At 63.9% G+C, this 49,393-nt stretch carries 47 protein-coding genes; 23 read left to right on the top strand and 24 right to left on the bottom strand.

Annotated features, from left to right (window positions below; all coding sequences use genetic code 11):
• Positions 1-216 precede the first annotated feature (216 nt).
• The 5 genes from ACVOLS_RS07450 (at position 217) to ACVOLS_RS07430 (ending at position 3,605) form a co-directional block, all read left to right on the top strand.
• A complete protein-coding gene (locus ACVOLS_RS07450) occupies positions 217-804 on the top strand; it encodes a 5-formyltetrahydrofolate cyclo-ligase (RefSeq protein WP_481545081.1) in 588 nt (195 codons plus the stop codon).
• The gene (locus ACVOLS_RS07445) at positions 801-1,283 is read left to right on the top strand and encodes an EVE domain-containing protein (RefSeq protein ID WP_303747296.1); all 483 of its coding nucleotides are present in this window, start codon (positions 801-803) and stop codon (positions 1,281-1,283) included. The genes ACVOLS_RS07450 and ACVOLS_RS07445 overlap by 4 nt, the downstream gene beginning before the upstream one ends.
• A 121-nt stretch (positions 1,284-1,404) precedes the next feature.
• Positions 1,405-2,052, top strand: coding sequence for a ribose-5-phosphate isomerase RpiA (rpiA, locus tag ACVOLS_RS07440; RefSeq protein WP_057629081.1), 648 nt, complete (start codon positions 1,405-1,407; stop codon positions 2,050-2,052).
• Positions 2,053-2,231: 179 nt separating this feature from the next.
• Positions 2,232-2,690: a DUF192 domain-containing protein gene (locus tag ACVOLS_RS07435; protein ID WP_481545080.1), complete on the top strand. Its 459-nt coding sequence runs from the start codon at positions 2,232-2,234 to the stop codon at positions 2,688-2,690.
• A gap of 66 nt (positions 2,691-2,756) precedes the next feature.
• A complete protein-coding gene (locus ACVOLS_RS07430; protein ID WP_481545079.1) occupies positions 2,757-3,605 on the top strand; it encodes a SirB1 family protein in 849 nt (282 codons plus the stop codon).
• Positions 3,606-3,825: 220 nt separating this feature from the next.
• Here ACVOLS_RS07430 and ACVOLS_RS07425 read toward each other — a convergent pair whose 3' ends face one another.
• Positions 3,826-4,017, bottom strand: a complete 192-nt coding sequence (locus tag ACVOLS_RS07425; protein ID WP_303747299.1) for a rubredoxin — start codon at positions 4,015-4,017, stop codon at positions 3,826-3,828.
• Positions 4,018-4,086: 69 nt separating this feature from the next.
• Here ACVOLS_RS07425 and thiE point away from each other — a divergent pair, with 69 nt between their 5' ends.
• A complete protein-coding gene (gene thiE, locus ACVOLS_RS07420) occupies positions 4,087-4,713 on the top strand; it encodes a thiamine phosphate synthase (protein WP_481545078.1) in 627 nt (208 codons plus the stop codon).
• Positions 4,714-4,910: 197 nt separating this feature from the next.
• A complete protein-coding gene (gene hemL / locus ACVOLS_RS07415; protein ID WP_481545077.1) occupies positions 4,911-6,203 on the top strand; it encodes a glutamate-1-semialdehyde 2,1-aminomutase in 1,293 nt (430 codons plus the stop codon).
• Between the two features lie 120 nt (positions 6,204-6,323).
• On the opposite strand, the gene azu is transcribed toward hemL, so the two are convergent.
• Positions 6,324-6,761, bottom strand: a complete 438-nt coding sequence (azu, locus tag ACVOLS_RS07410) for an azurin (RefSeq protein ID WP_481545087.1) — start codon at positions 6,759-6,761, stop codon at positions 6,324-6,326.
• A 152-nt stretch (positions 6,762-6,913) separates the two neighbouring features.
• Between azu and ACVOLS_RS07405 the strand changes: the two genes are divergently transcribed.
• The 5 genes from ACVOLS_RS07405 (at position 6,914) to ACVOLS_RS07385 (ending at position 12,524) form a co-directional block, all read left to right on the top strand.
• Complete coding sequence (locus tag ACVOLS_RS07405; RefSeq protein WP_481545076.1) at positions 6,914-7,510, top strand: HAD-IA family hydrolase; 597 nt, start codon at positions 6,914-6,916, stop codon at positions 7,508-7,510.
• 75 nt (positions 7,511-7,585) lie between these two features.
• Positions 7,586-8,704, top strand: coding sequence for a type 1 glutamine amidotransferase domain-containing protein (locus ACVOLS_RS07400; RefSeq protein WP_481545075.1), 1,119 nt, complete (start codon positions 7,586-7,588; stop codon positions 8,702-8,704).
• A 3-nt stretch (positions 8,705-8,707) separates the two neighbouring features.
• A complete protein-coding gene (locus ACVOLS_RS07395) occupies positions 8,708-9,406 on the top strand; it encodes a response regulator transcription factor (RefSeq protein WP_481545074.1) in 699 nt (232 codons plus the stop codon).
• Complete coding sequence (locus tag ACVOLS_RS07390; RefSeq protein WP_481545073.1) at positions 9,403-10,695, top strand: sensor histidine kinase; 1,293 nt, start codon at positions 9,403-9,405, stop codon at positions 10,693-10,695. Before ACVOLS_RS07395 ends, ACVOLS_RS07390 begins: the two co-directional genes overlap by 4 nt.
• 89 nt (positions 10,696-10,784) lie before the next feature.
• On the top strand, positions 10,785-12,524 hold the full coding sequence (locus ACVOLS_RS07385; RefSeq protein WP_481545072.1) for a serine hydrolase domain-containing protein: 1,740 nt from the start codon (positions 10,785-10,787) through the stop codon (positions 12,522-12,524).
• A 131-nt stretch (positions 12,525-12,655) separates the two neighbouring features.
• Here ACVOLS_RS07385 and ACVOLS_RS07380 read toward each other — a convergent pair whose 3' ends face one another.
• Entirely contained in the window at positions 12,656-13,885 is a 1,230-nt protein-coding gene (locus tag ACVOLS_RS07380; RefSeq protein WP_481545086.1) for an acetylornithine transaminase, read from the bottom strand.
• A gap of 70 nt (positions 13,886-13,955) precedes the next feature.
• On the opposite strand from ACVOLS_RS07380, the gene ACVOLS_RS07375 reads away from it, so the two are divergent.
• A complete protein-coding gene (locus ACVOLS_RS07375; protein WP_481545071.1) occupies positions 13,956-14,819 on the top strand; it encodes an ion transporter in 864 nt (287 codons plus the stop codon).
• Positions 14,820-15,039: 220 nt separating this feature from the next.
• Here ACVOLS_RS07375 and ACVOLS_RS07370 read toward each other — a convergent pair whose 3' ends face one another.
• Positions 15,040-15,855, bottom strand: coding sequence for an SDR family oxidoreductase (locus tag ACVOLS_RS07370; RefSeq protein WP_481545070.1), 816 nt, complete (start codon positions 15,853-15,855; stop codon positions 15,040-15,042).
• Positions 15,856-15,997: 142 nt separating this feature from the next.
• On the opposite strand from ACVOLS_RS07370, the gene ACVOLS_RS07365 reads away from it, so the two are divergent.
• Together ACVOLS_RS07365 and ACVOLS_RS07360 are read left to right on the top strand one after the other, a co-directional pair.
• The gene (locus ACVOLS_RS07365; protein WP_481545069.1) at positions 15,998-16,672 is read left to right on the top strand and encodes a hypothetical protein; all 675 of its coding nucleotides are present in this window, start codon (positions 15,998-16,000) and stop codon (positions 16,670-16,672) included.
• 45 nt (positions 16,673-16,717) lie between these two features.
• Entirely contained in the window at positions 16,718-16,897 is a 180-nt protein-coding gene (locus tag ACVOLS_RS07360; protein ID WP_296250311.1) for a hypothetical protein, read from the top strand.
• Between the two features lie 137 nt (positions 16,898-17,034).
• Here the strand turns inward: ACVOLS_RS07360 and ACVOLS_RS07355 are convergent, their stop codons facing one another.
• Positions 17,035-17,586, bottom strand: a complete 552-nt coding sequence (locus ACVOLS_RS07355; protein WP_481545068.1) for a DUF2867 domain-containing protein — start codon at positions 17,584-17,586, stop codon at positions 17,035-17,037.
• Positions 17,583-18,245: a protein kinase family protein gene (locus ACVOLS_RS07350; RefSeq protein WP_481545067.1), complete on the bottom strand. Its 663-nt coding sequence runs from the start codon at positions 18,243-18,245 to the stop codon at positions 17,583-17,585. Before ACVOLS_RS07350 ends, ACVOLS_RS07355 begins: the two co-directional genes overlap by 4 nt.
• A 126-nt stretch (positions 18,246-18,371) precedes the next feature.
• Here ACVOLS_RS07350 and ACVOLS_RS07345 point away from each other — a divergent pair, with 126 nt between their 5' ends.
• Positions 18,372-20,375 (top strand): bifunctional DedA family/phosphatase PAP2 family protein, encoded by a 2,004-nt coding sequence (locus ACVOLS_RS07345; RefSeq protein ID WP_481545066.1) that lies wholly within the window; start codon positions 18,372-18,374, stop codon positions 20,373-20,375.
• Between the two features lie 200 nt (positions 20,376-20,575).
• On the opposite strand, the gene ACVOLS_RS07340 is transcribed toward ACVOLS_RS07345, so the two are convergent.
• The 3 genes from ACVOLS_RS07340 to ACVOLS_RS07330 all read right to left on the bottom strand — a co-directional run bounded on the left by ACVOLS_RS07340 (position 20,576) and on the right by ACVOLS_RS07330 (position 23,659).
• Positions 20,576-21,181, bottom strand: coding sequence for an LON peptidase substrate-binding domain-containing protein (locus tag ACVOLS_RS07340; protein WP_481545065.1), 606 nt, complete (start codon positions 21,179-21,181; stop codon positions 20,576-20,578).
• A 132-nt stretch (positions 21,182-21,313) separates the two neighbouring features.
• Positions 21,314-22,768, bottom strand: a complete 1,455-nt coding sequence (gene mpl / locus ACVOLS_RS07335; protein WP_481545064.1) for a UDP-N-acetylmuramate:L-alanyl-gamma-D-glutamyl-meso-diaminopimelate ligase — start codon at positions 22,766-22,768, stop codon at positions 21,314-21,316.
• 327 nt (positions 22,769-23,095) lie between these two features.
• Complete coding sequence (locus ACVOLS_RS07330) at positions 23,096-23,659, bottom strand: adenylate kinase (RefSeq protein ID WP_481530185.1); 564 nt, start codon at positions 23,657-23,659, stop codon at positions 23,096-23,098.
• Between the two features lie 142 nt (positions 23,660-23,801).
• Here ACVOLS_RS07330 and ACVOLS_RS07325 point away from each other — a divergent pair, with 142 nt between their 5' ends.
• From ACVOLS_RS07325 to ACVOLS_RS07310, 4 genes are all read left to right on the top strand, one after another.
• Positions 23,802-25,058 (top strand): 6-phosphofructokinase, encoded by a 1,257-nt coding sequence (locus ACVOLS_RS07325; RefSeq protein WP_481545063.1) that lies wholly within the window; start codon positions 23,802-23,804, stop codon positions 25,056-25,058.
• A 62-nt stretch (positions 25,059-25,120) separates the two neighbouring features.
• A complete protein-coding gene (locus tag ACVOLS_RS07320; protein ID WP_481545062.1) occupies positions 25,121-25,711 on the top strand; it encodes a YiiX family permuted papain-like enzyme in 591 nt (196 codons plus the stop codon).
• 566 nt (positions 25,712-26,277) lie between these two features.
• Positions 26,278-26,991 (top strand): hypothetical protein, encoded by a 714-nt coding sequence (locus ACVOLS_RS07315; RefSeq protein WP_481545061.1) that lies wholly within the window; start codon positions 26,278-26,280, stop codon positions 26,989-26,991.
• A gap of 4 nt (positions 26,992-26,995) precedes the next feature.
• Positions 26,996-27,595 (top strand): DUF2846 domain-containing protein, encoded by a 600-nt coding sequence (locus ACVOLS_RS07310; RefSeq protein ID WP_481545060.1) that lies wholly within the window; start codon positions 26,996-26,998, stop codon positions 27,593-27,595.
• Between the two features lie 37 nt (positions 27,596-27,632).
• Here the strand turns inward: ACVOLS_RS07310 and ACVOLS_RS07305 are convergent, their stop codons facing one another.
• Complete coding sequence (locus ACVOLS_RS07305) at positions 27,633-28,139, bottom strand: hypothetical protein (protein ID WP_481545059.1); 507 nt, start codon at positions 28,137-28,139, stop codon at positions 27,633-27,635.
• Between the two features lie 242 nt (positions 28,140-28,381).
• Between ACVOLS_RS07305 and ACVOLS_RS07300 the strand changes: the two genes are divergently transcribed.
• Entirely contained in the window at positions 28,382-30,409 is a 2,028-nt protein-coding gene (locus ACVOLS_RS07300) for a sodium-translocating pyrophosphatase (RefSeq protein WP_481545058.1), read from the top strand.
• Between the two features lie 180 nt (positions 30,410-30,589).
• Here the strand turns inward: ACVOLS_RS07300 and ACVOLS_RS07295 are convergent, their stop codons facing one another.
• The 11 genes from ACVOLS_RS07295 to ACVOLS_RS07245 all read right to left on the bottom strand — a co-directional run bounded on the left by ACVOLS_RS07295 (position 30,590) and on the right by ACVOLS_RS07245 (position 40,669).
• On the bottom strand, positions 30,590-31,258 hold the full coding sequence (locus tag ACVOLS_RS07295) for a glutaminyl-peptide cyclotransferase (protein WP_481545057.1): 669 nt from the start codon (positions 31,256-31,258) through the stop codon (positions 30,590-30,592).
• Positions 31,259-31,305: 47 nt separating this feature from the next.
• Positions 31,306-32,526, bottom strand: coding sequence for a helix-turn-helix domain-containing protein (locus ACVOLS_RS07290; protein ID WP_481545056.1), 1,221 nt, complete (start codon positions 32,524-32,526; stop codon positions 31,306-31,308).
• Between the two features lie 303 nt (positions 32,527-32,829).
• Positions 32,830-33,570 carry an energy transducer TonB gene (locus tag ACVOLS_RS07285; RefSeq protein WP_481545055.1) on the bottom strand — a complete coding sequence of 247 codons (741 nt, stop codon included), beginning with the start codon at positions 33,568-33,570 and terminating at the stop codon, positions 32,830-32,832.
• A complete protein-coding gene (exbD, locus tag ACVOLS_RS07280; RefSeq protein WP_481545054.1) occupies positions 33,567-33,992 on the bottom strand; it encodes a TonB system transport protein ExbD in 426 nt (141 codons plus the stop codon). Before exbD ends, ACVOLS_RS07285 begins: the two co-directional genes overlap by 4 nt.
• Before the next feature lie 9 nt (positions 33,993-34,001).
• Positions 34,002-34,718, bottom strand: a complete 717-nt coding sequence (exbB, locus tag ACVOLS_RS07275; protein WP_481545053.1) for a tonB-system energizer ExbB — start codon at positions 34,716-34,718, stop codon at positions 34,002-34,004.
• Complete coding sequence (locus tag ACVOLS_RS07270; protein WP_481545052.1) at positions 34,708-34,848, bottom strand: hypothetical protein; 141 nt, start codon at positions 34,846-34,848, stop codon at positions 34,708-34,710. Before ACVOLS_RS07270 ends, exbB begins: the two co-directional genes overlap by 11 nt.
• Positions 34,845-35,231 carry a YbaN family protein gene (locus ACVOLS_RS07265; RefSeq protein ID WP_481545085.1) on the bottom strand — a complete coding sequence of 129 codons (387 nt, stop codon included), beginning with the start codon at positions 35,229-35,231 and terminating at the stop codon, positions 34,845-34,847. The genes ACVOLS_RS07270 and ACVOLS_RS07265 overlap by 4 nt, the downstream gene beginning before the upstream one ends.
• A 43-nt stretch (positions 35,232-35,274) precedes the next feature.
• Positions 35,275-35,865, bottom strand: coding sequence for a biliverdin-producing heme oxygenase (locus ACVOLS_RS07260; protein ID WP_481545051.1), 591 nt, complete (start codon positions 35,863-35,865; stop codon positions 35,275-35,277).
• Positions 35,866-36,044: 179 nt separating this feature from the next.
• The gene (locus ACVOLS_RS07255; protein WP_481545050.1) at positions 36,045-38,963 is read right to left on the bottom strand and encodes a TonB-dependent receptor; all 2,919 of its coding nucleotides are present in this window, start codon (positions 38,961-38,963) and stop codon (positions 36,045-36,047) included.
• A 126-nt stretch (positions 38,964-39,089) separates the two neighbouring features.
• Positions 39,090-40,061: a FecR family protein gene (locus ACVOLS_RS07250; RefSeq protein ID WP_481545049.1), complete on the bottom strand. Its 972-nt coding sequence runs from the start codon at positions 40,059-40,061 to the stop codon at positions 39,090-39,092.
• A gap of 107 nt (positions 40,062-40,168) precedes the next feature.
• The gene (locus tag ACVOLS_RS07245; protein WP_481545048.1) at positions 40,169-40,669 is read right to left on the bottom strand and encodes an RNA polymerase sigma factor; all 501 of its coding nucleotides are present in this window, start codon (positions 40,667-40,669) and stop codon (positions 40,169-40,171) included.
• 222 nt (positions 40,670-40,891) lie between these two features.
• On the opposite strand from ACVOLS_RS07245, the gene ppa reads away from it, so the two are divergent.
• Both ppa and ACVOLS_RS07235 read left to right on the top strand, forming a co-directional pair.
• Positions 40,892-41,437 carry an inorganic diphosphatase gene (ppa, locus tag ACVOLS_RS07240; protein ID WP_481545047.1) on the top strand — a complete coding sequence of 182 codons (546 nt, stop codon included), beginning with the start codon at positions 40,892-40,894 and terminating at the stop codon, positions 41,435-41,437.
• A gap of 161 nt (positions 41,438-41,598) precedes the next feature.
• Complete coding sequence (locus ACVOLS_RS07235) at positions 41,599-42,714, top strand: HDOD domain-containing protein (RefSeq protein WP_481545046.1); 1,116 nt, start codon at positions 41,599-41,601, stop codon at positions 42,712-42,714.
• A gap of 218 nt (positions 42,715-42,932) precedes the next feature.
• On the opposite strand, the gene ACVOLS_RS07230 is transcribed toward ACVOLS_RS07235, so the two are convergent.
• From ACVOLS_RS07230 to ACVOLS_RS07220, 3 genes are all read right to left on the bottom strand, one after another.
• Positions 42,933-45,803: a TonB-dependent receptor plug domain-containing protein gene (locus ACVOLS_RS07230; RefSeq protein ID WP_481545045.1), complete on the bottom strand. Its 2,871-nt coding sequence runs from the start codon at positions 45,801-45,803 to the stop codon at positions 42,933-42,935.
• 61 nt (positions 45,804-45,864) lie between these two features.
• Positions 45,865-46,767 (bottom strand): helix-turn-helix transcriptional regulator, encoded by a 903-nt coding sequence (locus ACVOLS_RS07225; RefSeq protein WP_481545044.1) that lies wholly within the window; start codon positions 46,765-46,767, stop codon positions 45,865-45,867.
• Between the two features lie 133 nt (positions 46,768-46,900).
• Positions 46,901-49,183, bottom strand: coding sequence for a winged helix-turn-helix domain-containing protein (locus tag ACVOLS_RS07220; RefSeq protein ID WP_481545043.1), 2,283 nt, complete (start codon positions 49,181-49,183; stop codon positions 46,901-46,903).
• Positions 49,184-49,393: the final 210 nt, after the last annotated feature.

The raw sequence follows: 49,393 nt of genomic DNA, 5'->3' as shown, positions 1-49,393 counted from the left end.
GGCGTCTGTTTTTTTTTTCGCGCAGAGCGGGCGGGGGGTGGGGGGTGCCGGCGGGGACTTAACTCGCGCCCCCACTCTCCGCGGCCCTGGGAATCCCGGGCCCCCCTCCACCCCCCCCGGGGGCGCCACTACAAAAGCTTGGCTCCCCAAGTGCTTCGCCCTTACCCTCGGCCCTTTCCCGCTAGAAGATGGGCTTCCAGGCCTCGACCTTCGCAGATGACCGATCCCCGCCAACTCCTCCGCCAACAACTGCGCCAGCGCCGCCGCGACATTCCTGCTGCGGAGCGCATCGCCGCTGCCGAAATGCTCGCCACACACCTGCTGTCCCTGCCTTTCGCCGGGATCAGTGGCCATGTTGCCGGTTATTGGGCGATGGACGGCGAAATCGCGCTACACCGCTGGCAGATGCAGTTGCCGCCGCAGCAGACCTATTGCCTGCCGGTCCTGCACGGCAAGCTGCTGCGCTTCGCCCCGTGGCGCCCCGGGCAGGCGCTGGTCAGCAACCGTTATGGTATTCCGGAACCGGATATCGACCCCGCGCAGGCACTTCGGCCGGAGGAAATGGCCTTGGTCATCGCCCCGCTGGTGGGCTTTGATGACGGTGGCCGGCGGCTGGGCATGGGGGGCGGCTGGTATGATCGCAGCTTCGCATTTCGGCAGCGCCAGGCCGCGCCGCCGTGGTTGGTTGGGGTAGGTTTCTCCGCCCAGCAGGTGCCGTCATTGCCGGTCGAGGACTGGGATGTGGCGGTGGATGCCATCTGTACCGAGCAGGCCACTCTCTACCCGGAACCGTTGAACGCATGACCGCCCGCAAGCGCTACTGGCTGATGAAGTCCGAACCGGACGCCTTTTCCATCGACGACCTGCAGCGCGTAGGCACCGAACCATGGAATGGCGTTCGCAACTACCAGGCGCGCAATTTCATGCGCGATGGCATGAAGGTCGGCGATGGCATCCTGTTCTACCACTCCAATACCAAGGTGCCGGGCATCGTCGGCATTGCCACGGTGGCCAGCGAGGCCTACCCGGACGACACCCAGTTCGACCCGGAATCCGATTACCACGACCCCAAGAGCACGCGCGAGCAACCGCGCTGGATGCTGGTGGACGTGGGTTTCGAGCGCAAGCTGGCGCAGGTGATCGCACTGGACGAGATCAAGCTGCATGCCGAAGAACTGGGCGAAGGTTTCCCGCTGACCGCCAAGGGCAACCGCCTGTCGGTGTTCCCGGTTACCGCCGCGCAGTGGAAGCTGCTGTTGTCGCTGGAAAAGAAAGCCAAGTAAGCCTCTTTTGCTGCTGTAGGAGCGGCGTCAGCCGCGAAGCTGACAACGTTTCAGATCCCCGGCTTCGCGGCTCACGCCGCTCCCACAAAAGAAACCTTTTTCCAACCTGATTGAGCCCACCATGTCTGAAGCCAAGCGCCTGGCCGCCGAAAAAGCCATCGAGTACGTGCAGAAGGGAATGATCGTCGGTGTCGGCACCGGTTCTACCGTTGCCTACTTCATCGAAGCCCTGGCCCGCATCAAGGACCAGATTGAAGGTGCGGTCTCCAGTTCCGACCAGAGCACCGCCCTGCTCAAGGGCCACGGCATCGAGGTGCTGGACTTGAACCACACCGGCGGCCTGTCGCTGTACGTGGACGGCGCCGACGAGTGCGACGGCAACAAGAACCTGATCAAGGGCGGCGGCGCCGCACTGACCCGCGAGAAGATCATCGCCGAGGCCAGCAAGCAGTTCGTCTGCATCGTCGACCCGAGCAAGCAGGTCAAGGTACTGGGCAAGTTCCCGCTGCCGGTGGAAGTGATCCCGATGGCGCGCAGCCTGGTCGCCCGCGAGATCCTTGCCCTGACCGGCGGCCAGCCGGTATGGCGCGACGGCGTGGTCACCGACAACGGAAATCTGATTCTGGACGTGCACAACCTGGCCATCACCGACCCGGTGAAGCTGGAACAGCAGCTCAACCAGATTCCCGGCGTCGTTACCGTAGGTTTGTTCGCCCGCCGCCCGGCTGACGTAGTCATCATCGGCGGCGAGCCGCCGCAGGTGCTGTAAGCCAAGCCAGCAAAGCTATTGCTATTGCTGTTGCTTTGGCTTTGGCAGCTGCTCCAGCTTTGGCTTGTTGCTCTTCCCTTCTCCCGTTCACGGGAGAAGGTGCCCAACGGGCGGATGAGGGGAAGCTTTTGACTTCCAATAGATTCCTGCAATGCCCGCAACCACACCGGTTCCCAACCATGCCCACATCCTTCCTGCGCACCCTCCTCGCCCTTTCCCTGCTCGCCCTGGCCGGCTGCGCCAGCGCCGACGGCAAGCATTGGGTGGAACTGGCCGGTACCCGCTACACCGTGGAACTGGCGCAGAACGACGAAACCCGCGCCCGCGGCCTGATGTTCCGCGACCAGATGGACGCCGACCACGGCATGTTGTTCGTCCACGATCGCGAAGAACCGCAGGCGTACTGGATGAAGAACACCAAAATCCCGCTGGACATCCTGTACTTCGACAGCCAGCGCCGCCTGGTCGGTCAGCAGCGCGATGTGCCGCCGTGCTCGGCCGGCGACATGTGCCCGCCCTACCCCAGCTTCAACCCGGCCTTGTACGTGCTGGAGCTCAATGCCGGCCAGGCCGCCAAGCTCAAGCTGGAAGACGGTGCCGAGCTGACCTTCGGCCCCGGCATCACGACTGGCAACTGACTGAGACGCACATGTTGAACAGCGGCGCCCTTGAACCGGCGCCGCTTTGCCGCCAGTCTTGGGGGCATGTCTGAAACACGCATTACCCTGCCGCAGTGGGAAGAACTGGCCGGCTTGCCCGATGAGGCACTGCCGCTGCTGTCGACTGCCCTGCTGATAGCCCGCGACGAATACCCCCAGCTGGACCCGGCCGCCTACGACCGCGTGCTGCAGGCCCATGCCGATCATTTGCGGGTGGAAGTGGACGCCATCGGCGAATGGCCGCTCAAGGTTGCCGCCATCAACAACCACCTGTTCAACGAAGTCGGTTACAGCGGCGACAACGACGAGTACTACGACCCGCGCAACAGCTACCTCAACGAGGTGTTCGAGCGTCGCCTGGGCAACCCGATTTCGCTGGCGCTGGTGCAGATCGAAGTCTCGCGCCGGCTCGGCCTGCCGTTGGAAGGTATTTCCTTCCCCGGCCATTTCCTGGTGCGGCTGCCAGTGGAAGACGGCGTGCTGATCATGGACCCGTTCAACGGTGGTCGACCACTGAGTGTGGATGAGCTGCGCGAGCGAGCGCGCAGCAATCTGGGCGGCGAAACCCCGGACGACAACGTGCTGGCGCAGATCCTCGACCCGGCCCCGCACCGTGCCATCCTGATGCGCATGCTGCGCAACCTGCACGGCGTCTATGCCGAACGCGGCGAATGGGACCGCGCCGCACGTAGTGCCGACCGCATCCTCAAGCTCGTCCCCGAGCAGGCCGATGCCGTACGCGATCGCGGCTTGGCCTACATGCAACTGGAGCACCTGGCCGGTGCCCGCGCCGACCTGGCGCGTTACCTGAAGATGGCACCCGAGGCCGCCGATGCCGTCAGCATTCGCGAACGTCTGGTAGAACTGGGTGGAGAAAGGCCGAGGCTGCATTAGGCCTCGCTTTGCCCTGCCTTTTGTAGGAGCGGCGTCAGCCGCGAAGCCACTGCGGCATCCGACGCCAAGGATCAACGCAACACCTCTGCAATAGCGGCTTTGCGCACGGAGCCAAGACGATCCTTTGGTAGGTGAATGTGCTTGGCCGACTTCGGATACCGCAGTGGCTTCGCGGCTTACGCCGCTCCCACAAGCAACAGCACAAGCCGCGCGCTGCGGCTCAATCCAGCTCGACCATCTCGAAGTCATCCTTGGTCACGCCGCAGTCCGGGCAGGTCCAGGTGTCGGGCACGTCTTCCCAGCGCGTGCCCGGTGCGATGCCTTCTTCCGGCAAGCCGTCGGCCTCGCTGTAGATGAAGCCACAGACGACACACATCCAGTTGCGCAGGGTGGAGGCCGTAGCGTCGGACATCGGGGATAATCACCGGACAAAGAAGCGGCGTTGATTGTCACATTCCCCGCGCCGTACCGGTAGCCATACATGACACAGCTTGCCGACGCCCGTGGCGTCTACCTGATCACCCCCGACGAGACCGACAGCGCACGCCTGCTTGAGCGGGTCCGCCCCTTGCTGGCCGGCACTACCTGGCTGCAATACCGCAACAAGGCAGTCGATGCCCCCTCCCGTCTGGCCCAGGCCAGGGCACTGCAGGTGCTGTGCGCAGAAGCGGGGGTTCCGCTGATCATCAATGATGACGTCAGCCTTGCCCGGCAAGTCGGCGCTGCCGGCGTGCATCTGGGTGAAGACGACGGCGACATTGCTGCCGCCCGGGCACTGCTCGGCCCGCAGGCCATCATTGGCGCGTCCTGCTATGACGAGCTCGAGCGTGCCCAGCGCGCGGTTGCTGCTGGTGCCAGCTATGTGGCCTTCGGTGCCTTCTTCCCCAGCCGCAGCAAGGTCACCCCACGCCGCGCCAGTCCTGAGCTGCTGCGACAAAGCGCCGCACTTGGGGTGCCGCGGGTGGCGATTGGTGGTTTGACCCCGGACAATAGTCAGCCTGTGGTGGACGCTGGCGCGGATCTGATCGCGGTGATCAGTGGCGTGTTCAGCGAGGCCGATCCGGTGGCGGCGCTTGAGGCTTATCGGGGCTGTTTCCGGGCCGGATGACCTTACAGACCTCACTAATCTCTGCCATCCCTTCTCCCGTCTGCGGGAGAAGGTGCCCCGAAAGGGGCGGATGAGGGGGCTTTTGACGTTCGCTTGCTAGAAGCTTCCCCTCACCCCAACCCCTCTCCCGCAAGCGGAAGAGGGGCCAATGCAAAGCCCAGATCTTCGTTGTTGTTGATACCTCAAAGGACTCACGCATGAACCACGCCCAATCCCACGCCCTGTTCACCCGCGCGCAGACCCTGCTGCCCGGTGGCGTCAATTCACCGGTGCGTGCGTTCAAGTCGGTCGGCGGCGAACCGTTCTTCGTGCAGCGCGCCGATGGCGCCTACCTGCATGACGTGGATGGCAATGCCTATATCGATTACGTCGGCTCCTGGGGCCCGATGATCGTCGGCCACAATCACCCGGCCGTGCGCGAGGCCGTGCAGCAGGCGATCGGCAATGGGCTGTCGTTCGGCGCGCCGTGCGCAGCCGAAGTGACCATGGCCGAGACCATCACCCAGCTGGTGCCGTCCTGCGAAATGGTGCGCATGGTCAACTCCGGCACCGAGGCCACCCTGTCGGCAATCCGACTGGCGCGCGGCGCCACCGGCCGCAACAAGATCGTCAAGTTCGAAGGCTGCTACCACGGCCACGGTGACTCCTTCCTGGTCAAGGCCGGCAGCGGCATGCTGACCCTGGGCGTGCCGACCTCGCCGGGCGTGCCGGCCGGGCTGAGCGAACTCACCCTGACCCTGCCCTACAACGATTTCGAAGCCGCCACCTCTCTGTTCGAGCAGCAGGGCGCCGACATCGCCGGCCTGATCATCGAGCCGGTAGTGGGCAACGCCAACTGCATCCCGCCGCGTGAAGGCTACCTGCAGCACCTGCGCGCGCTGTGCACCCAATACGGCACCCTGCTGATCTTCGACGAAGTGATGACCGGTTTCCGAGTTGCCCTGGGTGGCGCGCAGGCGCATTACGGCATCATTCCGGACCTGAGCACCTTCGGCAAGGTCATCGGCGGCGGCATGCCGGTAGGCGCCTATGGCGGCCGCCGCGAGCTGATGTCGCAGATCGCCCCGGCCGGCCCGATCTACCAGGCTGGCACGCTGAGCGGCAACCCGGTGGCGATGGCTGCTGGGCTGGCGATGCTGCAGCTGGTGCAGGCACCGGGCTTCCACGAGCGCCTGACGGCGGCAACCAACACGCTCTGCGATGGCCTGGAAGCGGCAGCGCGCGATGCTGGCGTGGCGGTGACCACCAATCGCGTCGGTGGCATGTTCGGCCTGTTCTTCACCAACGAGAAGGTCGAGACCTATGCGCAGGCCACCGCCTGCGACATCAAGGCCTTCAACGTGTTCTTCCACGCCATGCTGGAACGCGGCGTGTTCCTGGCCCCGTCAGCCTACGAGGCGGGCTTCCTGTCCAGCGCGCATGATGATGCGGTGATCGAAGCCACACTGGTTGCGGCACGTGAGGCATTCAAGGTGGTTGCTGCAGGTTGATCAACCTGCAGTGCGAATGATCGAAGTAAAGCCCCTCTCCCGTTCACGGGAGAGGGGTTGGGGTGAGGGCAGCTCTTGCTCTGAAGCTTCTCGAACCCAAGATTCGAGCAGCTCATCAGCTCACCCAAAAACCAGCTTGCCCTTCATCATTCCCCAGTGACCCGGGAATGAGCAGAAGAAGGTGTAATCGCCACCACGCGTCAACTTGCTGGTCGCAAAGCGCACCTGCGTGGTCTGTCCGCCGCCGATCACCGGCGTGAACGCGATCACCCGCGCATCGTTTTTCGGCAGATAGCTGTCAGCCAGCGTGGAACGCATGCCCGCGGTAGCCACCTGCTGGAAGTCCGGCGTGCGCGTCAGCACCCAGTTATGCCCCATCGCGGTCGCCGGCATCCGGCCGGTGTGCTTCAAGGTCAGGTCCACCTGGGTGCAATCGGCGGCAACCCGGATCTGCGGCACGGAGAACTGCATGCGGTCGTTGCTTTCGATGGTGACCGCACAGGTACGGGCCAGCGCAGGCGCGGCAAGCAACAGGCCGACAAGAGCCAACAACAGCAGACTGGAACGCTTCACGGTGAACTCCAAACGATGACAACTACGGTGTCATGATTCTAGGCAAACACCACAGATTTCACCTGTGACGCGATGTCGCAGGCTGCACGCTGCGCCGGCGCCAGCGATACTGCAGCTCCGCCCTCGCCTCGTCATCAATGCAACGACCGCACGCCCTACTGCTGGATTTCGACGGCCTGCTCGCTGATTACGACCATCGTATCCACCTGCGCCAGCTTGCCGACGCTGCCGGCTGCACGCCTGAGCAGGTGGATGCTGCGTTGCGCACGGACGGGCTTGAATTCGCCCATGCCCGCGGTGAACTGGATGGTGAGCAGTTGCTGCAGGCATTGAATCAACGCCTGGACAGCGCATTGGGCGCGACGCACTGGCACGCCGCACGACTCGCTGCGACCAAGCTGCGCACCGATTGCACAGCAGTGCTGGAGCGCGTGCATGCGGATATGCAGGTTGCGGTGCTGACCAATAATGGCCTGCTGACGCGGCCGGTGATCGAGCAGTTGCTAGCCGGCCGTCGTGTGCTGTGCAGCGCAGCGCTTGGAATACGCAAGCCGGACCCTGCTGCGTATCTGGCTGCCTGCGCGGCGCTTGGCTGTGCGCCTGGACGAAGCCTGTTCGTCGATCATCTGTTCCGCAACGTACAGGGCGCGCGTGAGGCCGGGCTGCATGCCGATACGGCGTTTCACGCGCAGTCGCTACGACGCCTGCTCAAGCGCAATCACCTGCTGCGTTGACCTGGCTCTCGCAGCGATTGAAATTCATTTGATATCCATTGGCGACACTGGCCTCCCAAGCCACTGGAGCCACCGATGAACCTGCCCTCACGATTATTCCTGTCCCTCCTGCTGCTGGCGCCGGCATTGCCACAGCATGCATCGGCGGCAACGGACAAGGTACTGATCGTGGTCAGCGGCGAAGGCAAGGATGCCGGCAAGCAGCGCCCGGGCTACGAGTTCGATGAACTGTCGCAGGCTTGGCTGGTCTTCAAGGCCAATGGCCTGCAGGTGGAGATCGCCAGCCCCAAGGGCGGCGCGGTGGAGGCCGACAAGTACAACCCGGACGAGCCCTTCAACGCAGCCTTGCTGGCCGATGCACAGGCGATGCGGCAATTGGCCGACACCAAGGCCACTACCGCGGTGAAGGCCTCCGACTACGCCGCTGTGTATGTGGTCGGCGGCAAGGGCGCGATGTTCGACCTGCCCCGCGACCAGGCATTGCAGCAGCTGTTGGGCAAGGTCTGGGACAACGGCGGCATCGTGGCCGCGGTCTGTCACGGTCCGGCCGCCTTGGCCGAGGTGCGGCTGGCCGATGGCAGCCTGCTCGTCGCTGGTCGCCAACTCACCGGCTTCAGCAATGAAGAGGAAGCGATATTCGGCAAGAAGTGGGCGTCGCAATTCCCATGGCTGCTCGAGGATGCAATGCGTCAGCGTGGCGCGCAGTGGCAGGAAGCGCCACTGATGATGCCGAAGCTGGTGGTCGATGGCCGCTTGGTCACCGGCCAGAACCCGTACTCCACCACCGCCGTGGCAGAAGCCATCGTGCGGGCGACAGGTCGCACACCGATCGCCCGCACACCGTGGCGCGATGAAGCCAGCATGGCCTTGGTGGAACGCCTGCTCGGCGGCGACGTGCAAGGCGCGCGTGACGCACTGGCTGCCGATGTCTCCCGCCACCACGTCGAGTTGATCGGCATCCTCGGCTATTACCAGGCACAGGCCGCGCCAAGCGATGCCGCCCTGGAGCAGGCCTTGCAGGTCATGGAACTGGCGCTACCGCACATGCACGAAGCACGCCTGAAACTTGCTGCTGCCGAAGCTCACCTCAAACTCAAGCGACCGGCACAGGCTCGCGCCCTGGTACTCCAGGCACTGGCAAGCAATCCGAAGCTGGAACAGGCTCAAGCCCTCCTGCAACAGATCGACGGTTGAACCATGCCCCTGCCCGCCCTGCGCATCCTGGTGATCGAGGACAACCGCCTGCTACGCGACAACCTGCAGGCGTTGCTGTCCGCACACGGATTCCACGCCAGCTTCGCAGCAGACGGCCGCAGCGGCCTGCAGATGGCATTGGTCGAACCACCCGACGTGCTGGTGCTGGATCTGGGCCTGCCCGGCCTTGACGGGCTGCAGGTCTGCCAGCGTCTGCGCGCCGAGTCCGACCGGCATGTCCCGATCCTGATGCTGACCGCACGCGACGCACTGGACGACCGCCTGCTCGGCTTCCGCAGCGGCGCCGATGACTACCTGGTCAAGCCTTTCGCTGGCGAGGAACTGGTGGCCCGCTGCCTGGCCTTGTCACAACGCCATCGCGCCGGGCGCGAACACGTGCTGTGCATCGGCAGTCTGCGGATCGATCGCCGCAGCCACGACGTGCAACGCCACGGCCAGCACATCGAGCTGCACCAGACCAGCTTCGACATCCTGCTGGCGCTGGCCGAAGCATGGCCGCGTACGCTGACCCGCAGCGATCTTGTGCAGCGACTCTGGGGCGATACCCCACCCGACTCGGACCCATTGCGCACGCATCTCTATCTGTTGCGGCAAATGCTGGACAAACCTTTTGCCACGCCGATGCTGAAGACCGTGCATGGCGTCGGCTTCCGCCTTGAGTCCGATGAGGGCATAGCGTGACGAATCCATCCGCGACGCCACGCAAGCGCCTGCGCAACCGGCTGATGCTGGCCTTCGCCGGCTTCACGCTGGTCGTCGCCACACTGTTTGGGCTGTACGTGGCAGTGTTCGCCTATGCAGTTGAGGACATGTTCTTCAACGGGCTGCTGGAGCGCGAAGCCAACGAGCAGCTGCAGCATCATGCGCAGACCGGCGCATGGAAGGCACCACGCGAATCATGGATGCAGGTGATCGAGTCCGCTACACAGCTGCCCGACAGCATCGCCAGCACGCTTGCGCGCGAACCGCATCGGCGCGAATTCCCGGGCAGCGACGGCCGCCACTATCATCTGCAGCGCCTGCAGCCTGATGCTGCCGCCAAACCGGCCTGGCTATTGGCCGAAGTGAGCCAGCTACTGGTGGTTCGGCCACAGCGCGCGGGATTGCTGCAGCTGCTGGTCTGGTCTGGCGCGGCAGTGATCGCGCTGGCCCTGTTGCTCGGCGCATGGCTGGCAGGTCGCACTACCGCCCCGCTGTCGCGGCTTGCCCAGCTTGTCGATAGCGCCGAGCCCGATCACCTGCCTGCCCTGCATGCGCAGCGCTTTGCCGACGACGAAGTCGGCGTGCTGGCACGTGGACTGGAGGCGTTGATCACCCGCATCCGTGCCTTCGTCATCCGCGAGCGCGAGTTCACCCGAGATGCCAGCCATGAGCTGCGCACACCGTTAGCCGTTATCCGTGGAACCACCGAGCGCCTTGCCCGTGATCCATCGCTGTCGCCTGCGGCACAGCAGGGGCTGTCACAGATCCGCCAATCCGCGCTACAGCTGGAACAGACGGTCAGCATGCTGCTGGCCTTGGCCCGCGAACAGGCGCTGCCTGCCGCTGGCGGGCCGAACCGGTTGCTACCGGTGATCGAGCGCGTGGTTGTCGAGCAATCGCCACTGCTGGACGACAAGCAGATCGAGCTGGATATCGACGTCCCGTTTGCCGCAAACAGCACGCTGCCACTGGCAGTGTTGCAGGTATTACTCGCCAACCTGATCGGCAATGCTTTCGCGCATACAGCGGCTGGCACGATACGCATTGCTGCTGAGGCCGAACAGCTTCGCATCACCAATCCCGGCGATAGCATCAGCAACCAGGCATTGGATGCCTTCAGCAAGGGAGCGAACAGCACCGGCTTCGGACTGGGCCTTTCTATCGTTCGCCGGCTTTGCGAGCAGCACGGCATTGCGTTGGACATACGCCACGATGACGGACTGACGTCGGTCGCCTTCCCGCTCATGCCAGCACCAGCCACGCCATGAAGACCATTGTGCAGATTCTTCTGCTGTGCGCATCCCTCTTGGCGGCACCTTGTGCTGCAGCCAATGACAGAAGCCAACTGCATGCCGACATGCAACGCATCCTTGATGAGGAAGGACTGCAGGGCGCGGTCTGGGCCACCGTCACTGCAAATGGCAGCGCAGCCAACGGCGCCGCAGGCGTACGTGATGCGGCCACCCGCTCGCCCATGCAGGCCTCCACACGCGTGCACGTCGGTTCGATCACCAAGGCGGTCCTTGCCATTGGCGTGCTACGACTGGTCAGCCAAAGCCGCCTTTCCCTGGATACATCGGTGGCAGAGGTGGTTCCGGCAATCGGCTTTGACAATCGCTGGGAATCCACGCACCCGGTACGTGTGCGCCACCTGCTTGCGCATACAGCTGGCCTGGAGAACCTGAAGCTCGGCCAGTTCTTCAGTCTCAAGGCTACCGCTGACGTGCCTTTGGCAATCGCATCTGGCACGGACCACGCGCCACTACGCGTCCTCAGCCAACCTGGCAGCCGCTTCAGCTACTCCAACCTCGGCTACACCGTGCTGGGACAGGTGGTCGAGGCCGTCACCGGCGAACGCTACGAAAGCTGGTTGGACCGGGAAGTACTGGCCGCGCTAGGCATGCGAGACAGTACCTTCAGCTACACCACGCAGATCGGTTCGCAGGCAGACCCGCATCTTGCGATGGGCCACTTTGAACAGGCGCGCCCCGCACCGGCCGTACCTATTTTTCTACGCCCCGCGGCGCAACTGACCACTACCGCGGCCGACATGGCGCTGTTTGCCAGCTTCCTGCTTGGCGACGGCAGCAATGCGGGGCAGCCCTTCATCGCAATGGAGCTGATGAAGGCGTTGACCGCACCGGCTGGAACCGAGGTCACGCGCGCTGGCCTGCCACTCGGTCATGGGCTGGTGCTGGTCGGACGCGACCGGCACGGCCAGGTTGGCGGCTGCCATCCGGGCAACACCGTCGGCTATTGGGCGATGCTGTGCATATTCCCGCAGCAGCGCAGTGCTTTTTTCGTCGCCACCAACACCGACAACGAAGACGCCAAGAACGAAAGACTCAACCAGCGGCTTGTCGAAGCACTTGCACTGCCGCCCATTGCTTCAGTGCAGGCCGCATCGCCCATCACAACCTCGATGTCAGAGTGGGACGGTTTCTACATCCGTTCACCACAGGCAATGCCTGCAATTGCGCCACTGCAGGCGCTGACAGATTTCGTTCGCGTGGATACTGTTGGGGACAAGCTCCGTCTACGCTCGCCATCCAGAGATGCGCAGCTGCTACAGCCGCTCGGCAATCGGCTGTTCCGGGCGGATGGCCGGGTTCTACCCTCGCATGTGCTGTTGATTGGAGAAGACGGTGAACGTGTTCTGAGCGACGGAGTGCGCAACCATATGCGGGTTCCTGCCTGGCGCATCATTGTGCCGGGGCTGCTGCTGTCCATCGCCATGGTCGGCGTTGTCATCATGATGCTGGCCGGTGTTGTGTTGGTGATCCGCGGAAAGCTGTGTTGGCAGCATCCGGTTCTCCTGCCATTCCTGGCCGGTACGGCCTTGCTGCTGCCAGTAGCCTTGCTCTATCGGCAATCCCTGCTGGAACTGGGTGACCGGACTGTAGCGAGCATGTCGCTGGCCAGCGTGAGCTTGCTGCTGCCGTTGGCCCTGGTGACAGGAACGGCAGTGGGGCTACACGGATGGCGACGCGCCGACCGCGGTACGCGCCTGCTGACAGCATGCCTGTTGACGACACTACCCGGGGTTGGACTGCTGGCTGCATGGCAGTTGTTGCCATTGCGGCTGTGGCTGCTGTAAATGCCAGCTTTCTGACCCTTGCGCTGGCCGATACCGCAGATAAACGATGCCCCCGAGTGACCACTGCAGGCGGTGCACTTCGAGGGCATCAAGTTTCCGCAGCACTGTACTCGCCAGTGCTATCGCTTGCTTCAGCTGCGTGAGGCCATATAAGCGGCAATCGCCTCGCGCACGCGCTTCAGGCCTTCCGCCACTTCCTCATCAGTGATGTTCAGCGCCGGCACGAAACGCAGCACGCTGGTGCCAGCCTGCAGGATCAGCACCTGCTTCTCTGCCGCCAGATCCAGCAATACGCCGATGTCAGCCACGTAGTCGGGCTTGAGCACCGCGCCCAGCATCAGGCCCATGCCACGCACCTGCTCGAACACCCCGAACTCTTCGCCGATGGCTTCCAGACCGGCTTTCAGTGCGGCCGACTGGCGCACGACGTTGGCCTTGATCTCGTCGGACGACAGCTTGCGCAACGCCACGCGGGCAACCGCCGCCGCCAGCGGGTTGCCTCCGAAGGTGCTGCCGTGTGCGCCAACGCCCATGATGTCGGCGACCTTGGGGCCGGCCAGCATCGCGCCGATCGGGAAACCACCACCCAGCGCCTTGGCCAGGGTGACGATGTCCGGGGTCACGCCCCAGTTCCAATGCGCGAACAGCTCACCGGTACGGCCCATGCCGACCTGGATTTCATCCAGCACCATCAGCGCGTCGTGCTGGTCGCACAGCTCGCGGGCGCGGCGCATGAACTCGGCGCTGGCCGGCATCACCCCGCCCTCGCCCTGCACCGGCTCGAACATCACCGCGGCAACATCGCCACCAGCCATCGCTTCCTCAAGCTGGGCGACGTCATTGAAGTCGACATAACGGAAGCCACCGGGCAGCGGCTCGTAGCCTTCCTGGTACTTCGGCTGGGCGGTGGCAGTGACCGTTGCCAGCGTACGGCCATGGAAGCTGCCACGGAAAGTGACGATGAAACGCTTCTCCGGGCCGCGGCCCTGCGCGCTGGCCCACTTGCGTACCAGCTTGATCGCCACTTCATTGGCTTCGGCGCCGGAATTGCACAGGAACACGCGCTTGGCGAAACGCGAGGCGTCCACCAGTTCCTGCGCCAGGTGCAGCGGCGGCTCGCTGTAGAACATGTTGCTGGTATGCCAGAGCTTGTCGGCCTGTTCGAACAGCGCAGCCTTCAGGTCCGGGTTGTTGTGGCCCAGGCTGCATACCGCGATGCCGGCGGCCAGGTCGATGAACTCACGGCCCTGCGTATCCCACAGTCGCGCGCCCTGACCTCGCTCCAGCACCAGCTGGCGCGGGCGGTAGACCGGCAGGTAGTAATTGGACAGGGACAACAGCGGCTCGACGACAGCGGTCATGGCGTTCCAGATCAGTGGGTGTGAACGGTCCATTGTCCTCCATTCCGTGGGCCTGCGGCACAATGGGCACATGCGACTGTTCTCTGCCCCCCAACTGAACCCGGCCACCGACAGCGGTTGGCGCCGCCGCTGGTTCGACATCATCCACCGCACCGATACCCCGCCCTCGCGCCGCTTCGACCTGCTGCTGGTCTGGGCCATCATGGTCAGCGTGCTGGTGGTGATGTTCGACAGCGTGCAGCGCATCCACGTGGCCTGGGCCACCGGTTTCTACATCGTCGAATGGGGTTTCACCCTGCTGTTCACCGCCGAGTACGTGCTGCGCCTGCTGGTGGTACGACGGCCGCTACGCTATGCGTTCAGCATCTGGGGGATCATCGACCTGCTGGCGATCCTGCCGTCCTATATTTCCTTCTTCATCCCCGGCACCCAAAGCCTGCTGGTGGTGCGCGTGCTGCGCCTGCTGCGGGTATTCCGCATCCTCAAGCTGACCCGCTACATCGAGGAAAGCGGCGTGCTGATGGCGGCGCTATGGCGCAGCCGCCGCAAGATCCTGCTGTTCCTGTCGATGGTGGTGACCATCGCCATCATCGCCGGCGCCTTGATGTACGTGATCGAAGGCCCGCAGTACGGCTTCAGCAATATCCCGACCAGCATGTACTGGGCGGTGGTGACGATGGCCACGGTGGGTTTTGGTGACATCGTCCCGCACACCACGCTGGGCCGCTTCATCACCTCGGCGCTGATCCTGATCGGCTACAGCATCCTGGCCGTACCGACCGGCATCTATACCGCCGAGCTGGCCGGCAACATGCTGCGTGAAAGCCGCCACGACAACCGCGGCTGCCCGGTCTGCGGGCATGAAGGGCATGAGTTCAAGGCGCAGTACTGCAATCGCTGCGGGCATGAATTGCCGGAGCATATTGAGCATTGATCGGTCTTGCGGGGGGGGGTAGTGCAGAGCCATGCTCGGCAGGGGCCTTATCGGGAATGCCTCTGCCGAGCATGGCTCGGCACTACAGGTGAGGCTTTACCGGCAGAGCCCCTGCCGAGCATGGCTCGGCACTACAGGTGAGGCTTTACCGGCAGAGCCCCTGCCGAGCATGGCTCGGCACTACCGTGCCCCTTGCGCCTTCGGCGCAAGGGGAAGGCAATCAGAGAAACAGATCCGGCATCAGCGGGCGCGACGGATCCACCGCATAACCCGACAGATCCGTGATGCCCGCTTCGGCCAGCACCTCGTCATCCAGCAGGAACTGTCCGCTGAAGCCGGCCGCGGTACGGGTCAGCACCGCGTGTGCGGCATCGGCCATGATTTCCGGCTTGCGACAGCCGCTCACATCCACGCCCGGAATCATGTTGATCGCGTCGGTGGCGATCACCGTGCGCGGCCACAGTGCATTGACTGCAACGCCCTTGCGGCCGAACTCAGCTGCCAGACCCAAGGTGACGAAGCTCATACCCATCTTGGCCAGGGTGTAGCCGGTGTGCGGGCCCCACCATTTCGGGTCGAGGCTGGGCGGCGGTGCCAGGGTGAGGATGTGCGGGTTCGGCGCCTGCAACAGGTGCGGCAAACAGGCCTGCGCACACAGGAAGCTGCCGCGCGAGTTGACCTGTTGCATCAGGTCGAAGCGCTTCATCGGCGTATCCAGGGTGCCGCGCAGCCAGATTGCCGAGGCGTTGTTGACCAGGATATCGATACCGCCAAAGGTGTCCACGGTCGCAGCCACGGCCGCATTGACCTGGTCCTCTTCGCGGATGTCGCACTTCAGCGCCAGCCCCTGTCCACCAGCGGCGTTGACAGCCTCGGCAGCGGTATGGATGGTGCCCGGCAGCTTGGGATTGGCGACCGCCGACTTGGCGGCGATGGCGACGTTGGCACCGTCGCGTGCGGCACGCAGGGCGATGGCCAGACCGATGCCACGCGAGGCACCGGTGATGAAAAGGGTCTTGCCTTGCAAGCTGCTCATGCGCACTCCGGAACCGGTAAGAAAGCAATCCGCATTATGCCGATACCTGAACCCACGCACAGTCCTGCGGTTTGCGGGAGGTTCGACACTCAGGGTTCATATGCTCTGCCGATACTGGTGCGATATCGCGCAAGGATTCCCGATGAAGACACTGCACCTGACTGCTCCGCTGCTGCTTGCCCTTGGGCTTGCGGCCTGCCAGAAGCCACACCCCGCTGCCGAAGTACCTGCGGCGGCCAAGGATGTCACCACGCAGACCACGGGGCTGAGCGAAGAAGCCGCCCAAATCGGCCCCAACGCAGTATGGACCGGCTCGATCGAGTCCTGTCGTACCGACACCGCAGCCGACAACTGCCTGCTGCAGGTGATGCGCAGCGGTGGTGCTTCGCCGGCGGCTTTGACAGCTGCCAGCACTTTGTCCGCGCAGGGCAAGCCCGGCTATGTCACCGCATGGCAGAACGTCGAAGGGGTCGGCGTGGCTACGCTGGAATTCCCATTCCGCGCCAATACCAACGAGGGCACCTGGCTGGTGGACGCCAATGGCCATGCCGTCGACGTGGATGAGGAGGTATTCGACGACAGCACGCGCGGCTCAGATGCTTACAAGGCGTTCAACGCCAGGCATCCTGACTCCGGCCCGTTTGCTCCGGCGCTACCCGCCGGTACGCAGGCCCTGCCCGATGGCGGCGTACGCCTGCGCTATACAACGCCACTGCGCAGCTGCCACGCCTGTGCCGACGATGGCCATGTAACGTTGGGTTACGACTTTGACGCGCAGCGGCGCTTTGTCGGCAAGCAGTTGCTGGAGTTACGCTAAGCCCACTCGATCATTGGGCCAGCAAGGCCACCAGGGAAGGAAACCATGCAGGAAAGTGGAGGCTACGTAGTCGGCTGGGGCACGCTGGCACTGATCAATGCCGGCCTGGCCCAATCCAAGGGACGTGGCGGTATGAACTGGTTCCTGCTTTCACTGTTGCTCGGCCCGCTGGCTACTTTTCTACTCGTTGTCTCCAATTCCCTCGACAACACACCCGCTCCATGAGCTGATCAGTTCCGCAGATGACTCGCGTGATAGCGCAGCATCTCAAGCTGGAGGCAGCCAGCACGGGAGAATTTTCAGCCTTGTTGCGCGCGTCAGCGATGCACGCCTGATCACACCCGACTCGCCAGCCCCGGCTATCAGCCGGCCAAGTCACGTCCGCGCGCCGCCATGTTTCGCGCATAGCGCCCCAGCAGGTGCGGCACGATGACCCGGTGCAGGGGCGCTACCGGCAACATATACAGACGCCCGAACGGCCGGTGCAGGTGAACCACAGTACTCACCTGCAGCTCGCAGTTGTCGTGGCCCGGGCCAAGCTCTACTGACAGCTCCACCCGCAGATGACGGTCGCTGTCGCCCAGCACGATGCCATCGGCGGTCAGCGCCCGCACGGTGAATATCCCGAGCCTGTCGCCGACCAACAGCCCTTCCGGAGCACGCGCTGGCACGCTGCGGATCGCGCCAAGGTGCTTCATCCCCAACAGGCGCATGCTGGCATTTCGCAGCCGCATCAGGCCATCAAACCAGGCCGGCACCTGCCGGGCGATATCCAGATAGGCCTGTACGGCACTGTCCGGCCGGCGAACCAGATTGATCCGCGATGCATGTTCGAAATGACTGCCTGGCAGCAGCGGGTGCAGCAACGCGCCCGCTGAAATCCCGACCTCACGCGCCCGCACACCACTACTCAAGGCTTCGGCCCCCGCCCTTCGTTGTCTTCCCAATGCAGGATGCGTCGGGTGACGAAGCGGTACACCGGCTTGCCGGTGGCAAACCACAGCTCGCGGACCCACGAGTGCCGCTTGAGCAGGCGCAGCTCAACCGGGGTCAGCGCCTGCCGGCAGTACATGCGTTTGTGCTTGAGCAGGTGACGCAGGTCCTCGCGCGCCAACAACCGCATCCAGCGCGAGCGCGGGTTGCCACATACCGCCAGCTGGAAGTCGATCAGCGCCGGGGAACCGTCCTCGCGCACCAGCCAGTTCGCTTCCTTGGCCAGGTCGTTGTGGGCAATGCCGTGCCGGTGCACGCGCTGCAGCAAACGCCGCGCTGCGCGGAAATAGGCCAGGTCGCCATGTGGGGGGCGCTGGTACATGGCTGCACCCTCCATGTAGCTGCGGTCCAACCAATGCCCATCCCAGGCCAGTAGCCGTGGCGTCGCCTCCATGCCGTCGAGCTTGGCCAGTGCGCGGGCTTCACGCCGCGCCAGCCACCAGGCAGGCACACGCAGCCACAAGGGCGTCGCCCCGAGGTCGCGGCGCACGAAGCGCCCTTGCGGGCCTTCCACCAACAGGATTTGTCCGAAGCTGTCAGCCTTCAGCGCAGTGACAGGTGCGGGCGCAGAGTCAGTCATCGCGACATTCTAGCCGCCCGCGCGCCTTTCACTGGGCGCCATCGCAGGTGAACGAGCACACCTGCAATCCACTGAACCTCTGCCGTTGCCATCGGTCTGACTCGGGCTTCCCTTTATAATCCGCCGATGAATTCTTCCTGGATCGACGCCACGCTTGCGTGGATCGCCGCCAACCCCGTCCTTGCTGGCCTGGCGATCTTCGCCATCGCCTTCTGCGACGCCGTGATCATCCTCGGCGCCATCGTGCCGGCTTTGCCGCTGATGATCGCGGTAGGTGTATTGATCGGCATGGGCGAGTTGTCTGGCCCCTATGCGGTGATATGCGCCACCTTGGGCGCCTTTGCCGGCGACGGCTTGAGCTACTGGGTTGGGCGCCGTTGGGGTGACCGCCTGCGTGGCGTATGGCCCTTCAGCCGTTACCCACAGCTGCTGGACCGTGGCGAAGTCATGTTCCGCCGCAACGCGTTCAAGAGCATCCTGATCGCCCGCTATGTCGGTGCGATCCGGCCATTTGTTCCGGCCATCGCCGGCATGGCCAACATGCGCTTCACCAGCTACCTCAAGGCCAGCGGTCTGGCCTGCCTGTCCTGGGCGATCCTGTTTCTGTTGCCCGGCTGGGCGCTGGGTCAAGCCTATGACGCCGTAGCTGCGGTGGCCGGACGCCTGTTCCTGGTGGTTGCCCTGCTCGGCACCTTGCTGGGCCTGGTGTGGGCGATCGTGCTGTACAGCTACCGCTGGTCGGCGACACGCATGGACGGCTGGCTGGCCCGCCTGCTGGCCTGGTCGCACCGCCACCCGCGCTTCATCGGCCACTCGCTGAGCGACCTGTTCGATCCCAAACGCCGCGAATCGGTGCCCTTGGCCATGCTGGCGCTGATGCTGCTGGTGCTGGGTTGGGGCTGGTTCGCGCTGTTGATGGTGGTGGTTGGCCACGGCGAACCGTTGGCCCTGGACTTGGCCGTGCACCGCTTGATGCTGGCCCTGCGCAACCCGCTGGCCGACTACCCGATGGCCGCGCTGGCCTCGCTGGGCGACTGGCAGGTGCTGTTGCCGGCGATTGCCGCAGGCATGGGTTACTTGGCCTGGCGCCGACGCTGGATGGCGGTCTTCCATTGGCTGGCGGCGCTGGCCTTCGGCCTGGCCCTGACCAAGCTGCTGGGTGCCACCGTCGATGTGGTGCGGCCGCCGGCCGCCAGCAGCGGCTTCGGCTTCCCGTCGGTGGCGGTGACCATGGCTACCATCACCTTCGGCTTCTTCGCGGTGCTGATCGGCCGCGAGCTGCCGGGACGCACCCGCGTCTGGCCGTACCTGTTGTCCGGCGCGGTGGTCACCGTGATCGGCTTTGCCCGCATCTATCTGGGTGCGCACTGGCTCAGCGACGTGATCGGCGGCATGTTGTTCGGCGTGTTCTGGCTGCTGGTGCTGGGCGTTGCCTATCGCCGTCGCTTCAACCGCTCGTTCTGGGTCAAGCCGGTGGCATGGCTGTTCTACGGCGTGTTCGTCATCGCCGGGCTTTGGTATGCACCGCGCAATGTGCCGGCCAAGCTGGCCAAGTTCGAACCCGCGACAGCCAGCATCGTGCAGATGGACGCCTCACATTGGTGGCAGGACGGTTGGCACGAGCTGCCCGCCCGCCGCAATGATTTCGACGACGATCAGCGCTGGCCGCTGGACGTACAGGTCGCCGGGCCGTTGCCGGCATTGCAGGCACAGCTCGAGCGCAATGGCTGGACCCGGCAGACCCAGGCTGGCTGGCAGCAGGCATTGATGATGCTGGACATGAAGGCCACGCCGCAGCAGGTGCCGGTACTGCCGGCAACGCTGGATACCAACGTCGAAGCGCTGTTGATGCTGCATCCGGGCGCGCGTCCGGATGAGATCCATGCACTGCGACTGTGGCCTTCCACCGTCCAACTGCAACCTGGGCAAGCACCGGTATGGTTGGGCAGCGCGCAGACCCTGCGTTACCAGCGGCACCTCAAGCTGTTCGGCATGTGGCGACCGCTGCGCGGCGTTGACCCTGCACTGGACACGCTCAAGCAATCGCTGGATGGCCTGGAAACCCAGCAGCAGGTGCAACCGGAGACAGGCTTGCCGCTGTTGATGATCCGCGCGGAGCCAACGCCGTAGAGCCGATAGTGCTGAGCCATGCTCGGCAGGGAGTATTACCGGGAAAGCCTCTGCCGAGCATGGCTCGGCACTACCAAGGCATTGCTGGCCAGCAATGTAGGAGCGGCGTAAGCCGCGAAGCCGATACATCGTCAGGCTGCGGTTTCCGCTCGCCTGGAAACATTGCCAGCTTCGCGGCTTACGCCGCTCCTACAACCGGGTTACAGATCTTCCTCGATCGGCACGTCCAACTCCGGGATCCACTCCAGCAATCGATCCAAGCGTCGCCGCGGATCGTTTTCCTGCAGCAACTGCAGGCGCTGGGTTTCGTGCAACGGCAATAGTTCGGCCAGACGCCAGCCCACCCACGCCGCCTGATCCAACTGCGCCGGACCTGCGGCAGCGTACTCACCGCCTATCTGCTCGATGATGTGTTCCAGCAAGGTGCCCAGCAATCCGTGCTCGGGCTGCAGTTCGTCGTCGCTGTCGCGCTCACACCACTCCACATCGGCCATTACCAGACCGTTGTCGCGCACGTGAGTCGCCATTACGTGGAAACGTCGCGCACCACGCAGGCGCAATACCAGCACGCCGTCAGGGCCAACGTCGAAGTCCTCGACCACCGCTTCCACCCCCCATGCAGCAGGGATTGCCGGCGCACCGACTTCCTCGCCATCGAGGATCAGGCAGACACCAAACGTGCTGCCGGTACGCCCACATTCACGCACCAGGTCCAGATAGCGCGGTTCGAACACACGCAGGTTCAACATCGCACCGGGCAACAACACCGCGTGCAGGGGAAACAGGGCAAGACTGAGCGATTGCATGATCCAGGTGATAGCAGGTGTTCGGCAGACAGGCCCGATGGTACTCCACCGTGCCCCTGCGACAATTCACCGTACGCGAACGCAATCGATGCAGGGCCGGGTTGCGTGCAACCCGGCCTGAAAACAGCTGGATCAAGCGCCTTGCAGCTGCGCCAGGAAACGCCGCGGCGCGCCGTCGAAACCACCGTTGGACATGAACACCACGTGGTCGCCAGCGCGCGCGACATCACCGAGCTTGACCAGCAGCGCATCGGTATCGCTGACCGCCTGTGCATCACCACGCACCGCGTCGATCACCTTGGCCGCATCCCACGGCAGCTCCGGCCGCGCCAGGAACACCACTGCATCGGCGATATCCAGCGACGGCGCCAACGCATCCGAGTGCGCCCCCAGGCGCATTGAGTTGCTGCGCGGCTCCATCGCCACCACGATGCGTGCACCACCAACTTTTGCGCGCAGGCCTTGCAGCGTGGTCTGGATCGCGGTCGGGTGATGGGCGAAATCGTCGTAGATAGTGATATCCCGCGCCTGACCGATCACTTCCATGCGTCGCTTGACGCTGTGGAAACCTGCCAAGGCCGGTGCCACGCTGGCGACGTCGACACCCACCGCATGTGCGGCGGCCAAGGCAGCCAGGCCATTGAGCACGTTGTGCCGGCCCAGCAGCGACCATTCAACGGTCGCCACCTCCACACCGCCATGCAGCACCGCAAAGGCGCTGCCATCCTGGTTGATCAGGCGTGCGCTCCACTCCAGCGACGGATCAAAACCAAAGCGCTCCACCGGTGTCCAGCAGCCCATCGCCAGCACTTCGGCCAAGTATGCGTCCTCGCCATTGACGATCAGGCGACCGCAGCCCGGCACGGTACGCACCAGATGATGGAACTGACGCTGGATTGCAGCCACATCCGGGAAGATGTCGGCGTGATCGAATTCCAGATTATTGAGAATGGCGACCAGCGGACGGTAATGGACGAACTTGCTGCGCTTGTCGAAGAACGCGGTGTCGTATTCGTCCGCTTCAACAACAAAAAGCGGTCGATCCGAAAGGATCGACACGGAGCTCCCTTCCCCCTCCGAAGGGGCGGATGGGGGTCGGGCTGCATCAGTATCAGCACTCCCAGCCAGCGACCGCCCCAACCGCGCCGAAACCCCGAAATCCTCCGCCACGCCACCAATGAGGAAGCCCGGCTCACGCCCGGCCGCCTGTAGCAGGAAGGACAGAATGGTGGTGGTGGTGGTCTTGCCATGGGTACCGGCCACCGCCAGCGTGTCGCGGCCCGGCAGCACCTGCTCGGACAGCCATTGCGCGCCCGAGGTATAGCGTCGGCCCGAATCCAGCACTGCCTCCACCGCCGGATTGCCGCGCGAAAGCGCATTGCCGATCACGACCTCGTCGCAGTCGGCGCTGATGTTGTCCGCCAGATAGCCCTGCGAAAGACTGATCCCCAGCGTTTCCAGCTGGGTGGACATCGGTGGATAGACCGCCTGATCGCTGCCTTCGACCTGATGACCGAGTTCGCGGGCCAGAGCGGCCACGCCGCCCATGAAAGTACCGGCAATGCCGAGAATATGGATCTTGCTCATCAACTGATTGTCGCCGATGCACACGGATAAGGGGTATGCCCGAGTTCATGTAGGCGTACCCCTAGAGCATGTAGGGGATTCCCCGATACCATCACGGCACATTCACAATGAAAATACGTGACGCCAGCCTCAGTATCCCTCAGGTCCTACTCCCCAAGAGGCCATCCCCAGGGAGCTCATGCTGATGGGGCCGTGAGCACGCCCTTAGCTGGCTTTTTACAAACGAAACGCCCGGATCCAGCTCATGGATCCGGGCGTTTCTGTATCCGCAGCCCTCGAAGCAAGCCACAGCTGGGCGCGACGGCTAGCCGCCGGCGCCCTGCACCATCAACGCTTGATCGCCGCCAGGATGCGGGTCAGCACTTCGTCCAGCGCACCAACGCCATCCACGCGGGCCAGGGTGCCCTTGGCGGCGTAGAAGTCGATCACCGGTGCGGTGGAATCGTTGTAGACCTGCAGACGCTGACGCACCGATTCCGGGTTGTCATCGGCACGGCCCTGCTCCTGGGCGCGGCCAGCGATGCGCTCGACCAACAGTTCAGTCGGCACTTCCAGCTGCACGATGGCGTCCAGCGGCTGGTTCAGCTTGGCCAGCAGTTCGCCCAGCGCGTTGGCCTGGGCCACGTTGCGCGGGTAACCATCCAGAATGAAGCCCTTGGCGGTATCGGCCTGCGACAGGCGCGATTCCAGCATGCCCAGCAGGATGTCGTCGGACACCAGGTTGCCGGCATCCATCACCGCCTTGGCCTGCTTGCCCAGCTCGGTGCCGGCAGCCACTTCGGCGCGCAGCAGGTCACCGGTGGAAATGTGCGGAACCTGCAGATGTTCCTTCAGGCTCGTCGCCTGTGTGCCCTTGCCCGAACCGGGCGGTCCCAACAGAACCAATCGCATTCCTGACTCCCATATGTTTTGAGGAAACGGGACGGACAGCGGCGTTAGACTCATGGGCCGATTCACGCTGCACCGCAATATGTGCAGCTTACCGCATCCGGCCAATGTCCCGGAATGTCCCCCGCTCTGGAGAGTATTGCCCATGTCCAAAGGCACCTTGCTGTATGCCCAGTCCGGCGGCGTCACCGCCGTCATCAACGCCACCGCCTCGGCCGTCATCAGTGAAGCAAGAGCCAGGAAAATCAAGGTGTTGGCCGCACGCAACGGCATCCTTGGCGCGCTGCGCGAGGAATTGATCGACACCTCGAAGGAATCGGCCGCCAACATCGCCGCGCTGGCCCACACGCCGGGCGGCGCGTTCGGCTCCTGCCGCTACAAGCTCAAGTCGCTGGACGCGGACCGCGCCAAGTACGAGCGTCTGCTGGAGGTTTTCAAGGCGCATGACGTGCGCTGGTTCCTCTACAACGGCGGCAATGATTCGGCCGACACCGCGCTGAAAGTCTCGCAGCTGGCCAAGGAATACGGCTACCCGCTGACCTGCGTGGGCGTGCCCAAGACCATCGACAACGACCTGGCAGTGACCGACACCTGTCCTGGCTTCGGCTCAGCGGCCAAGTACACCGCCATCTCGGTGCGCGAGGCGGCATTGGACGTGGCAGCGATGGCTGAGACCTCCACCCGCGTCTTCATCTACGAGGCAATGGGCCGCCACGCCGGTTGGCTGGCTGCAGCTGCCGGCCTGGCTGGCGAGAACCCAGATGACGCACCGCAGATCATCCTGTTGCCGGAGCGTGCCTATGACGAGCCGGTGTTCCTGGCCAAGGTCAAGCAGGTGGTCGAGAAAGTCGGCTTCTGCGTGGTGGTGGCCAGCGAAGGCATCCACACCGCAGACGGCCAGTTCGTCGCCGATGCCGGTGGGGTCAAGGACTCCTTCGGCCACACCCAACTCGGCGGCGTCGCCTCGTACCTCGCGGGCAAGGTCAAAGCCGAGCTCGGCTACAAGGTGCATTGGACCCTGCCCGACTACCTGCAGCGCTCGGCCCGTCATATCGCTTCCAAGACCGACTGGGAACAAGCACAGGCGGTGGGCAAGGCAGCGGTGCAGTTCGCACTGAAAGGACACAACTCGGTGATGCCGGTGATCGTGCGCAGCTCGGATGTGCCGTACCGCTGGAAGATCGAGGCCGCGCCGCTGTCCAAGGTCGCCAACCATGAAAAGAAGATGCCGGCCGGCTTCATCCGCAAGGATGGCTTCGGCATCACCGAGAAGGCGCGCCGCTACCTGCAGCCGCTGATCCGCGGTGAGGCGCCGCTGCCGTATGGCCGCGATGGCCTGCCCAGGTACGTGACCCTGAAAAACGTCGCCGTGGCGAAGAAGCTGGCGGATTGGGAAGCTTGATGTCGCAGCTTCGCCGGTGCTGGGTGCGGCCTCCGCGTCGCTTCACCTCTGGCTCCAGGGCGATGCAATGCATCGCCTTGCTGCTGTGCATGGCGGCCGCGCAAGCGGTCAGCGCGTACACACCGCAGGATGGCGACATCGTCTTCCATACCTCCACCTCAAGCCAAAGTGCAGCGGTGCAGGCCGCTACAGGCTCACGCTACAGCCATATGGGCGTTGTTCTGGTGCGTGGCGGCGAAGCGTACGTAATGGAAGCGGTGCAACCGGTGCGGTACACGCCGTTGCAGGCCTGGCTGGATCGCGGCGCGCAACGCCGCTATGTGATCAAGCGTCCATCAAGGCCGCTGACACCGGCGAACAAGGCCCGGATGCACGCCGCTGCCCCGCGCTATCTGGGACGCCCCTACGACCTGAGCTTCGAATGGTCTGACCAGCGCATCTATTGCTCGGAACTGGTGTGGAAGCTGTACCGCGACGCCGCTGGCATCGAGCTGGCGCCACTGGCGCGCCTGGACAGCTTCAATCTGCAGGCGCCGGTGGTGCGCAGCAAACTGCGCGAACGTTACGGCAACCATGTCCCCTTGGCCGAGCCGGTGATTTCGCCAGCGGCCATCTTCGCCTCGCCCTTGCTGGTAACGGTTGACCAGCGCTGACAGAACTACTGCGTAGTGCCGAGCCATGCTCGGCAGGCGCTCCTCCTGTAGTGCCGAGCCATGCTCGGCAGGCGCTCCTCCTGTAGTGCCGAGCCATGCTCGGCAGGCGCTCCTCCTGTAGTGCCGAGCCGTGCTCGGCAGAGGCTTTCCCGGTAACGCCCAGCCGAGCATGGCTCGGCTCTACCGACGTGCCTTCCTGGCAACGCCCCGGCGGTGCTACAGGTGGGGACTGATCACCGGTATTACTTCAGGCAGGTGTAGCGCTCCGATCGGCAGCGCATCCTCAGCTCAGGCTCTCCACACCGGCGGTGCAGCATGTTCCGCAAGATCTTGATCGGGATGCTCGGGTTTCTCATCGTCTGCGTGTTGGCTGCAGCAGGCTACCGCGTTGGCCAACAACTGGCGCAGCAGGAGAGGACCGCCGCCGCTGGCTGATGCACTCCGGCCCCGGCCCTTCGCAGCCCCCGGACGCTGCCCCCGGAAGGCTGACTGACACATTTCAAATTTGCTCCGCTCCCGCTACGATCAGCCATTCAGGCAGGGGGCCTATCAGCATGTCGTTAACCATGTTTCGCTACGCCACGATGGCGTTGGTCCTGCACGCCACATGCAGCAGCGCAGCCGTCCAGGAACAAGTCTCGCCAACGCCCCGGGCAACTGGGCAGACAAACCTGACAGGGCTGACTGAAGCCGCTCCCGCGATTCCTGCGGGCACGCCGGTTTTCATTGAGATCGCCGAACCGCTGGCATCATCCACACACAAGCGCGGCGATATTTTCGCCATCACCCTGGCCGAACCCCTGGTTCTCGACGGCGTCGAGCGACTGCCCCGCGGAACCCGTGGGACTGGCGAAATCGTGCACGCAGCTGCTGCACGCGGTGGTGGTGCCCCCGGCGAACTGTTGATTGCCGCACGTACGCTGGAAACGGCGCAAGGCCCGCTGTTGCTACGTGGTTTCAAACTCGGCGCCACCGGCGATGACAACAGTGGCATGGCGATCGGTGTATCGCTCGCTGCAGGCCCGTTTGCCATGTTCATCAGGGGCCGGGAGATCGTGATACCCGCCGGTACGCGTGGCGCCGCCAAAACCAAGGCCGCGCCCGCACCCACTACAAGCGCCATGCCCGTTGCGATGCCCGGAGCCAGCATCGAAGCCCAGACCCATGCAGACGTCGAAAGCACGGTCGATCCGGTTGTCGAATCCCGCGACAGCATCGATGCAACTGCAGGACCTCTCGTTACACCCCAACCGGAAACCCCGGTTCAACCCAAGGAGTAGTTCGATGCGTCTACGTTCGTGTGCCGTGGCCCTTTCTGCCAGTCTGCTGATCCCGCTTGGTGCTTTCGCGCAACAAGTGCAGGCACCGCCGGCCACCGATGCTGCCATCGCCGCGCAGGAAGCGTCTTCGGTCGATGCACAGTCCAGCACCACGCCTGAAGAAGCCGAAGCAGCCGACACATCGGCCGCTGCCCAGCCGGTGCAGGCTGCCGATGCTGCCGTCGCCGACAGCCCTGTTGCGGGAGAGACCGCTGCCCACAGCGGACTGATCGCCCCCGCCCCCGCCGACAAGGCCCAGATCGTCTTTTTCCGTCCGTCAAAGTTCACCGGCGGCGCAATCGGCTTCAAGGTCCGCGAAGGTGAGCAGGAGCTGGGCAAGCTGCGCAGTGGCAACTATTTCGTCCATCTGGCTGAGCCCGGCGCCCACCAGTACACCGTCCACTCGGAAGCCAAGGACGTACTCAGCATGGAAGTGGAAGAAGGTGAAACCTACTTCGTGCAGGGAACAATCACCATGGGTGTGTTCGCTGGCCGCCCCAACCTGTCACCGTCCGACGAAGCCACCTTCAACGGCATGGCTGACAAGCTGAAGCTGCGCGAATAAGCAGCGCAGCGGAAGAGCAGGCTAGACCCTGCCGCACTCAGCGGCAGGGTCCGCCTTCCATCTGCAGGCGCGCCGAATACGCCGGCAACGACGCCAACCGCCCGGCCGCGGCCTGCGCCTTGGCATCGCCCAGATAAACCCGGTTCTGGCCCTGCCCATCCAGGGCCACCTGCTGCCCGGCCGGCTTGCGCCACACTTCGATCACCGCCTGCTGCGAACTGCAGGACGCCGAGGGAATGCGCGCCACTTCATTGAGCTTCCAGCCCGCCGCCTCACTGGGATTGACCTTGCCGGCATCCAGGAATACCGCGCGCGGCTGGCACTGCGGGTTGGTTCGCACCAGCTGCATGTCATACGGCTGCGCGGCGTTACCGGTGAAGCGGCCTTCGATGCGGGTACAGGCTTCGGGAATCTGCCGCACGGTGTGCACCGCGCCAATTGCCTGCGCGCTGGCTGCCGGGCGTTCGATCTCGGGCTTGGCGGTTGCCGCCAACAACGGCAGCGGTGACAACGCCGTCACGGCAAGGACTAGCAGGGCTTTCATCGGCGGCGATTCCAGTTGGACAGATGAGCGACGTTGCCAGCATCCGACTGAACCGAGCAGCAAGACGCGGCAGCTGGCGGTCGAGACAGCTGGCAGTCATACTCAGGCCGCCTCAGAGTGTTTGAACACAGCGACACGTACCACAGCCGCACGCGGCCCGGGTCTGTTCCAGTGCTTCGATCTACCCGGCGTGTCCCCGCTTCATCCACAGCTGGATGGCATCCACCAACGCTGGAGGGGTCATGCTCGAACAGTACGGTCTTGTGCTTTCGCTTGTCTGCGCCGCTGTCGCCATCGTCTACGGCATCATCTCGGCCCAATGGGTCCTACGCCAACCTGCCGGCAATGCCCGCATGCAGGAAATCGCCTCCGCCATCCAGGAAGGCGCGCGGGCCTACCTCAACCGCCAATACCTGACCATCGCCATTGTCGGCGTGGTGTTGTTCGTATTGGTCGGTTTCTTCCTCAGCTGGTACACGGCGATCGGTTTTGCGGTCGGCGCGGTGTTGTCCGGTGCTGCCGGCTATATCGGCATGAATGTATCGGTGCGCGCCAATGTGCGCACCGCAGAAGCCGCCCGCAACGGCATGAGCGCCGCCATGGATGTGGCGTTCCGTGGCGGTGCGATCACCGGCATGCTGGTGGTCGGTCTCGGCCTGCTCGGCGTTGCCGGTTACTACTTGATCCTTCAACGCATGGGCCTGAGCCAGGCCGAAAACCTGCACGCGCTGGTAGGTTTGGCATTCGGCAGCTCCTTGATCTCGATTTTCGCGCGACTGGGTGGCGGCATCTTCACCAAGGGTGCGGACGTCGGCGCTGATCTGGTCGGCAAGGTCGAAGCCGGCATTCCCGAGGACGACCCGCGCAATCCGGCGGTGATCGCCGACAACGTCGGTGACAACGTCGGCGACTGCGCCGGCATGGCCGCCGACCTGTTCGAAACCTATGCGGTGACGGTGATCGCAACCATGCTGCTCGGCGGCATGATGATGGCCGAAGTCGGCCGCAACGCGGTGCTGTACCCGCTGGTGCTGGGTGGCGTGTCGATCATCGCGTCGATCATCGGCGCGTTCTTCGTCAAGGTGAAAGCCGGCGGCTCGATCATGGGCGCGCTGTACAAGGGCGTGATCGTCTCCGGTGTGCTGGCCGCAATCGCCTTCTGGCCGGTGACCACGCAGCTGATGGCCGACTCCAGCCACGGTGCCACCAACCTGTACATCTGCGCCTTGATCGGACTGGTATTGACCGGCCTGATCGTCTGGATCACCGAGTACTACACCGGCACCCAATACAAGCCGGTGCAGCACGTGGCGCAGGCTTCGACCACCGGCCACGGCACCAACATCATCGCCGGCCTCGGTGTGTCGATGAAATCCACCGCACTGCCGGTTATCGCAGTCTGCGTGGCGATCTGGTCGGCATTCCACTTCGGCGGTCTGTACGGCATTGCCATCGCTGCGACCGCGATGCTGTCGATGGCCGGCATGATCGTCGCGCTGGATGCCTATGGCCCGATCACCGACAACGCCGGTGGTATCGCCGAGATGGCCGATCTGCCGCCGGAAATCCGCAACATCACCGACCCGCTCGATGCGGTTGGCAATACCACCAAGGCAGTGACCAAGGGTTATGCGATTGGTTCGGCGGCATTGGCTGCACTGGTGCTGTTCGCCGACTACACCCACAACCTGCAGGTGGCGCATCCGGGCGAGGCTTTTGCCTTCGACCTGTCCGACCACACGGTGATCATCGGCCTGTTGATCGGCGGTTTGATTCCCTACCTGTTCGGCGCGATGGCGATGGAAGCAGTCGGCCGTGCTGCTGGTGCGGTGGTGGAGGAAGTACGCCGTCAGTTCCGCGAGATCCCCGGCATCATGCAGGGCACCGCCAAGCCGCAGTACCACAAGGCGGTGGACATGCTGACCCGCTCGGCGATCAAGGAAATGATCGTGCCTTCGCTATTGCCGGTAGCTGTTCCGGTAGTGGTTGGCCTGCTGCTTGGGCCGAAGGCGCTTGGCGGCCTGTTGATCGGCACCATCGTGACCGGCCTGTTCGTGGCGATCTCGATGACCACCGGTGGTGGTGCCTGGGACAACGCGAAGAAGTACATCGAAGATGGTCACTTCGGTGGCAAGGGCAGCGAGGCGCACAAGGCTGCCGTGACTGGCGATACCGTTGGTGATCCGTACAAGGACACGGCAGGGCCGGCGATCAACCCCCTTATCAAGATCATCAATATCGTCGCGCTGCTGTTGGTGCCATTGCTGTAGTCGAAGCTACCAGCGAAAAGCTGCCCTCACCCCAACCCCTCTCCCGCATGCGGGAGAGGGGCTCTTGTATCCGGCAGCGGGAGGATCGGTAAGTGCACGAAGCGTCGTAGCACTTGTAGGAGCGGCGTCAGCCGCGAAGCTGAGATCGCATCGGCCAAACGTAAAACACCCCAACTCCACTCAAAACGGTCGCTTCACCGCATACACCCGACCGTCATTGCCGCCACCGCAATAAAACAGCTCGCCACCATCCGCTTCCAGCCCGCTGACACTGATGCCTTCCGGCATCTGCAGGCGCTCAAGCACCGCGCCGGTATCGGCTTGCAGGCGACGGATGTCACTCTGTCCTGCTTCGCCTGTCGCATGCCAAAGCTCTCCATCCACCCAGGTCACGCCGGTGACGAAACGGTCGGATTCAATCGTGCGCAGGATCTTGCCGTCGGCTGGATCAATCTGGTGAATCTTCCGCTGCCGGTACTGCCCCACCCACAAACTGCCTTCCGCCCATGCCATGCCCGAGTCCGTTCCATTGCCCGGTGCAGGGATCGATGCCAGCACCTCGCCACTTTGCGGATCGATCTTGTCGATACGCGCTTCGGCGATCTGCCAGAGATAGGTCCCATCGAAGGCAGTACCGGCGTCACAGGGCACGGCCAAGCTGCGCACCTTCTGGCCATCACGCGGATCGAAGGCAACCAGCGCGGCGCCGGTCGCAGCCCATACGTTGTGGCCATCGAAGCTGACGCCATTGATGGTGTCCGAGCCGGTAAACGGGCCGTACTCGCGCACCACCTCGGCGGGACGGACCTTTGCCGCCGCAACCTTGGGATTCAGGGTTTCCGTATTCATCGCTGCGATCTCCTGGCATGTCCGCGATTGGCTGCCTGCCAGCGACACTAGTCAATCGGCAGCGCAGCAGGGAGTAACAAGATCGTCGTGAATCCGCTCAGCGGCACCGCGCGCCAACGCTGCGCTCGTCCGCGTCCAGTCGCGTACACACGCCCTGCTCCTTCCAACTCCAGCAGCGCCCGCTGCGCGTTGCGCTGGCTCTGCCCCAAGGACAAACCCAGTGCCGAGGTCGACCAAGCCGCACCATCAGCAAGCAACGCGAGCAGTGCACCTTGTTCACCTTCGATGGGCGGGAGCAATACCTTCACCGAGGTCGCAGAGCGCGGTGACAGGCGGAAGCCGGCAGCCGTCGCTTCAATCTGCGCCTGCGCGGCGATGAACCCGCGCAGGCGACCGATTTCGACGCGCAGCCGGGCGCGTAGCGTCTCGTCGTAATGGCGCATGCCAAATGCGCGTGCGATCAGCACGTCACGGTCAACGTCACCCGGCCAAGCTTCGGCCAAGGCGCAAGCAAGCGCAAACAGCACCGGACGTCTCGCCAGCGATTGCCAGCTTGCGCCAAGCCTGACGCCGCGCTGGCAGCCATCAATGATCAGTGCACCGGAATCCAACAGCTGCTGCACCTGATCGATACGCAGCAACTGATCCGCCCCTCCGCCAAGGCAACGTGCAGCCGGCTGATCCAACTTGATGCGAGCTTGGTCCACTTCCGCCTGCAACGCTCCGACACCAGCTTGCGCCGCAGCCATCCGCGCGCGTTCCAGCAGGGCCCGTGCCTGCGCGGTCTGCATCCAGCGCAATGCCAAGGTCGCAGCAGTCAGATCCGCCATGGCGCTCAGTGCTGGCGGCAGCTGCCGTCCCTCCAACCTGGCCAGCGCATGCGCTGCATCATCCAGCTTTCCCAGCAGCAGCAGTCGTCGCGCGAGGATCAACCAGGCCTGCGAGGCATTGGCCGCATCACCCTGCGCATCAAGCACGGTCGCGATAGCCGACAGCGGCTCGGAGGTGCCGCCAAGTTCCCGCAGCGCCAGTGCTACTTCGGCTTCGGCCAGACCGCAGCGTGCCCGTGCAAGGACTTCGTGTGTGCCGAAGCCACGTTGCGCGCGTCGCAGCAGTTCGCGTGCACGCGCCAGGTCGCCCAGCTGCGCCATGGCGATGCCGCGCAGGGCCAGCGCGGGAGGATCGTCGCGCAATGCAACGTGCTTCAGCGCGGTGAGGACATCACCGGTGACCAGGGCGCGTGCGGAAGCTGCGATCAGGGAATCCATGGGGGCAGGCTAACTGCGGGCGGGCGTAGATGCACTTTCTGCTATTGCACCGTTCGATGGGCGCGTAGAAGGTTGGCGTGCCCATGTCCTTGAATATCCATCGACTCGACGCTTGGATGCCGTCGCGCTGCAGGATTGCCGCTGAGAGCGCCCTCACCCCTACCCCCGCTCCGCGCCCCGGCCCTTGCGCTGGCGCAAGGTCGGTCAACGGGCAGCGAACCAGTGGTTCGCGAGCTGCCCCTCTCCCCCCGCAACGCGGGAGAGGGGACAGCCCTCGTCGATAGGTCGTCTGGGGGCTGCCGCTTACCTGCGATTGATGAAGAACTCCACCGGCACCATCACTTCCACCGGATCGCCAGTGACCTCCGCTGGCGGTGCCGGCACCGGTGTTGCCCGTGCCACTGTCTCCAGCGTGGCCTCATCCAGGCTGTCATGACCGCTGCTGCGACCGATCCGGGCGTTGCTGACCCTGCCCTGCCTGTCCACGCTGAAGCGCACATAGGCCACGCCTTGCTGGCGCAGACGCTCGGCCAGACGTGGATAGCGACGGTACTTTTCCAGATGCCCCAGCAACTGCCCTTGCCAGCTGACCGAAGCCTGCGCCTGTTGCCCGGCCGTGGTCTGGCGGGCGGCATAGCGCTCGCTGGGCTTGGCGCTGACATCTGGCGGCGCCAGGGTCTGGTCCACGGTATGGGCGTCGGAGGCAGGCACGTGTTCGCGCGGCTGCGGCGGCACGTAGGCGTCCACCACCTCGGGCTCCTGCGGCGGCGGTTCACGCTCCACCCGTGGCGCCGGGGTCGGCTCGCTGCGTTGCTGCTCCTGCTGCGGCGGCCCCTGTGGGATCTCGGTTGGCGGCGTTGGCGGCGCTTCCGGCGTCTCAGCCAGATCCACCATCACCGCTTCCAGCGGTTGCTGGTCGGCCAGCACGGGCGGCGCGCGCAGACTCCACCACAGCGCCGCGCCTATCACCACGGCGTGCAGCAACAGCGCCAGCGCAAAGCTGCCACCCCAACGCATGCGGGAGGATGCAGTAGCGACGGTCACGGCGACTGCTCTACCCCGACCAGCGCCACTTTCAGGTAACCCGCGCGACGCAGCAGGTTCATGGTTTCCATCAGGTCGCCATAGCTGACCGAACGGTCGGCTCGCAGGAAAATGCGCTGCGAATGATCACCCTGGGTGCGTTTCTCCAGCTCCGCCGCCAGCGCGTCAGCCGATACCGCAATCTCACCAACACGCAGCGACAGATCCGCCTGCACGGTGAGGAATAGCGGCTCGGCATCGCGCGGCTGCGGCTTGGCACTGCTGGCCGGCAGGTCCACCGGCACATCAACGGTAGCCAGCGGTGCTGCCACCATGAAGATGATCAGCAGCACCAGCATCACGTCGATGAAGGGCGTGACATTGATCTCGTGCGCTTCGTCCAGCGCTTCGTCGTCGGACTCACGGGAGGTACGGATTGCCATCGCCCGCCCTCAGCGCGTGTCGCGCGACAGTGCGCGGCCGCAATCCAGATCACGCGAGACGATCTGCTGCACGCTGGCGGAGATGTCACCGCCCAGTGCACGCAGGCTCTGCAAGCGGCGACTGAAATGGTTGTAGATGACGACCGCAGGGATTGCAGCGACCAGGCCCATCGCGGTGGCCAGCAGTGCTTCGGCGATACCCGGCGCAACCACCGCCAGATTGGTGGTGTTGGACGCGGCGATGCCGACGAAGCTGTTCATGATGCCCCACACGGTGCCGAAGAGACCGACGAAGGGTGCCACCGCGCCGATGCTGGCCAACAGGCCGACACCGCTGCGCAGGCGCCGGCTGTTGCCCAGCTCGATGCGCTCAAGCCGCGAGCCGAGACGTTCCTTGACGCCTTCATGACCCTGCGCGTCCGCCGACAAGGTCAGCTCGGTACGGGCCGCACCCAGCATGCTGCGCGCCAGATCCGATTGCTGCAGCAGCGGCTGCGCATCGGCGCCATCCAGGCTGCCGCTGACCTCCAGTACCTCGCGCGCGGCCTGCAGTTCACGGCCAATCCGCCCCAACTCCAGAGTTTTGGCAATCAACACCGTCCAGGTGGCCAGGGAGGCCAACGCCAGGCAGATCATTACCGCCTGCACGACCCAGTCGGCGGACTGGTACATGGCCCAGGGCGTAAGTGCCTGCGTGGCGGCGTGCGAGGAAATGTCAGCGTGCATGGAATGGTTCCGGATCGTCATGGAAGAAAGTCGCACTGGCGATCTGGCTGGTGCGTTGAACGTTGTACGAAATGGCGTCGCGTTGGCACGACACCACGTGCTGCGTATCGGTAACGGCAGGCTGCGTCACGACCGCTCCTCACTGGCCACCGGCTCGCGCGGGCTCGGCCGCGACAGCACATAGGCAGCACTGGCAAGGAAGAACACAGCCACCGGCACGGCCAGCTTCCAGCTCGGATGCGCACCGATGAAGAACAGCACATAACCCAGCGCCATGCCGCCCGCAGCAAAACACTTGCCCTTGCGACTCACCGCACCCTGCTCGCGCCACAGCCGCAGCGGCCGGCCGTAGCGCGGATGCTGCAGCAGCCACGCTTCAAAGCGCGGCGAGGATTTTGAGAAACACCAGACCGCCAGGATCAGGAAGATGGTGGTCGGCATCACTGGCAGCAACGCACCAATCACGCCGAGCGCCACCATAAGCCAGCCCAGGCAGAACCACAGCCAGCGGATCACGCCGATGCCTGCATGGTGTCTGCCAGTGCGCCGACCAGCATCAGGCGAATTCCTGCTCGACGTAGCCACGCACGGTACGGAACGCCGCGTTGGCACCTTCGATGGCGGCCGCTTCCTGCGCCTCGGTCATAGTGATGGCATCCATGGATGCGGTGAACTCGCGCCAGTGGCGCGCAGCGCCATCGGGATGCGCAGCCAGATGGCTGGCACCAAAGTCGGCGCCAAGACCCAGCTTGCCGGCGAGCTTGAACAGAATGGTGCCACCGAGGTTGGAGCCTTCGGCGACGTACAGCCAGCCCAGCGCCTGCGGCAGCTCGATGTCGTCGGGGATGACGGCGGCGCTGTCGGCAGGAACGTCCTGCTGCAGATCACCGAGATCGGCAACAATCTGCTGCAGGCGCTGGCGCTGTTCCAGATCCGGCAGCAGCGCGCGCAGCAGCGGCGTTGCATACAGCGCCTGGATGTCGCGGTGGAAGCGGTATTGCACGCGTACGAACTTGGCGAAGCGCTCGCGGCTGGCAAAGATGTCCTCGGACATGATGCGTTTGTCCAGCGAATCATGGGTGGTGCTGGTTGCCGCCTTCAGGCGCTGGCTGCGGGTGGGTGCGGCAATGGTTTCGGTCGTGGTCATGGTCTGCAACTACGAAGCGGAGGGGGAAACCGGCTGCATCTTTTGATGGATTCACCGGTCGTCCTGATTGAGACGTCTGCCGGGGGCATTTCCCCAAGCGGCCTGCACGATGTGCCGCAACCGGCAATCCCGGCGCTTGCGCGCCGGGATTGCCTTGCATATCGATCAGTCCCTATCCATCAATAGCGGAACGTCAGTGCCATGCGCACGGTACGGCCCGGTGCTGGCAGGATGCCCAGTGCCAGCGGGTCCAGGTAATAGCGGTCGGTGGCGTTGTCCAGGTTGACGTCCAGGTTCCACTGGTCATTGAACGACCAGCTGGCGAACAGGTCGACGATGGTCGCCGGGCGGTACAGCTGCTGGATCGCCGACAGGCCGACGTTCCATTCCTTGTCCAGCTTGCTGATCGGGCCGGCGTTGTGCACCACGCGGGTGCCGAAGGTCAGCCGCTCGTCGAACAGGCGCGAACCCAGGGTCACATTGACCGTGTAGCGCGGCGGGTTCTGGGTATTGCTATAGGACCCCTCGAAGCCACCATCCACGCAGTTCGGGGTGTTCTTCAACTCCTCGATGTTGCGCGCCTGCCCATAGGCACGGCGCTCTGCGGCGATGTCCGGCGCGCAGGTCTTGGCCTTGAAGTAGTAGTGCGCGGACAGATCCGCGAACACCTTGCCGGCATCGTAGTTGGACTGGAACTCCATGCCCGACACCTTGAAACGATCGACATTGCGGATCAGGCCGGCCGACAGCGTGCGGTAGTCGCGGGTGATCAGGTCATCCACGCGGGTGTCGAAGTACGCCAGCTTCAGTGCCAGCTGGTCACCATCGGCGAACAGGTCACGCTTGATGGTGCTTGCACCGATTTCCCAGCTGCCGGAGCGCTCGGGCTTCAGCTCGCCCACCGGCTTGGCGGCGGTGAACAGGCCCAGTGTGGTCTCGAACAGGCTCGGCAGCTTGGTGCCCTCGGCGTACTTCAGGTACACCATGCTGTCGTCGTCGAAGCGATAGGTGACGCTCGCAGTCGGCGAGAACGCACTGTCACGGCGCTTGATCGGCTTGGACCAGGTCCAGCTCACCGGCACCATCAAGTCTTCGGCGGCATCGGCGTCGTAGAAGTTCCAACCGCCGATGTCAGCCACCGTGCCCTTTTTGTACGGAGAGGCCAGCAGCGACGCTTCAGTGAAGTTGCCATTGGCGTCCGGGTACCAGTTCAGCATCGCGATGCGCTTGGCACGCCACGACGGCAGGCTCGGGTCACCGTTGAGCAGCTGGGTGTAGCGGTACTGACCATCAGCCTCGAACTTGTCCTCTTTCGCCAGTCGATTGCGGTCGTGCACGTCGACGCGGTTCCAGCGGCCACCGGCCATGAACTCCCAATGCTCATTGGGCTCCCACTTGATCGATGCGACCGCGCTGTATTCCTTGCGCTCGGCATTGCGCAGGAAGCGGTTGTTGACCAGATCGTCATGCATGATCGGCGAGTTCGGGCGGATGTCCTCGTCGCTGAGCGACAGGCCATAGTCAACGGTGAACAGACCGGCGCTGGTTTCCAGCAGCGAGGTATTGCTCACGTCCAGGCCGAAGCGCTTCTGCTTCAGCGGATTGGCGTAGGCATCCTTGTAACCGGGGTTGCCGCTGAAGCTCGGCGCGTCATACCACTCGGTGCGGCGGTCGAAGTACCACGGAGTGATACCGGTCAGGCTGTTGTACATCAGGCTTTCGGCGTCGGTGTACCAGGCGTTTGCACGCAGGTCGACCAGGCTGCTGTCCGGATTGAAGCGGTAGCGCAGGCTGTAGCTGTCCATGTCGACATGGCCCGGTTCCCACTGTGGCACGCGATCGCGGTCCACACGGATGATCTGCGAGGCCATGATTTCGCCGGCAGTGCCTTCATAGCGGCGGTAGCCCAGTTCCAGCGTCTGCGCATCGTCGATGCGCCAGGTGCCCTTGAGCAGCGCCGATTCCGAACGCGATGAGGTATTGAACACTTCGGTGCGCGGCGGGTTCAGCGGCGCCAGCGTGCGTCGGGTCTGCGGGAAGTCGTCATAGCCGTGCTTGCCGCCAAAGTAGTTGCCGGTATCGCGCCAGGCATACGCCGCCACCAGATCGAAGCGATCCCAGCGCTGGGCCACCGCCACGTTGGCGAACTGGTTGCCAGTGGCGTTGCGGTCGGTGCGCGGTGCGGCGCTGTAATCGGGCACGTTGTTGGCGCTGTTGTTGGCCAGACCGGTGCGCACGCGGATGCCGCTATCACGGCCTTCGCGCAGCACGTCATCCACCTTCAAGGTCTCCATCTCGACCACGCCACCGATGCCGCCGGAGGCGTTTGCCTGCAGGCTCGGGCCCTTGGTGATGGTGATGTTGGAGATCAGGTCCGGGTCTAGGTAGGTACGCTGCGACTGGCCGGCGTAACCGCGGTAGGTATCCATGGTGGACTGGCCACCATCGATGATCACCGGGATGCGGCTTTGGCCTTGGATACCGCGGATGTTCACGTCCAGGGCATTGCCCACGCGTGGATCACCGGCGGTGACGCCAGCCACACCCTTGATGATGTCGGCGGTGGAGGTGCCACGGAAGCGCTCGATGGTCTGCTGCGGGATGTAGGCGGTCGAACCGGTGGTGCGGTAGGTATCGAGCAGGCGCGCGGCATCGCTGCCGGTGCCTTCGCCACCACGCTGATCGCCGGCCACGCTCAGGGTGCCGGTCACGACCAGGTCATCGGCATTATTGGCACCCGCCGGCAGCTTTTCGAGCGATACCGCACCATTGCCGCTGCGGCGGGCAGCAAGGCCGGTGCCGCGCAGCAGCTGCTGCAGCGCCGTCGTCGGTGCCAGCTGACCGGATACCGGCGCCGAGGTCGCACCGTCGGCCAGGGCGGCGGCATAAGCCACCTGCACGCCGGACTGACGCATGTACTGGCCCAGCGCTGCAGCAAGCGGCTGCGCTGGGATATCGAACTGTGCGCTGGCGCCGGCAACGGTGGCCTGCGCCATTGCGGGAATGGCTGGCGTCAGCACTGCCAGGCCGGCGGCCAGCATCGCAACATGCAGACGGGACAGGCGCAGGCGTGGGCCGGCGCGGAAAGAACTGGGCATTGAAAATCCTGTTGTCGAAGCCGCAATGAGGCGGCGGAGGTTCGACGTACGTGGCGGCGGCTGAGGTACGGTCGGGGTTAAGACGAATGAGCCGGGCAAACCCCCAAGATCAATCGCCCAGCTCAGCTAGCGACGCGCTGGCAGCTCGTTTTCCTGTGCCTGCACGATGGCGATGCCGAACGGCAGTCGCGTCACGCGCAAGCCACTGCCTGCAGCCAGCGCATCCAGCGCCTGCTCGGGCTTATCCAGACGCAACGCGGCATTGATCGGCGGCAAAGCCGACAGATCCCCGCGCACGAATACATGGCCCGGACGGTAACGTTGCAACTCGGCCAGCACCTGGGTCACGGCCGCGTTTTCCAGCAGCAGTTCGCCACGTCGCCATGCTGCGACATGATCCGGCGCCAGCTCCGCACCGCGCTCGGCAACGCCGTCCTTGCCCCACCCCGCAGCCTGACCGGCCTGCAGGTACATCCAGCCCTGGTCCGGACGCGCCGCAACCCGTACGCGCCCCTGCTCCACCGCCGTAGCGACACGATCGCCATCGCGGCTGACCACGAACGCGGTGGAGATGTCCTCCACCACCCCCTCACCGACAGTGATGCGGAATGGCGCGCCGGCTTGCGGTACAACCTCGAACCAGGCGCGTCCGCGCAGCAACTCGATACGCCGCGTGGCCTCGCCGTAATGCACGGCAATGGCAGCGCCGGCATCCAGCACCGTGGTGGAACCGTCAGGCAGGCGGACATGCTGGATGGCCACATCCGCGCGGTGGTCCGCGCGTATCCGCAGCGCCAGCTCCGGCGCCGACATCACCCCACAGAACAGCGCCAGCACCGCCACCGCCGCCAGCCGCCGACGCTGCAAGCGTCGCGCCGGCCGCTGCACCAGCACGCAGGTCTGTGGGCGTGCAGCGAGGCTGCGCCACAGTACCCGTTGATGTTCAAACGCGTGGCGGTGTCCGGGCAGCAACAACCACTGCTCGAAGGTCTGCATGTCCTGCTCGTTCATGTTCCCCGAGGCCAGACGCAGCAACCAGTCGCGCGCTTGCTGCGCAGCAGGACTGTCGGGCGTTGGCGAGGAAGACGGCGGGCTCATGGGCTGGCGTTTCTGCTTGTGGTTGTGATGACGACGGGCGAAATACAGGACAACTGATTCACTACATGACGAATCACGCCACTGCATACCCAAGATGAATTGCAACGCTAACCGCCGCTGCGCGCCCAGGCCAGCCGCTGCAGGGCCAGCCGCAGATGGTTCTCCACCGTGGTTACCGACACCCCCATCCGCCGCGCAACTTCCGGCTGGGTCAGGCCCTGCAGGCGATTGAGGCGGAACATGCTGCGGGTGGGCTCGGGCAGGTGCTCGGCCGCTTCCAGAACCCGTGCCAGCTCGTCCTGCGCCATCACCTGCTCCTCCGTGGACAGCACCTCGTCCGGCCCCCACAGGTAATTCTCGGCCTGCAGGCGCAGCCTGCGCGTGCGTTCACGCCCATGATCGGTGGCCAGGTTGCTGGCCAAGCGGTACAGGTAGGCACGCGGGTTGCCGATGACCTGCTCGTTGCCGACCCCGCGCACCTTGAACCACACGCCCTGGATGACGTCGTCGGCGCCGCCGTCAGCGCCGAGGATCTGCCGCACCAGACGCAGCAAGGCTGGGCGTTCGCGGATCAGCAGTTCGGTCAAGGTGGTGGCGTTGCTGGACATTGGAGGCTGTGAAGGCTGGACGGGCTGCCTGCACAAGGCGCCCTGGGGCGGGCAAGCATACATTGATAATGATAATGGTTCTCATATGTATTGCGCGACAGTGTGTCCCAGCTCCCCACCCGGCCCATGGATCGCCCACCCGACTGAGGTTTGGTGCGTCGCAATAGTGGTGCGCGTAGAATGGAGCTCTTTTTCAACCAACAACGATTCGGAGTCAGCGCAATGAGCCTGAAATTGGTCTCGCCGGGCAAGAACCCGCCGGAAGAAATCAACGTCATCGTCGAGATCCCGAAGGATTCGGAGCCGGTGAAGTACGAAATGGACAAGGAAAGCGGCGCGATGTTCGTCGACCGCATCCTGTCCACGCCGATGCGCTACCCCTGCAACTACGGCTTCGTGCCGCAGACCCTGTGTGGCGATGGCGACCCGGCCGACGTGCTGGTGGTGCTGCCGCTGCCGCTGGTCCCGGGCTCGGTTGTGCGCTGCCGTCCGGTCGGCGTGCTGAAGATGAGCGACGAGGCTGGTAGCGACGAGAAGATCCTCGCCGTGCCGGTCGCCAAGATCTTCAGCGGCTACGCCCACGTCGAAGACATCGCCCAGGTGTCCAGCCACTGGCTGGAGCGCATTGGTCACTTCTTCGAGCACTACAAGGACCTGGAAAAGGGCAAGTGGGTCAAGATCGAAGGCTGGGGCGACGCCGCCGAAGCCAAGCAGATCCTGGTCGAAGCGCACAAGAGCTACCTTGCCACCCAGGAACAGGACGTCTGATTGGCGCTGCGTGCGGCCGTGATACTCGGCCCTGCGTAGCGACAACCATCACGTTTTCCTGGTAGAGGGCATGACCCTTTGCCAGCAAGCAGCTACATTGACAGGCCGGTTTCCGGCCTGTTTTTTGTGCGGCTTTTGCGTTTTGTCCAAGGGGAAGTGTCTTGCGAATCCTGTTAGTCGGCGGCGAAGCCAACCTGTCGGCCGAGCTGCTTGAATACGTCGCCGATCTGGGCGATGAGTGGGAAGTACAGTCGGTCCCGGATGGCAGTGCTGCCATTGTTGCGGTGTCCTCGGCCACCATCGACGCGATCATCGTTGCGCCGGTACTGCCCGACCTGGCCCCGGCCACCCTGCTCGGGCAGATCCGCACGCTGCGCCCGGAAACCATCCGCATCGCATTGATCGACGGCGACAACAACCAGCGCGTGCCATCGGCCCGCATCATTGGCGTGGCCCATCGTTTCCTGCCGCTGCCACTGGCCCCGGAAGTGCTGCTAGAAGCACTCACCAGCCTGGAGGAGCTGCGCGAACTGCTGGACAGTCCGCACCTGCGCCAGACCATCGGCCGCATCGAAAAGCTGCCCTCTCCACCGCACCTGTACATCAGCCTGACCCACGCGCTGGAAGAAGACGAGGAGAGCGACTCTGCGGAGATTGCCAAACTGATTGCAGCCGACCCGGCCATCGCCGCCAAGGTACTGCAGCTGTCCAACTCGGCGTTCTTCAACAGCGGCCGTGCCATCTCCGATCTGCGTGGCGCGGTCACCCGCCTGGGCATGGCCACCCTGCGCGACCTGGTCCTGGCCAGTGAAGTATTCGCCCTGCCTGGCATGTCCGGGCCAGACCGCAACGCACTGCAATCGCGCGCACTGATGGCCTCACGCCTGGCCGCCAAGATGCTGCCCGCATCCAGTGCCGAGCTGGGCTCCACCGCCGCACTGCTGGCCGACATCGGCCTGCTGTTGCCCGGCGTACGCGACGAGCGCCAGCCTGCCGATGCCGATGACTCGCGCCCCGGCCATGCCGAGGCCGGCGCCTATCTGATGGGCCTGTGGGGCCTGCCGATGCCGATCATCGAAGCGGTCGCCTTCCAACTGCAGCCGGGGCGCTCCAATGTGCGCAGCTTCTGGGTGGCCGGTGCCGTCCACGTTGCCACTGCATTGGCCGCCGGTACCGCTGTTGATGAGCAGTATCTGGCCAATGTCGGCGTACTGCCCAAGCTGGAGCAGTGGCGGGCAATGGCCGATGAGCTTATGGGCGTCAGCCTCGAAGCGTGAGACCGCGCTTCAAGTCAGGATTGAATGACAACGGCCGCATAGCGGCCGTTGTTGTTTTCGCGTGTTGAACGTGGATTGCGTGTTGGCACTTGCCTGCGCTTACTCCGTTCGTACGCAGTTCGCTGCACCTGCCCGCGCCACGGGACCAATCGGCGCCCAAAGAAAAAGGATGGGCCTTGCGGCCCACCCTTCGTCATGCATCACAGAGCTTCGATGGATCAGAAGCGCTGGTTGTACTGGATGAACAGGAAGCGGTCGTAGTCGAGCATCGGATCGATCTGCGAGGCGCTGCTGTTGCTCACCGAATAGGTGATCGGCGGCTGCTTGTCGAACACGTTGCGGGCGCCAACGGTCACGCTGCCATCCCACGGAGCCTGCCAGGTGACGGACACGTCGTGGTACACGATCGCACCCTTCTTGTTGGCACCGGTGCCGCCCGACCAGCCACCGTTCGGCGTCTGGTAGTTCGGCTCGTTGCACTCCACGCCTTCGTCGTAGCAGTAGTCGCGGAAGCCGCCGTAGTAACGCATGCCCCAGTTAGCCGACAGCGTGTCCTTGGCCCAGTTCAGGCCCAGGGTTGCACGCACGCGCGGGTAGTTCCAGTAACCGGCGTAGTTGTCCCATTCGGCACCCTTGGTCGACTGCTGACGGTAGGCGCTCAGGTAGTTGGCATCAAGGTTGACGCCGAAGGTACCAATCTCGGTTTCCGGCAGGCGGTAACGGACGCCGAAGTTGTAGCCTTCGGTTTCCAGCGAGCCCAGGTTGGCATTGCCGCGGCTCAGGCTGGTGACCTGACCGGTGGTGGCATCACGACCGTACTGGTCGCAGAACTGCGCAACACCGTTCTGGTAGCACTGGCCCAGCACGTAGTTGGCGGAGACGGCGGTGATCACGTTATCAACGGTGATCTTGTACCAATCCAGCGAGACGTCCAGACCCGGGACATAGCTCGGGCTGTACACCAGACCCACGGTGCGGGTCTTGCTGGTTTCCGGCTGCAGCTGGTCATTACCCACGCCCGACTGGAATGCAGCATTGGCCTGCGTGTCACGCGCGGTGATCGGCTTGCCAGCAGCATCGGTCTGACGGTAGGTCGAGCTCAGGCCTTCGGCCTGGCAACGGGCGGCAACGCGGGCATCGCCCAGCATGCCGAACTGTGCATCGCACGGATCGGTGAAGCGATCAAAGGTCTGCGAACCACCACCGAAGGTGTCGTCCATGGTCGGGGCACGGAAGCCCTCACCATAGGTACCACGCACCAGCAGGTCGTTGATCGGACGCCAGGTCAGGCTGAACTTGCTGTTGATGGTGTCGCCGAACTTGTCGAAGTCCGAGTAACGGCTGGCGATATCCAGCGACAGTTCCTGCGCACCCGGCAGATCCTTGAGCAGCGGGATCATGAATTCCAGGTAGAACTCATTGGCCTTGTACTTGCCCGAAGCAGCGCCAGCAGCCAGATCGGTGGTGTAACCGGCGGCGGACAGTGCATCCGGGTGGTCGTAGCCGCTGACTTCGCGGTGCTCGTAACCAGCGGCGAAGGCCAGCTCACCAGCGTCGCCCGGCATATCGAACAGACCACCGGTGATGTTGGCGAAGTACTGCTTGCTCTTGCTCTGCGAGGTCGCGTTGAGCAGGGTATTGATGTACTTCAGTGCTTCCGGGGTAGCAGCGGTAGCGCCGCCCAGGACGTCAAACGGGGTGCACTGGCCCAGCGCTGCATTGGTGCCCAATGCAATCGGGTTGGCCAGCGAACCGCACTGCGCCACACCTGCGCTGTTGATGAACGACGGGCCCAGGGCCTTCTGCAGTGCCAGCAGGTTGATGTTGCCGCTGCTGGTTTCGGTCACGTCGTACTGGTTGTAGTTCAGGCCCACATCCCAGTCGAACGGACGGTCGTTGAAATCAAAGGTGCCTTCCAACGCTGCGTCGAAGTGGAACGACTTGACGTTGTTTTCGCTGATGCGCGGCAGTTCGAAAATACGACGGCCCCAGCTGGTGATATCAGCACCGACCGGGTTGTAGATGCTGTCCTTGCTCAGGGCAACCGGGAAATTCTTCTGCGAAGTACCGGTCAGCGGGTAGCCAGCGATCTGACGCTTGGAGTCGCGCTCGGAGTACATCACGGTAGACTTCAAACGCATATTGTCGTTGATGTCGTAGGTACCAGCGGCGAAGACCGACTTGTTCTCCGAACCCTGATTCAACATCATCTGCTCAGTGGCGTTGAAATAATCACCGCCATTGATCTCGTGGTAGTTGTTCGGATCGCTGGAATCAGCGCCGACGCCACCCGGATGGTTGATGACCATCACCTTGCCGGTGACCGGGTCGGTGTAACGACCCCACTGGCCGGCCGGGCTCAGGCCGTCTGCAGCGTGGTTCGGGCCGTAGGTGTAACGGGTCAGTTCACGGTCCTTTGCCCACACCGGATCTTCCTTGGTGTAGGAAGCGCCCAGCATGATCGACGAACGCTCGCCAACCGCACCCAGGGTCAGGTTGTACTGGGTCTTGGCACCGTCGCCGTCGCTGTTCTGGCCGTAGTAGACCGAAGCTTCAGCGCCTTCGAAATCCTTGCGCAGGATGATGTTGATCACGCCGGCAATCGCATCGGAGCCGTAGATGGCGGAGGCGCCGTCCTTCAGCACTTCGATGCGCTCGATCAGCGAGCTCGGGATGGTCGACATATCGGTGAAGCCAGCCAGGCTGGAGCTCCAACGCTTGCCGTTGACCAGCACCAGGGTGCGCATTTCACCCAGGTTGTACAGGTTGGCGTACTGGCCACCCTGCTCCGGGTTGGATGCCAGCACTGCAGCCTTGGAGAAGGTCTGGGTGCCCGACACGGTCAGGTTCTGCAGAATGTCGCCAACGCTGACCAGACCCGAACGCTTGATGTCCTCGGAGGACACGGTGAAGATCGGCTGGGCGGTCTCAACGTCCACCGAACGGATGCGCGAGCCGGTGACTTCCAGGCGATCCAGGGTGGTCGCACCGGCAGCAGCTTCCTGCGCCGAAGCAAATGAGGGGGTCAAGGCAATAGCAATGCCGGCCGGGAGCAAGCCCAACCGCACTGCAGAATTACGAAGCTTCATCAATCTCTCCAAAGAGCTAAACAAACGACAAAGTTAGCGGTGCGTTAAACACCCCTGAACGTTACGTTCGTACTGCCACCTTGGTTTTGCGTGAGCCATCCTTAGGCTTTGCCGAATCTGGCCTCAACACCTCCGGCTGCTCCCGGTACTGCGTGGCCGATGCACCAAAACGCGCGCGGAAGGCCCGCGCAAAGCTGCAGCAGTTGTCAAAACCGCTTGCAGACGCCACTTCGCCAATCATCATGTCGGTATCACGCAACAGCATTGCCGCCCGCTCCAGGCGCAGCCGCGCCGACAAGGATTGCGGGCTCTCTTCATACAGACTCTGGAAGGTCTTGGACAAATACCAGCTGGAGAAGTTGGTCAGCTCGGCCAGCTCGCCAATGCGCACGACGCGGTGGCTGTTGCCTTCCAGGTACATGCGCGCACGCTGCATGCGGCCGAACACCTGACGCTTGCGGATGCGCGAACGGCCAGGGCAGCGCTGCACGGTGCCGGCAAGGTCACGCTGCAGGGAAGCAAGATGCAGCAGCAGCGGACGCAGCTGATGAATGGTTGCGCCCGTTGCCTGCGCCTCGCGCCACAGGCGCAGCGCCAGACGTGCCTCGCCCATACTCATGCGGCCGCGGCCGGTATAGACGCTGCAGTCGGCCAGGGTGCCGAGCATGCGCAGCGCATCGGTGTCGAGGCTGATACCGATGCACATGCCATCACGGCCGGCCTGGACCAGCGGACGCGATTCCTTTTCGAAGGCAATCCACTCGCGCTGGCGCAGGCGGAACTTGCCTTCCTTGGATTCAACCCAGGCAGTGCCACGCAGCTGCAGCCACACAGTGAACACGGTGCCCGAAGTCTGCAGGCTGCCCAGTCGCGCCACGCCTACACAGGCCGGTCGCGGGCCATCCTCCGCAGGCTTCTCGAACGACACAGACTGACCACGATCTACCCACGAAACCTGCCGCATATCGCACACCATCGTTTGCTCATATTGAGCGAACGTTTTGCCAACTTTGGCGATGCGAGTCAGGAAAGTACGGCGAGAAAGCTGCGAATTCTTCCCGATAAGCCCTACGAAATATTTCCGAAACCACAATTCCCTACGGCGACAGCCACTTAGCCAAGCCCAGCACCCGTCGCGGCGCACGTTGCGGAATACGCATCATCCCGATATCGGCGTTGTCAGCAGCGGCCAAGGCAATGAAAACCGCCCTTCCATCCGGCGCCAGGCTCAGGCCGTTGCTCGCACTGAAGCGGCTCGTATCCAGACACTGGCTGCTGCCATCAGCGGCGATGGCAGTGAGCCGGCTACTGCAATCCCGGCTGATGTCCAGGTATTCCACGGCGCCGCTGGCAGCCACGGCCCAGGCACGGTAACGCCAACGACTAGGCAGCTCCGCGTGCACGGCTTTCACACTGTCCTGGCTCAGACTCGGTGCCGCCTGCCAAAGCCCGCCACTGGCCAACCGCGTGAACAACACCCGTTGTCCTGCATTGTCGAAACGCACCTGCGATACACCTTCCAATGACGCCAGGCGTTTCCACGGCTGCTGACTACGGTCAAACAGCGTCAACGCCATCCGCTCATCTTCACCGCGCTCCACCACCAGCAGCGTGTCGGCGGCAGGCCCATACACCGCCTGCAGCGGTTCACGTACAGGCACCGCCAGCTTCACCCAGTGACCTTCCTCAGGTGCCACCTCATAGATACCCGGTGCTCCATCCGCATCTCGCCCAGTCACCAGCAGCCGTCGCCCATCGGCAGACCAATCCATGGGTTGCCGCGCCTCGGGGCGTACCCCTTCGATCATCTGCAGGGACGCGGGTTCATTCAGGCGCGCCCACCACAAAGCGAATGCACCGGAACGGTCCGAGGTGAACGCCAACTGCCCGCCATCGGGTGACACCATTGGCTGGCCATCACGCGCCGAGGAAGCAAACAGGCGCTGCGCCGGCCCAGCATCGACTCCCAGCGGGATACGGTACAAGCCGAACTGCGGTTGGCTGCGCATGAACGCCAGGTTGCCACCGCCACGCGACACCGCGGGACTCTGCGCGTTGTCGATGCCCATGTCACGCAAGGCGCGCGTCGCCACATCCAAGCGATACAGGCGCGCTTCGCTGTCGATACGACGCCCAAACACCATTTCATCCGAGCCCAACCAACTCCACCCCCTGATTTCGGCGGCCTCGTCGGTCAAGCGCTGTGCATTGCCACCATCGGCATCCATGACCCACATATCCCCCACTTGGGGATTGCGCACGAAACCGATCTTTTTCCCATCCGCCGAGTAGCGCGGCGCATAGTCGAAGTCGTCTGCGCCGATCTCGTACTGCAACGATGACCAGCGTCCCGATGCCAGGTCCAGGCTGCGTATACCTCGACTTGCGTAACGGCCGGTCATGGAACCAAACAGCAGGCTCGCTCCGTCCGGCGCCCAGTCAAAGCTCAGCATGTCGGTACCATCACAACGCGCTGCGCGACGCAGGCCGGTGCCCGTTGCCGACACCACCAGCACCTCGCAGTCACCCTGCAACAGGAAGCGCGCAAAGGCGATATTGCGGCCATTCGGCGACCACACCGGGAAGCGATCCGAAGCACCGGCGGGCGTGGCCAGCAGCGGCGTGGCGGTCGCGTTGCTTACACTCTGTATCCACAAACTGGACCTGTTGTCCTTCTCGCGCGCGAACACCACCAACGCACCATCGGGTGAGAGCGAAGGATTGACCTCAACGTCCTCGGTCGCGGTAATCAGCCGATAGGGGCGCGCAGGACTGCCCACCACCCGGTTGCCCTCGGCAACCGTTGCATCCACCTGCGAAGGCGCATCGCGCTCCCACAGCAACCATGCCATCACCAGCGTGCTGAGCAACAAGGCAATACCGATTGCCAGCAGGCCATAACGCCGCACCTTGCGACGTTTGTAGCGCGTTGCTTCGCGCGCGTTTGCTTCACGCGCGTCTGCAGGGGCTGAATCCGTGACCTCCGCCTCAGCGCCCCCGGACGCCTCGACAGCCGCGACATCCGAGCTCAGCTCCCAAACCACCGTGGCCAGCAGCCGATATCCGGTTTTAGCGATGGTTTCTATATAAGGCGCACCCTCGCCCGCCTCGCTTGCGGCAAACGCCTTGCGCAACTGGGTTACCGCTTGGGTAAGCACGTCATTGGTCGGCATGGTGTCCGGCCAGACTTCGGCGAACAGTTCCTCGCGTGTCACCACCTGCCCGGGCTTGCGCGCAAGCGCCAACAACACCCCCACCGATTTCGGTGTGAGCCGCTGTACTTTGCGTGTGCCTGGCAGATGCACCTCACGAGAGGAAAGCACCACCAGACACTCACCGATGCGCAATCGGTCAGAGCTAGGTTTTTCGGTGGGGTTCATTGCCATCGCGGTCTTTCAAAATCGCTGGCGGACACGAATCCTGTGTCCAGCTTTCCGGGCTCGAACCCTTGCAAGCCGCCAAATTCCGCAAAAGGCATCAACGCACAGAGCAAATGTTTTATCTGGAACAGATATTACTCTAATGAAGTTCCCCACGTGCCATACGTGGACGACATCAGGCTCTCTCTCGCCGACGAAATTACATAATCA

The sequence above is a fragment of the Stenotrophomonas sp. STEN038 genome (assembly GCF_056759895.1).
Note: the sequence above shows the minus strand (reverse complement) of the source record. Positions and strands in the feature narration are given on the sequence as shown.

Excerpts from the sequence above, each read along its gene's own strand:
- ACVOLS_RS07450 (WP_481545081.1), top strand. The coding sequence starts at position 217 with ATGACCGATCCCCGCCAACTCCTCCGCCAACAACTGCGCCAGCGCCGC.
- ACVOLS_RS07445 (WP_303747296.1), top strand. The coding sequence starts at position 801 with ATGACCGCCCGCAAGCGCTACTGGCTGATGAAGTCCGAACCGGACGCC.
- rpiA (WP_057629081.1), top strand. The coding sequence starts at position 1,405 with ATGTCTGAAGCCAAGCGCCTGGCCGCCGAAAAAGCCATCGAGTACGTG.
- ACVOLS_RS07435 (WP_481545080.1), top strand. The coding sequence starts at position 2,232 with ATGCCCACATCCTTCCTGCGCACCCTCCTCGCCCTTTCCCTGCTCGCC.
- ACVOLS_RS07430 (WP_481545079.1), top strand. The coding sequence starts at position 2,757 with ATGTCTGAAACACGCATTACCCTGCCGCAGTGGGAAGAACTGGCCGGC.
- ACVOLS_RS07425 (WP_303747299.1), bottom strand. The coding sequence starts at position 4,017 with ATGTCCGACGCTACGGCCTCCACCCTGCGCAACTGGATGTGTGTCGTC.
- thiE (WP_481545078.1), top strand. The coding sequence starts at position 4,087 with ATGACACAGCTTGCCGACGCCCGTGGCGTCTACCTGATCACCCCCGAC.
- hemL (WP_481545077.1), top strand. The coding sequence starts at position 4,911 with ATGAACCACGCCCAATCCCACGCCCTGTTCACCCGCGCGCAGACCCTG.
- ACVOLS_RS07405 (WP_481545076.1), top strand. The coding sequence starts at position 6,914 with ATGCAACGACCGCACGCCCTACTGCTGGATTTCGACGGCCTGCTCGCT.
- ACVOLS_RS07400 (WP_481545075.1), top strand. The coding sequence starts at position 7,586 with ATGAACCTGCCCTCACGATTATTCCTGTCCCTCCTGCTGCTGGCGCCG.
- ACVOLS_RS07395 (WP_481545074.1), top strand. The coding sequence starts at position 8,708 with ATGCCCCTGCCCGCCCTGCGCATCCTGGTGATCGAGGACAACCGCCTG.
- ACVOLS_RS07385 (WP_481545072.1), top strand. The coding sequence starts at position 10,785 with ATGCAACGCATCCTTGATGAGGAAGGACTGCAGGGCGCGGTCTGGGCC.
- ACVOLS_RS07380 (WP_481545086.1), bottom strand. The coding sequence starts at position 13,885 with ATGACCGCTGTCGTCGAGCCGCTGTTGTCCCTGTCCAATTACTACCTG.
- ACVOLS_RS07375 (WP_481545071.1), top strand. The coding sequence starts at position 13,956 with ATGCGACTGTTCTCTGCCCCCCAACTGAACCCGGCCACCGACAGCGGT.
- ACVOLS_RS07370 (WP_481545070.1), bottom strand. The coding sequence starts at position 15,855 with ATGAGCAGCTTGCAAGGCAAGACCCTTTTCATCACCGGTGCCTCGCGT.
- ACVOLS_RS07365 (WP_481545069.1), top strand. The coding sequence starts at position 15,998 with ATGAAGACACTGCACCTGACTGCTCCGCTGCTGCTTGCCCTTGGGCTT.
- ACVOLS_RS07360 (WP_296250311.1), top strand. The coding sequence starts at position 16,718 with ATGCAGGAAAGTGGAGGCTACGTAGTCGGCTGGGGCACGCTGGCACTG.
- ACVOLS_RS07350 (WP_481545067.1), bottom strand. The coding sequence starts at position 18,245 with ATGACTGACTCTGCGCCCGCACCTGTCACTGCGCTGAAGGCTGACAGC.
- ACVOLS_RS07345 (WP_481545066.1), top strand. The coding sequence starts at position 18,372 with ATGAATTCTTCCTGGATCGACGCCACGCTTGCGTGGATCGCCGCCAAC.
- ACVOLS_RS07340 (WP_481545065.1), bottom strand. The coding sequence starts at position 21,181 with ATGCAATCGCTCAGTCTTGCCCTGTTTCCCCTGCACGCGGTGTTGTTG.
- mpl (WP_481545064.1), bottom strand. The coding sequence starts at position 22,768 with ATGAGCAAGATCCATATTCTCGGCATTGCCGGTACTTTCATGGGCGGC.
- ACVOLS_RS07330 (WP_481530185.1), bottom strand. The coding sequence starts at position 23,659 with ATGCGATTGGTTCTGTTGGGACCGCCCGGTTCGGGCAAGGGCACACAG.
- ACVOLS_RS07325 (WP_481545063.1), top strand. The coding sequence starts at position 23,802 with ATGTCCAAAGGCACCTTGCTGTATGCCCAGTCCGGCGGCGTCACCGCC.
- ACVOLS_RS07320 (WP_481545062.1), top strand. The coding sequence starts at position 25,121 with ATGCAATGCATCGCCTTGCTGCTGTGCATGGCGGCCGCGCAAGCGGTC.
- ACVOLS_RS07315 (WP_481545061.1), top strand. The coding sequence starts at position 26,278 with ATGTTTCGCTACGCCACGATGGCGTTGGTCCTGCACGCCACATGCAGC.
- ACVOLS_RS07310 (WP_481545060.1), top strand. The coding sequence starts at position 26,996 with ATGCGTCTACGTTCGTGTGCCGTGGCCCTTTCTGCCAGTCTGCTGATC.
- ACVOLS_RS07305 (WP_481545059.1), bottom strand. The coding sequence starts at position 28,139 with ATGAAAGCCCTGCTAGTCCTTGCCGTGACGGCGTTGTCACCGCTGCCG.
- ACVOLS_RS07300 (WP_481545058.1), top strand. The coding sequence starts at position 28,382 with ATGCTCGAACAGTACGGTCTTGTGCTTTCGCTTGTCTGCGCCGCTGTC.
- ACVOLS_RS07295 (WP_481545057.1), bottom strand. The coding sequence starts at position 31,258 with ATGAATACGGAAACCCTGAATCCCAAGGTTGCGGCGGCAAAGGTCCGT.
- ACVOLS_RS07290 (WP_481545056.1), bottom strand. The coding sequence starts at position 32,526 with ATGGATTCCCTGATCGCAGCTTCCGCACGCGCCCTGGTCACCGGTGAT.
- exbD (WP_481545054.1), bottom strand. The coding sequence starts at position 33,992 with ATGGCAATCCGTACCTCCCGTGAGTCCGACGACGAAGCGCTGGACGAA.
- exbB (WP_481545053.1), bottom strand. The coding sequence starts at position 34,718 with ATGCACGCTGACATTTCCTCGCACGCCGCCACGCAGGCACTTACGCCC.
- ACVOLS_RS07260 (WP_481545051.1), bottom strand. The coding sequence starts at position 35,865 with ATGACCACGACCGAAACCATTGCCGCACCCACCCGCAGCCAGCGCCTG.
- ACVOLS_RS07255 (WP_481545050.1), bottom strand. The coding sequence starts at position 38,963 with ATGCCCAGTTCTTTCCGCGCCGGCCCACGCCTGCGCCTGTCCCGTCTG.
- ACVOLS_RS07250 (WP_481545049.1), bottom strand. The coding sequence starts at position 40,061 with ATGAGCCCGCCGTCTTCCTCGCCAACGCCCGACAGTCCTGCTGCGCAG.
- ACVOLS_RS07245 (WP_481545048.1), bottom strand. The coding sequence starts at position 40,669 with ATGTCCAGCAACGCCACCACCTTGACCGAACTGCTGATCCGCGAACGC.
- ppa (WP_481545047.1), top strand. The coding sequence starts at position 40,892 with ATGAGCCTGAAATTGGTCTCGCCGGGCAAGAACCCGCCGGAAGAAATC.
- ACVOLS_RS07230 (WP_481545045.1), bottom strand. The coding sequence starts at position 45,803 with ATGAAGCTTCGTAATTCTGCAGTGCGGTTGGGCTTGCTCCCGGCCGGC.
- ACVOLS_RS07225 (WP_481545044.1), bottom strand. The coding sequence starts at position 46,767 with ATGCGGCAGGTTTCGTGGGTAGATCGTGGTCAGTCTGTGTCGTTCGAG.
- ACVOLS_RS07220 (WP_481545043.1), bottom strand. The coding sequence starts at position 49,183 with ATGAACCCCACCGAAAAACCTAGCTCTGACCGATTGCGCATCGGTGAG.